General features: G+C 42.3%; 44 protein-coding genes and 3 pseudogenes (1 of these 47 running past the window's edge). 22 read left to right on the top strand and 25 right to left on the bottom strand.

From position 1 onward, the window contains the following. The 5 genes and pseudogenes from putP to FTV12_RS10080 all read right to left on the bottom strand — a co-directional run. A protein-coding gene (gene putP, locus FTV12_RS10100) for a sodium/proline symporter PutP (RefSeq protein ID WP_180033981.1) crosses the window boundary here: on the bottom strand, positions 1–1,483 show its 5' portion. The gene continues 29 nt to the left of window position 1, outside the view; only the first 1,483 of its 1,512 coding nucleotides appear in the window; it begins with the start codon at positions 1,481–1,483; its stop codon lies beyond the left edge, outside the window. A 213-nt stretch (positions 1,484–1,696) separates the two neighbouring features. Continuing rightward, entirely contained in the window at positions 1,697–2,548 is an 852-nt protein-coding gene (locus FTV12_RS10095) for an SPFH domain-containing protein (RefSeq protein WP_005234507.1), read from the bottom strand. 3 nt (positions 2,549–2,551) lie between these two features. Then, a complete protein-coding gene (locus FTV12_RS10090; protein ID WP_004783073.1) occupies positions 2,552–3,034 on the bottom strand; it encodes an NfeD family protein in 483 nt (160 codons plus the stop codon). Positions 3,035–3,135: 101 nt separating this feature from the next. Continuing rightward, a complete protein-coding gene (locus FTV12_RS10085; RefSeq protein WP_180033980.1) occupies positions 3,136–4,053 on the bottom strand; it encodes a patatin-like phospholipase family protein in 918 nt (305 codons plus the stop codon). A gap of 64 nt (positions 4,054–4,117) precedes the next feature. Next, positions 4,118–4,747, bottom strand: a pseudogene (locus FTV12_RS10080) (1-acyl-sn-glycerol-3-phosphate acyltransferase). A 133-nt stretch (positions 4,748–4,880) separates the two neighbouring features. Between FTV12_RS10080 and FTV12_RS10075 the strand changes: the two are divergent. The 3 genes from FTV12_RS10075 (at position 4,881) to FTV12_RS10065 (ending at position 8,273) form a co-directional block, all read left to right on the top strand. Next, positions 4,881–6,122 (top strand): MFS transporter, encoded by a 1,242-nt coding sequence (locus FTV12_RS10075; RefSeq protein WP_180033979.1) that lies wholly within the window; start codon positions 4,881–4,883, stop codon positions 6,120–6,122. Positions 6,123–6,258: 136 nt separating this feature from the next. Next, entirely contained in the window at positions 6,259–7,431 is a 1,173-nt protein-coding gene (locus FTV12_RS10070; RefSeq protein WP_180033978.1) for a porin, read from the top strand. 140 nt (positions 7,432–7,571) lie between these two features. Next, a complete protein-coding gene (locus tag FTV12_RS10065; protein WP_180033977.1) occupies positions 7,572–8,273 on the top strand; it encodes an HAD family hydrolase in 702 nt (233 codons plus the stop codon). On the opposite strand, the gene FTV12_RS10060 is transcribed toward FTV12_RS10065, so the two are convergent. After that, positions 8,270–8,947 (bottom strand): DUF421 domain-containing protein, encoded by a 678-nt coding sequence (locus FTV12_RS10060; protein ID WP_180033976.1) that lies wholly within the window; start codon positions 8,945–8,947, stop codon positions 8,270–8,272. The two genes, FTV12_RS10065 and FTV12_RS10060, sit on opposite strands and share 4 nt — an antisense overlap. Before the next feature lie 478 nt (positions 8,948–9,425). Between FTV12_RS10060 and FTV12_RS10055 the strand changes: the two genes are divergently transcribed. The 3 genes from FTV12_RS10055 to FTV12_RS10045 all read left to right on the top strand — a co-directional run bounded on the left by FTV12_RS10055 (position 9,426) and on the right by FTV12_RS10045 (position 11,743). Beyond that, positions 9,426–10,112, top strand: a complete 687-nt coding sequence (locus FTV12_RS10055) for a carbonic anhydrase (RefSeq protein WP_180033986.1) — start codon at positions 9,426–9,428, stop codon at positions 10,110–10,112. Positions 10,113–10,256: 144 nt separating this feature from the next. Further along, entirely contained in the window at positions 10,257–11,300 is a 1,044-nt protein-coding gene (locus FTV12_RS10050; RefSeq protein ID WP_180033985.1) for a molecular chaperone DnaJ, read from the top strand. 68 nt (positions 11,301–11,368) lie between these two features. Continuing rightward, on the top strand, positions 11,369–11,743 hold the full coding sequence (locus FTV12_RS10045) for an endonuclease domain-containing protein (RefSeq protein ID WP_180033975.1): 375 nt from the start codon (positions 11,369–11,371) through the stop codon (positions 11,741–11,743). A gap of 100 nt (positions 11,744–11,843) precedes the next feature. Here the strand turns inward: FTV12_RS10045 and FTV12_RS10040 are convergent, their stop codons facing one another. From FTV12_RS10040 to FTV12_RS10030, 3 genes are all read right to left on the bottom strand, one after another. Next, positions 11,844–12,515 (bottom strand): hypothetical protein, encoded by a 672-nt coding sequence (locus FTV12_RS10040; RefSeq protein WP_180033974.1) that lies wholly within the window; start codon positions 12,513–12,515, stop codon positions 11,844–11,846. Positions 12,516–12,518: 3 nt separating this feature from the next. After that, positions 12,519–13,958, bottom strand: coding sequence for an AAA family ATPase (locus tag FTV12_RS10035; RefSeq protein ID WP_180033973.1), 1,440 nt, complete (start codon positions 13,956–13,958; stop codon positions 12,519–12,521). Between the two features lie 64 nt (positions 13,959–14,022). Next, positions 14,023–16,917, bottom strand: a complete 2,895-nt coding sequence (locus FTV12_RS10030; protein WP_180033972.1) for a valine--tRNA ligase — start codon at positions 16,915–16,917, stop codon at positions 14,023–14,025. A 174-nt stretch (positions 16,918–17,091) separates the two neighbouring features. On the opposite strand from FTV12_RS10030, the gene FTV12_RS10025 reads away from it, so the two are divergent. The 4 genes and pseudogenes from FTV12_RS10025 (at position 17,092) to FTV12_RS10010 (ending at position 20,641) form a co-directional block, all read left to right on the top strand. Further along, the gene (locus FTV12_RS10025) at positions 17,092–17,787 is read left to right on the top strand and encodes a hypothetical protein (RefSeq protein WP_159122836.1); all 696 of its coding nucleotides are present in this window, start codon (positions 17,092–17,094) and stop codon (positions 17,785–17,787) included. Next, positions 17,787–18,593 carry an SDR family oxidoreductase gene (locus FTV12_RS10020; RefSeq protein WP_159122835.1) on the top strand — a complete coding sequence of 269 codons (807 nt, stop codon included), beginning with the start codon at positions 17,787–17,789 and terminating at the stop codon, positions 18,591–18,593. The genes FTV12_RS10025 and FTV12_RS10020 overlap by 1 nt, the downstream gene beginning before the upstream one ends. A 266-nt stretch (positions 18,594–18,859) precedes the next feature. Next, positions 18,860–20,134 carry a glutaminase gene (locus FTV12_RS10015; RefSeq protein WP_125279214.1) on the top strand — a complete coding sequence of 425 codons (1,275 nt, stop codon included), beginning with the start codon at positions 18,860–18,862 and terminating at the stop codon, positions 20,132–20,134. A 121-nt stretch (positions 20,135–20,255) separates the two neighbouring features. After that, positions 20,256–20,641 (top strand): annotated as a pseudogene (locus FTV12_RS10010) (endonuclease domain-containing protein). A 32-nt stretch (positions 20,642–20,673) separates the two neighbouring features. On the opposite strand, the gene dhaK reads toward FTV12_RS10010, so the two are convergent. Next, on the bottom strand, positions 20,674–22,404 hold the full coding sequence (gene dhaK, locus FTV12_RS10005; protein WP_180033971.1) for a dihydroxyacetone kinase subunit DhaK: 1,731 nt from the start codon (positions 22,402–22,404) through the stop codon (positions 20,674–20,676). A gap of 263 nt (positions 22,405–22,667) precedes the next feature. Here dhaK and FTV12_RS10000 point away from each other — a divergent pair, with 263 nt between their 5' ends. After that, the gene (locus FTV12_RS10000; protein WP_180033970.1) at positions 22,668–23,042 is read left to right on the top strand and encodes an endonuclease domain-containing protein; all 375 of its coding nucleotides are present in this window, start codon (positions 22,668–22,670) and stop codon (positions 23,040–23,042) included. 93 nt (positions 23,043–23,135) lie between these two features. Here FTV12_RS10000 and FTV12_RS09995 read toward each other — a convergent pair whose 3' ends face one another. Further along, positions 23,136–23,966: a TIGR02391 family protein gene (locus FTV12_RS09995; RefSeq protein WP_180033969.1), complete on the bottom strand. Its 831-nt coding sequence runs from the start codon at positions 23,964–23,966 to the stop codon at positions 23,136–23,138. 253 nt (positions 23,967–24,219) lie between these two features. After that, positions 24,220–27,906, bottom strand: coding sequence for a methionine synthase (gene metH / locus FTV12_RS09990; RefSeq protein WP_180033968.1), 3,687 nt, complete (start codon positions 27,904–27,906; stop codon positions 24,220–24,222). 516 nt (positions 27,907–28,422) lie between these two features. On the opposite strand from metH, the gene FTV12_RS09985 reads away from it, so the two are divergent. Continuing rightward, positions 28,423–30,042, top strand: coding sequence for an inorganic phosphate transporter (locus FTV12_RS09985; protein WP_034589959.1), 1,620 nt, complete (start codon positions 28,423–28,425; stop codon positions 30,040–30,042). A gap of 524 nt (positions 30,043–30,566) precedes the next feature. Here FTV12_RS09985 and FTV12_RS09980 read toward each other — a convergent pair. The 3 genes from FTV12_RS09980 to FTV12_RS09970 form a co-directional block, all read right to left on the bottom strand. Continuing rightward, complete coding sequence (locus FTV12_RS09980) at positions 30,567–32,111, bottom strand: hypothetical protein (protein WP_180033967.1); 1,545 nt, start codon at positions 32,109–32,111, stop codon at positions 30,567–30,569. Positions 32,112–32,278: 167 nt separating this feature from the next. Further along, entirely contained in the window at positions 32,279–33,223 is a 945-nt protein-coding gene (locus FTV12_RS09975) for an ABC transporter substrate-binding protein (RefSeq protein WP_180033966.1), read from the bottom strand. A gap of 113 nt (positions 33,224–33,336) precedes the next feature. Next, positions 33,337–33,954 carry a rhomboid family intramembrane serine protease gene (locus FTV12_RS09970; RefSeq protein WP_004783040.1) on the bottom strand — a complete coding sequence of 206 codons (618 nt, stop codon included), beginning with the start codon at positions 33,952–33,954 and terminating at the stop codon, positions 33,337–33,339. Positions 33,955–34,112: 158 nt separating this feature from the next. On the opposite strand from FTV12_RS09970, the gene nfuA reads away from it, so the two are divergent. Then, positions 34,113–34,751 (top strand): Fe-S biogenesis protein NfuA, encoded by a 639-nt coding sequence (nfuA, locus tag FTV12_RS09965; RefSeq protein ID WP_004783039.1) that lies wholly within the window; start codon positions 34,113–34,115, stop codon positions 34,749–34,751. A 178-nt stretch (positions 34,752–34,929) separates the two neighbouring features. After that, on the top strand, positions 34,930–37,116 hold the full coding sequence (locus tag FTV12_RS09960; protein ID WP_180033965.1) for a TonB-dependent receptor domain-containing protein: 2,187 nt from the start codon (positions 34,930–34,932) through the stop codon (positions 37,114–37,116). A 38-nt stretch (positions 37,117–37,154) separates the two neighbouring features. Here FTV12_RS09960 and FTV12_RS09955 read toward each other — a convergent pair whose 3' ends face one another. Continuing rightward, positions 37,155–38,162, bottom strand: coding sequence for a hypothetical protein (locus FTV12_RS09955; RefSeq protein WP_180002261.1), 1,008 nt, complete (start codon positions 38,160–38,162; stop codon positions 37,155–37,157). A gap of 14 nt (positions 38,163–38,176) precedes the next feature. Then, entirely contained in the window at positions 38,177–39,214 is a 1,038-nt protein-coding gene (locus FTV12_RS09950; RefSeq protein WP_180033964.1) for an alpha/beta fold hydrolase, read from the bottom strand. A 307-nt stretch (positions 39,215–39,521) separates the two neighbouring features. On the opposite strand from FTV12_RS09950, the gene FTV12_RS09945 reads away from it, so the two are divergent. After that, complete coding sequence (locus tag FTV12_RS09945; RefSeq protein WP_004783034.1) at positions 39,522–40,136, top strand: carbonic anhydrase; 615 nt, start codon at positions 39,522–39,524, stop codon at positions 40,134–40,136. Between the two features lie 34 nt (positions 40,137–40,170). Here the strand turns inward: FTV12_RS09945 and FTV12_RS09940 are convergent, their stop codons facing one another. Continuing rightward, positions 40,171–40,800: an arylesterase gene (locus tag FTV12_RS09940; RefSeq protein WP_179992124.1), complete on the bottom strand. Its 630-nt coding sequence runs from the start codon at positions 40,798–40,800 to the stop codon at positions 40,171–40,173. A gap of 11 nt (positions 40,801–40,811) precedes the next feature. On the opposite strand from FTV12_RS09940, the gene FTV12_RS09935 reads away from it, so the two are divergent. Continuing rightward, complete coding sequence (locus FTV12_RS09935; RefSeq protein ID WP_034170433.1) at positions 40,812–41,537, top strand: ABC transporter ATP-binding protein; 726 nt, start codon at positions 40,812–40,814, stop codon at positions 41,535–41,537. 1 nt (position 41,538) lies between these two features. After that, on the top strand, positions 41,539–44,034 hold the full coding sequence (locus FTV12_RS09930; protein ID WP_180033963.1) for an ABC transporter permease: 2,496 nt from the start codon (positions 41,539–41,541) through the stop codon (positions 44,032–44,034). A gap of 3 nt (positions 44,035–44,037) precedes the next feature. Here the strand turns inward: FTV12_RS09930 and FTV12_RS09925 are convergent, their stop codons facing one another. Next, a complete protein-coding gene (locus FTV12_RS09925; RefSeq protein ID WP_180033962.1) occupies positions 44,038–44,868 on the bottom strand; it encodes a rhomboid family intramembrane serine protease in 831 nt (276 codons plus the stop codon). Positions 44,869–44,945: 77 nt separating this feature from the next. On the opposite strand from FTV12_RS09925, the gene mtgA reads away from it, so the two are divergent. Continuing rightward, complete coding sequence (gene mtgA, locus FTV12_RS09920) at positions 44,946–45,620, top strand: monofunctional biosynthetic peptidoglycan transglycosylase (protein WP_004783023.1); 675 nt, start codon at positions 44,946–44,948, stop codon at positions 45,618–45,620. 111 nt (positions 45,621–45,731) lie between these two features. Further along, positions 45,732–47,813: a polyphosphate kinase 1 gene (ppk1, locus tag FTV12_RS09915; protein ID WP_180033961.1), complete on the top strand. Its 2,082-nt coding sequence runs from the start codon at positions 45,732–45,734 to the stop codon at positions 47,811–47,813. Between the two features lie 47 nt (positions 47,814–47,860). Here ppk1 and FTV12_RS09910 read toward each other — a convergent pair whose 3' ends face one another. The 5 genes from FTV12_RS09910 to rubA all read right to left on the bottom strand — a co-directional run bounded on the left by FTV12_RS09910 (position 47,861) and on the right by rubA (position 52,039). Further along, on the bottom strand, positions 47,861–48,457 hold the full coding sequence (locus tag FTV12_RS09910) for a response regulator transcription factor (protein WP_180033960.1): 597 nt from the start codon (positions 48,455–48,457) through the stop codon (positions 47,861–47,863). A gap of 232 nt (positions 48,458–48,689) precedes the next feature. Beyond that, positions 48,690–49,598, bottom strand: coding sequence for a LysR family transcriptional regulator OxyR (oxyR, locus tag FTV12_RS09905; RefSeq protein ID WP_005234587.1), 909 nt, complete (start codon positions 49,596–49,598; stop codon positions 48,690–48,692). A 13-nt stretch (positions 49,599–49,611) separates the two neighbouring features. Further along, on the bottom strand, positions 49,612–50,550 hold the full coding sequence (gene estB / locus FTV12_RS09900) for an esterase EstB (RefSeq protein WP_034704187.1): 939 nt from the start codon (positions 50,548–50,550) through the stop codon (positions 49,612–49,614). A gap of 57 nt (positions 50,551–50,607) precedes the next feature. Continuing rightward, on the bottom strand, positions 50,608–51,786 hold the full coding sequence (rubB, locus tag FTV12_RS09895) for a rubredoxin reductase RubB (protein WP_180033959.1): 1,179 nt from the start codon (positions 51,784–51,786) through the stop codon (positions 50,608–50,610). Between the two features lie 88 nt (positions 51,787–51,874). Then, positions 51,875–52,039: a rubredoxin RubA gene (rubA, locus tag FTV12_RS09890; RefSeq protein ID WP_004783011.1), complete on the bottom strand. Its 165-nt coding sequence runs from the start codon at positions 52,037–52,039 to the stop codon at positions 51,875–51,877. A gap of 477 nt (positions 52,040–52,516) precedes the next feature. Between rubA and FTV12_RS09885 the strand changes: the two genes are divergently transcribed. After that, positions 52,517–53,059 (top strand): adenine phosphoribosyltransferase, encoded by a 543-nt coding sequence (locus tag FTV12_RS09885; RefSeq protein ID WP_125279198.1) that lies wholly within the window; start codon positions 52,517–52,519, stop codon positions 53,057–53,059. Positions 53,060–53,098: 39 nt separating this feature from the next. Here the strand turns inward: FTV12_RS09885 and FTV12_RS09880 are convergent, their stop codons facing one another. Continuing rightward, positions 53,099–53,593, bottom strand: coding sequence for a YqiA/YcfP family alpha/beta fold hydrolase (locus tag FTV12_RS09880; RefSeq protein WP_180033958.1), 495 nt, complete (start codon positions 53,591–53,593; stop codon positions 53,099–53,101). A 387-nt stretch (positions 53,594–53,980) separates the two neighbouring features. Here FTV12_RS09880 and lysS point away from each other — a divergent pair, with 387 nt between their 5' ends. Both lysS and FTV12_RS09870 read left to right on the top strand, forming a co-directional pair. Beyond that, positions 53,981–55,507, top strand: coding sequence for a lysine--tRNA ligase (gene lysS / locus FTV12_RS09875; RefSeq protein WP_034704199.1), 1,527 nt, complete (start codon positions 53,981–53,983; stop codon positions 55,505–55,507). A gap of 271 nt (positions 55,508–55,778) precedes the next feature. Next, positions 55,779–57,228, top strand: a pseudogene (locus FTV12_RS09870) (capsule assembly Wzi family protein). Positions 57,229–57,671: the final 443 nt, after the last annotated feature.

Below are 57,671 nucleotides of genomic sequence, written 5' to 3'. Positions count from 1 at the left end.
CCTGTTCAAAGCGTGTTGTAATTTCAGCTGTTGGTGCTTTGCCTAAGAGACTTACAACCACAATCGCAATCCATGAACAGATAAAGCCTGGAATAATTTCATAGATGCCGGCTGGAATAAAGCCAAGACCTGTTCCGCCAATAGTATTCTTCCACAGAATCACCATACATGCACCAACGATCATGCCTGCCAAAGCGCCATTCAAGGTCATACGTTTCCAGAACAGAGACAGAATAATCAGTGGACCAAAAGCAGCGCCAAAACCAGCCCAGGCATACGCCACCAGACCAAGCACTTTAGATTCAGGATTACCAGCCATCCAGATTGCCAGTAAAGCAATGAGAAGTACCATCAAACGACCGACCCAAACCAACTCTTTTTGTGAGGCATTTTTACGCAGGAATGATTTATAGAAGTCTTCAGTCAAGGTACTTGAACAAACCAGTAACTGACAGCTAAGCGTACTCATCACTGCAGCGAGAATTGCCGCCAGAACCACACCAGCAATCCATGGGTTAAACAGGATTTTAGTCAGTTCCATAAACACGGTTTCAGGATTGGCATTCACCACAGCAGCGAGTTCCGGATGTTGCTGGAAATAGGCAATACCAAAGAAACCTGCGGCCACAGCACCACCCAAACAAAGCGTCATCCAGGTCATCCCGATACGGCGTGCATTTGGAATCGACTTCACTGAATCGGCGGCCATGAAACGCACTAAAATATGCGGCTGACCAAAATAACCCAAACCCCATGCCATTAATGACAGGATCGCGATGGTACTCAGATCACCGACCAAGTTCATGGCCTGTGGACGTGCGGCTTCCAAAGCGAGCGTAACTTGCGACATATCTGAAAAAGTCAGGATGGTTACGATTGGTGTAAGAAGCAGGGCGAAGATCATCAGGGTTGCCTGAATGGTATCCGTCCAGCTGACTGCCAGGAAACCGCCAATAAACACATAACTGATCGTTGCAATCGCACTGATCCAGAGCGCTGTACTATAAGACATGTCGAACATACTTTCGAACAGACGTGCACCTGCCACCATGCCTGAAGCACAGTAAATTGCAAAGAAAATCAGAATGACAAATGCAGAAACCACACGCAGTACTTTTTTCTGATCGTTAAAACGGTTCGAGAAATAGTCCGGTAGGGTCAGGGCATTATGCTGGACTTCGGTATGGACCCGTAAACGACCCGCAACCAGCAGCCAGTTCAGCCAGGCACCGATAATCAGACCAATCGCAATCCACATTTCAGACAGGCCTGAAAGATAAATTGCACCCGGCAAGCCCATCAGCAGCCAACCACTCATGTCGGAAGCCCCTGCAGAAAGTGCAGTTACGAAACTACCTAAACGTCGGCCCCCTAAGATGTAATCAGAAAAGTTGTTTGTCGCACGGTATGCCATCAGGCCAATCATGACCATGCCGACAATATAAAAAAGAAAGGTAATTAAGGTTGGATTTAGGGAGCTCATACGGTATCCATTTTTAAGTTGGACAGTAGATCGAAACAAGGATTATGACAGATGCGAAAGACTTTAATCCGAAAGCCAAGCAACATCGAATCCAGAGGATTTCAAAAATAAACGCGAAATTTAACCATAAATTCACAATCTTTGCTGAGATTTTCTTATTTTGAAAGAAAATAGGCAACCAATTGGCTGCCTATTGTGAAGTATCTCTGAAATTTAGTGACGTCCCATCACACCGCGGATGGTATTCAGCACATCGGCAGGCAAGACCACAGTCTTGGCATTTGGAGACTTGGCCATATCCTGCATGGCTTTGACATATTGTTCACCCAACAGATAAGCCACAGGAATTTCCTTATCGCCAATTGCCTGACTCACCATATCAATCGCACGCTGTGAAGATTCTGCCAGTACGACTTGCGCTTCTGCATCACGACGTGACGCTTCCAGACGACCATCAGCTTCCAGAATGGCGGCCTGTTTTTCACCATCCGCTTTAGTGACGGTTGCACGACGTTGACGCTCTGCCGCTGCCTGTTCTTCCATCGCCGTCTGCATGGTTACAGAAGGTTTGATATCCTGGATTTCAACCGTCTTTAAGGTGATTCCCCAGTCTGAAATATCATCAGAAATGCTGGACTTTAAACGTGCCTTGATATGATCACGCGAAGATAAGGCATCATCCAGATCCATTTCACCCACGATTGAACGTAGCGAAGTTTGTACCAGGTTCTGAATTGCCCAGGAGTAATTCTCAATCCCGTATACCGCTTTTTCAGGAGTTGTCAGGTTGATATAAGCCACCGCATTCATCAGCAAGACAGCGTTATCACGGGTAATTACTTCCTGCGAAGGAATATCCAGAACGATATCTTTGGTGGTGACTTTATAAGCCACTTCATCTACATAAGGAATGACAAAATTCAGGCCAGGATTAAGTGTGGTGTGGTATTTACCCAGACGTTGTACGATCCATTTATAGCCTTGTGGAACAATTCGTACACCCTTAAAAATGGTAATCGCAACAAAGGCCAAGAACGCAATAACAATGATAGTGCCAGCAGACATAATTTATTCACCTTTTTCGTTTTGATATTGAGTGCTGTGGGGCTGTACAACCAGGTCATTTCCCAAGATATCGACAACACGGACACGATCTCCGACTTGGACTTTATCCAGAGCGCGGCAATCCCATTCATCTGAGCCTAAAACTGGCAGCGGAAAACGGACCCGGATCTGATCCTGTTCAAGATCGGTCTGAATCACCATGCCAATTTGGCCAATAGTGGCCTCACGCGACAAGCCGGCTTTGGTCTTGTCGATAGAAAGCGGCTTGATAAACTTGAACCAGAGCAAGGTACAAAGAACAGACAGGATGATCCAGGTCAGGATCTGGGTGGTCAGTCCCATCATCGGGAACATCCAGTACAGAATGCCGACCATAATGGCACCAATCCCGAACCAGAGGGCAGCAAAAGCGGGCAGGAGTAATTCTGACAGAATAAGAAGTATTCCCAATACAAACCAGTGCCAAGGTTCAAGAACTAATTCCATATCGTGACCTATATTGCTAAGTATTTAATTAATCATCATCTTTATATGATTTACTTCCAATGTAGCAGATGCTGCAGCAGATGAATATAAAAAATTTCTGATTAAAATTTTGCCGGTCGTGCAGGCTTGAATGCAGCCGGAGACTGCCTAAAATCACTGATGGCTTTTTCAATTGAACGGATTTTTAATTGCGCGGCTTTTTCACCTTCGAGAATGGTTTCATTGCTGGCTTTTAAATCCAGCGTACCGATATGACCTACTTTAGGCTGGATTACAATATTGGCCTGACTGAGTTCTTCATTGATACTTTGCTGACCCATGATATTAATCGTCTGGTCCAGTACGCCCCACATGTTGAGCGCTTTATTGCTGTCCGGACGGGCAGAAATATCTACGGCAATAACAATATCAGCTCCCATATCTTTGGCCGTTTTTACCGGAATCGGGCTAACCAGACCGCCATCGACATATTTCGTACCGCCAATCACAGCGGGTACAAAGACATTCGGAATGCTGCAAGAGGCACGCACGGCTTGTCCGGCATTGCCTTTAATAAAGTCAGCTTTACGGCCATTGTCCAGGCGGGTTGCCACTGCCGCGAAGCGAATCGGGAACTGTTCAATCGGTTTATTCGCCACATTTTTATTGACGAAATCCTGCAGTTTCTGTCCGGCAATAATCCCTTGACGGTTCAAGGTTAAATCACGAATATCAGATTCCTTAAAGTTCAGGGCAATTTGCTGCAACTGATAAGGAGATTTGCCGCTGGCATACAGGCTACCCACGAAGCTTCCGGCACTGGTTCCAGTAACAATCTTCGGTTTGATGCCATGCGATTCGAGGACTTTAAGTACCCCGATATGGGCAAAGCCTTTGGCACCGCCACCACCGAGAGCAATAGCTACCACAGGTTCACGAGCCTGAAGCGGAGTAGAGGGTGCTGGGGTTTTAGTAGCTTTATCACATGCTGCAAGGCTTAAGCCCAAGCAGCCAATCAGAGCATAACGGGCTAATTTCATTATAAAAAACTGACGATTAAATCAACAAAATTCAGGCTATCACATCAAAAAAAGCCAGTTTTGCCTAGTCTTTTTTCAAAAGCTTTTGTAACGGCTTGGCGACCCAATCCGGATTTTTGGCCGAAAATTTACCTTCATAATGCTTATAGATCTGTTCCAGATCATATTCATAATCACCTGTCAGGTGATATACACCGAGGATATGAACGGTCTTGATGTCATAGTCAAAGGAAAACATCACAATCGGCAAATGGGCTGCCTTGGCAATATGATAAAAACCACTGCGGATTTTTTCTGGCGCCTTGCGAGAACCTTCCGGTGCCATACCTACCCAGATCCGATCAGTCTTATTAATGACATCAACAATCTGTCAGGTATGTCCTTGAGGGGTATCACGTACAACCGGAACCACACCAATCCATTCCAGGATCGGTTTAAGTGGTGTGCGGAATAAACTGTCCTTGCCAAAAATCGTGATCTGAATGCCGAGACCGAGCAAAGCATTGAAGCCCAGCCAGGCATCGATATTCGAGGTATGCGGGGAAATAATCGCTACTGCTTTAGGCAGGTTAGGGAATTCGCCTTTGAGCTGCCAGCCCTGAGCCAGAAATAGCTGTTTAAACAGGGCTTGGCTCAGTTTACCTCCGCGGGAGGGAACCAATGGAGGGAGTCTGGGGAAACGTGTTGTACTCATCAATGTCTCATCCTGAAACGTATTTTTCTTTATTTTTGATCATATTAGACTGTTGTAAAATCTGGATCATTGGCAAAATGTATAGCGATGATGGATGCTTTTAGCATTTTTACCTTAAGGACCTGCGCTGAATATGCGGAATACTTATATTTTACTGTTTTCCCTATATTGGGCACAGGGGCTTCCGGTCGGGTTTATGACGCACGCTTTACCTGTAATTTTACGAGCTGAAGGCGTATCTCTGGCACATATTGGTGGCTTTGGTCTGCTCATGCTGCCATGGTCGATTAAAATCTTCTGGGCACCTTTAGTCGATCAGCATGGATCAAAATCTCGAGGCCATTATCGAAGCTGGATTATTCCTTTGCAATGGCTTTCTGTCGCTGTACTGATTGGGCTGTCCTTCTTGCCGATCCAAGCCTTAAACCAGCCCCTGTTTCTGCTGATCTTTTTTATCACGTTGTTAGTGATGAATGGGATCGGTGCTACTCAGGATATTGCTACAGATGGACTGGCAGTCAATATTCTGAAAAATGAACAGCAACACTGGGGTAATACCTTTCAGGTGATTGGCTCCCGCTTGGGCTTTATTGTTGGAGGCGGGGCAATCCTGTGGTTACTCGATTTTTTGCATTGGCAGATAACCTTTTTACTGCTGGCAGCTCTGGTCTTTCTGAATACTTTACCGGTGTTATGGTTTAAAGAGCCGGATCATCAAAAGATGGTTTCTTCATCATCTGAAAAATTACCTGCTCGGACTAGAATCAAAGCTTATTTTCAATATTTTTTAGCTGATTCTACCTTGGCGACATGGCTGCTGGTTTTACTGACCTTTAAAGTGGCAGATGGTCTGTCTGGGCCCTTATTAAAACCTTTGATGGTCGATTTGGGACTGAGTTTTAGTCAGATTGGTATTTATGTCACCATGCTTGGTGCTTTTGCAGCATTAATTGGCGCAGGGCTAGCAGGCTGGTGTTTGAAATACTGGTCGCGCAGCTGGAGTTTAATGATTTTCTCTATTCTGAAAATACTCAGTCTAATCGCTTATGCCTGGCTGGCTGCACAATATGAAGCCCAAAACAAAGTGGCAAACTGGATCATTTATCTCATTAATGCTGCCGAGGATATGATATCGGCCATGCTCTTAGTCGTTATGTTGACCTTGGTGATGCAATACAGCCGCAAGCATCTGGCAGGAACTGATTTCACTTTTCAGGTCGCCTTGATGGCTACTATAAGCGGGGGACTTTATAGCCTGAGCGGGCTACTAGGGGACGCTTTGGGTTACCGAAACTATCTAAATTTGATCGTAATCATCGCGATTTTTTGCCTGATTCCTATTTTCCGATGGATGAAAGTAGCGAAAAATATTTAAAATCTCTTATGAATAAGTAAGTTAATTCACTCCCCACCTAAAGTATTAAAAAGAATATGTAAATATTTTTTTAATAATTTTGTAATATAGGCGTCGTGTGTATTATTTGTAACAAAATAAGTTAAAGGATTTTTTAATGAAAACTAAGTTAGCAACAGCAATCGCACTCAGCCTTTTAGCGGGGACTACATTTGCAGCACCAACTTTCTATGGTGAAATCGATCTTTCTCTAGATCATGTACAAGCAGATAATAAAAATGGCGTAGAAGATCGTCATATTACTGACTTGAACTCTAATAACTCATTCTTGGGTTTAAAAGGGGATGAAAAATTAACTGACCGTTTAAGCGCGTTATACCAAGCTGAATTCACATTCTATAGTGATGAAGGTTCAAACAGCAGCAATGACGTATTCGTACCGCGTAATATTCTCATTGGTTTAAAAGATGAGAAATTAGGTGCGTTAAAAGTCGGTAAGATTGATACGCCTGTAAAACAGCTTTCTGCTGTAGTGGATACTTTCAACAACTATGTAGCAAACAATGCTGACGTAAACGGTATTATGGCAGGTGAAAACCGTATCGATAACGTATTGGTTTATGAAACTCCTGCATTCAATGTGGGTGAAGGTAAGGTTGAGGCAAAACTTCAGCTTGCAACTGGTGAAGGTAACGACACTATTAAAGCAACTAAGGGCGGCTCTACTGTTGCTGGTCGTGGTTTAGGTGATTCTTGGTCTTCTTCAGTTGTTTACTCAGACAAAACATTTGTCGCAGGTCTGGGTTATGACAAAGCAATTCCATCTCGTCTTTTAGCACGTGGTTTTCTAAATGCTGATTCACGTGATGTAGGTGAGCGTTCTAATTTTACTACTGAACTAAATACACTACGTGCGATTGGTCGTGTGAATTTGGATAATGGCTTGTCAATCCGTGGTTTATACCAAGTTTCAGATGTTGAAAATGCAGATGCTAGTGTTCCAGTTAACGTTACTGTTGAAGGTGTAACAACTAACATCGCCCCAACATTTGCGCGTAATATCGACGATGCTCAAGCATGGTTGATTGGTGCTGAATATAATCTACCAAACGCGAAAAAATGGACAGTAAAGGGTCAATATAGCTACAGCGATGTGACTTTCAATAATGCAACTCCAGACTTTGAAGCTAAGCAAATTCTTGCTGGTGTAGACTACGCTTTATCTAAGCAAGTGAAAGTGTACGGTACAGCAGGTTACTTAACTATTGAACAAGGTTCTGATGAAGACAATCAGTTACTTGTTGGTACAGGCTTCGAATACAAATTCTAATTTTAGAGCATAAAAAAAGCGATGCTTCGGTATCGCTTTTTTTATGCCTGAAACAACAAAACTTAGCAATTTTATGTCTGATCTAACAAGTTTCGGACTGTTAACATGATTGAAAGTTTCAGCATTTCGTTTTGAAAATTATGCCTATTCAAGCCGTTTTATTTGATCTCGACAATACCTTGACCCATCGTGATCTGACGACACAGGCCTATAGCCGTTATCTGGCGGAGTATTATGCTTCGGCACTAGCACAGATTGAACTTGAGAAAATTATTGAGATTGTGCGACGCATAGACAATGGCGGTTATCCGAAAAAGGAATTGCTGACTCATGGCAGTATTGGCGCTTCAGCTGCATATGCATTGTTGCAGGAATTATCCTGGTTAACTCCACCAGATCTAGAGGAGCTAGCGCAGTTCTGGTTCAGCGAGTTTGGACGTTTCGCCGTAGAGATGCCGCAAGCAGGGCAAGTATTAAAACAGCTTAAAACTGAAGGTTATCGATTGGCCATTGTATCCAATGGCGGACATGAGACCCGATTAAATACCATTTGCGGTTTAGGTATTGCAGATTATTTTGATGAGATTATCAGTTCAGGATTGGTCGGCTTTAATAAACCGCAACCGGAAATTTTCCAGATCACCGCAGAGCGTTTAGGCGTACAGCCAGAACAATGTCTTTATATTGGTGATCATCCTGTCAATGATGTTCAAGGCGCAACAGCCGCAGGTATGCATGCTTTGTGGATGCAAGGTTTCCATCCGGATGCTGGGCATATTCAATACAAGATTCAGCAACTACCAGAAATATTTGATCATTTACAAAGGCTTAAGCAGCTCTAAGTAATCCGGTGGCTATTCATGGCTTTTGCCCATTGGTGAGAGTGACAGCGTGGACAAGTCTGTGCTGCTTCTTTTAAATGCTGGACTTGACCGCAATAGATACAGGCATAAAGCTCTTCTGGTCTGACTTCTTTGACAATGCAGCAGGATTTAGGGAAAAGCGGGAGCCCATGCCGAACATCATCTGGATGGAAATACAAAATACTAAATTTACCGTCAGTTTCCAGTAAACCCAAGCGCACCTGACCCAAGTGTTCAATGCCTTGCTGACGCATCTCAGCAAAGAATTCATCATGAGACATTTTGCCTTTTTTAATTTCATTGATGACCAGTAAACCATCTTCCACAATATGAATCGGTTTGCCTTCGAGCAGGTCTTCAAACCATTGAAATTTCATCATGAGCCAAGTAGTCAGACGATACAGGAAAATGATCACCGACATGATCAGCGCCGCCTGAATCAGGGGAAGATCTTCTGTAAACATCGGATCGCCGGCAATGGAACCCAAAGCAAGAATGATGGTAACTTCAAAGATCGAAAGTTGTCGTACCCCACGTTTACCTGTCAGCCGCAGAAACAGGATAATCATCGCGTACATCACTACACAGCGCAGCAAAATTTCTGTGGCAAATTCCCAGGTCGTATCATTTATAAATATGGTGGCCCAGTCCATTGTTATTATTCCAGATCACTCTTTGTTACGAGTCTATCAATCTCGGCTGTTAGTTTGCTGCTGTAATTGTGTAAGTTTTTGAATAAAAATAAATTATGTTTTTTGAATGTGATTGCTATGAGTGAAAGATATAGCGATTTTAAGAAAATAAGATAGATATTTCATGTAAATATTGATTGATTATTCAACAGATTAAATTTGAACCAGTTCACATTTTACTCTGTGTGATTTTTAATCAGTACAAATAATATCCTACTGAAATATATCAAGATAAAATCTGAGCAATTTCCTAGGAATAATGAGAACTATTTAATGATTTGTAATCAAATAACGTGATAATTATAAATTTCTGTATGTTGTGCCTTGAAAAATATAGCGATTAGATCAAGCTAAAAATCTGTTTTTTAAATTAAAAATATTAATTTTGACTTCCAAGAAAGGATGTATTGTGAAAAAGATATTCACGCTTTTAACGGTTATGGGCTTAAGTACAGCGGTATTTGCAGATGCAGACTGGAACTATGATCAGCCTGAACAATGGTCGACTCTAAACCAGAAATATTCAGCCTGTAATGGACTGAACCAGTCACCAATCAATATCGAGCGAACAGTCAAAGCCGAACTGGAACCGCTCAAGTTTAGCTATAACACTATGATTCACACAATTGAAAATAAAGGTCATACCGTTCAGGTAGACTTTGCCCAAGGCGGAGAATTACAGCTGGATGGTGAAACTTTTGTGCTGAAACAGTTTCATCTACATAGCCCAAGTGAGAACCTGATTAAGGGCAAGAGCTATCCTCTAGAGATTCATTTTGTCCATGCCAATGCTCAAGGGGAACTTGCTGTAGTGGCGATGATGTTTGAGCAGGGTACAGAAAATCCGATGCTTAAACGTATGTGGAATCGCTTGCCGAAAAAGCAAGGTGAAAAAGTCGTCTTGAAGAAACCGCAACCTGTAAATGAGATGTTGCCTAAGAATCTGGATTATTACCGCTTTAGTGGTTCGCTGACCACACCACCATGTTCCGAAGGTGTGCGCTGGTTAATTCTGAAAGAGATCCAGCAGGCCTCAAAGCAACAGATTTCAGAATTTTCCAAGCTAATGGGACATTCAAATAACCGTCCGGTACAGCCCTTAAATGGCCGTGTGGTACTGGAATAATAAACAGCAGCATGGAAAAAAGCAGACACAGTTCTGCTTTTTTTAATTCTGATACAAATTTCAATAGCCTAAGGTGAAAAGAACTTTGTGGCGAATGCTGAAAGAATTAATATAGATAAGATTTCCTTGGGTTTTTCTGCTGCCATGCTCTTTGACTTAAAAACCATGATCCAGCCATTCACAGCGCTTTCGCCACAGCAGAAGAAGCTGGATCGTCTGATTGATAAAATCGAACAGCAGAAGCTGGAGTTAAAACAATGGCAACAGGCTGAAGAAGACCTACAGCAATATACGCATAAAACTTTCATGCCGGTCTATCATGAATTACATGGTGTGCTGTTTGAGCAGCTCGAACAGCTCTGGAAGCACTTGCAGGAAACAGATTTTACCAAGGTCGAGTTGGTAGTACTGGATGAGAAGATTCAATACCTGGCAGATTATCTGCAAGATTCTCAGGCGATGTCAGCGCAAGAAGCCAATAAGGTCAATGAAATCTTCATCTATTATCAGCAACGCGCTGAACATGCTCAATTCAGAAAAAGCCAAAAAAAGACCAATGAACTGGAAAGGTTTTTTAAGAATGAAAATGTCCCAGATCCGGCAGATGCTGAGGGATTTGAAGAATGGGCTTCTGATCATTTTCAGCAAATCCGCGAGCAGGCCAAACTAAAACGCCAGCAGGAAAAACAGGAACAGGCGGCTGCGATGGCAGAGCAGTCAGTGAAATCTGTATATTTAAAGATTGCTGCGGCGATTCATCCGGATCGTGAAGCAAATGACGTAAAGAAGATTAAAAAGACTGAATTGTTGCAACGTGCCAATGAGGCTTATGCAGAACAGGATTTGTTTGCCTTACTGAAAATGCAGCTTCAGATTGAGCAAGATCGAGATCCTTCGCAAAAGAGTTTAAGTGCAGAGCAAGTGAAGTTGTATCAACTGGCTTTGGATGCGCAGAGCCAGAAGTTACAAGAACAGATCGATACATTGATCAATCGATTGGTCTGGTCATCAAAAACCAGAATTGCAGTCAAAAAGGCAAAAGGTAAGGTTCAAATTGCTGACTTGTATAAGCAGATTGATGAAGATACTTCTACTATCAAGCAGCAAATCAAAGTCGAAAAAGAACGCCTGATGTATATTAAAAAGATGAGTGGTTTAGAGATGTTTTTAAGGCATGGAATGCTTTAAGGTTTTTCTACCTCTTCCTTGGGGAGAGGTTATAAAATCTGCTAATCTCACAAAAAATAAAAAATACCATGAACAAAAAGCTTGATCCTCAACTTTTAATTTTCGCCAAATTCATGCGCCACACTGCCACCGATGCTGAGCACCTCATGTGGCAAATCCTTCGTGCCAAACGTTTTATGAATCTTAAATTTCGTCGTCAGCATGTGATTGAGCCTTATATTGTGGATTTTTACTGTCATGAAATTGGTTTGGTGATTGAGTTGGATGGCAGTCAGCATGGAACGGATGATGCTATGGAATATGATGCTGAAAGAACCAAGTTTTTGGAGGCTTTGGGTTTGAGAGTTGTGAGGTATTGGAATAATGAAGTGTTGGGGCGGACGGATGTGGTGTTGGAGGATTTGTCGCAGAGATGCTTCGAATTAAAAAATACCTCTCCCTAACCCTCTCCTGAAAGGAGAGGGAACTTCATTATGTATCGAATAGCAAACACTTCACAAAGAGTGCTCCCTCTCCCTATGGGAGAGGGCTGGGGTGAGGGCTTTAAAAGACATTGCCTACAATTTTTGATAAATCTACATCACGAGTGATATACCATTTCCAAAATGAAGAGAAAGGAAATTCAGGGTCACACATAGCCTTTAACTTTTCTATTCTCAGATTTTTTTCAGATGTTGTTAATATTAAACTATCATCTAGAAGCTCATCTTTAATCATCAAAAGCTTAGTTTGATATCTCTGAATTTGCTTTATCAATGTATGTCTACTTATACCTTTTAGAGCTGTATTCGTATCATTAAAACATTGGTCTAGAAGGCGAATTGTTGACTCAATTTCATGGTTACTTCCTAAATTTCCAACCTTTACAACTACTTTGTGGTCATCGTTATTGACAATTGGGCAGTGTAACTCGATAGCTTGAGCTACATCTAAACTTTGACAGCAATCTAAAATATTCTTGTGTATATTAGCTTTAATGCTATTACATCGAACGCAAGCATAGAAAAGATTAGCCCAATCAAATTTTTTTGAAAGGTCACCTTCATGTGGATCACGATGTTCAATATTTACGTCTGGAAAGCCTTTTCTTTCACATAAATAACATTTAGAAAAGAATATATCTTGTAGTACCTCAACTACATCAGATGCACGATAATCCTTTGTAGAGGTGCTTAAACTTTTAGGGAAAGTAGGTGGTCTTATAACTGAAAACATGAATTAATGACCCTCATGTTTCAATTTCGCAAGCTTATTTTTTGCGACCATATACTGAAGTTGCAACTCAACGGATAGTTTTGCAAAGTCTTTATTAAATTCATCTAATAAGCCTTGAATTATATTCAGTTCTTGAATTGAGTCTTCTGAGTTTATGAACTGTAAAAGTTGATCAGATAGCTGTTTTAGATTTTCATTATCATCTTTAACATGGAAAAGTTCTTTAATAATTGATTCATGTGAATAAAGACTCAAATCTTCCTCAAAGAATTCACCACTGGAAATATCATAAATTACCGTGTCATTATCAGTGGATGTAATCACAAAAGGCGAATGGGTGCTCACAATAAATTGGACTTTGGGAAATGCTTTTATCAAAAAAGGCAAAACTTTCTTTTGCAGAGAGATGTGAAGATGAACGTCTATTTCATCAATTATTGCTATACCAGAAAGATCTATTGGCTTAATATTTTTTAGCTGTGCTTCCATTAAAAGAGAAGCATATATTTTAAATATAGCTTTAAAGCCAGAAGATAGAGAGTCAAAAGTAAAAAAAGATTGCTTTTGACTGTCTACAAGTAAAACCTGATCACTCTGATGGTTGAATGAGATTCTAATATCAGGATTTTCTAATATGAATTTCAGATCTTTTTCTACTTTTTTAAACCAATGAAGCAGTTTTGAAGCTTCCCGTTTAAGTTCCTGTAACTTCGGTTGCTGTTCGGAAAATTGGATGAGCTGCGATTTTTTCGAAATTAAATATGCTTCTAATGCCTCTTCAATATTATCCCGATTTTTATTTAAACGATAATCTTCATAGTCTTTGAAGACTTTCATAATTAATCTATCATTTTTTACTCTAGATGCATCAAAAACAAAGACTTGATCTTTACTAAAATTATTAGGTGAAATTTTAAATAGTTCAGATACCTTATAGTACTGATCAATTGAGATTGTAAGACGGTTTATAAACTCTATGACATATTCAGGATTATTATAATAATAGTATTCTTCACTTATCTTATTTGGGTTGATTTCCTCTCTATGTGATTTTTTTAAATCTTCATTTGTATTAATTATATAACTCTTAGCATTCTTTCTGAATACCTCAACTTTTTGTAAAAGAATCTTGTAAAGTTGAGATAAATTTTTTCGAAATTCATGTTCATTGAAATTATGATTTTTTAAATCATAATAAATCTTGATTTCATTATTCTTTAAGTCTAGTGACTTAGGAAAGTTGTCTATACCATATTTAATATCTTTAAGTAGATTTTCACGCTCTAAATCTTGGTATTCAGAATATCGATTATTTATTAGATTATCTTCTAATTGTCTTAGAAAACGAGTCTTTCCAGATCCATTTTTACCTGTAATTATTAAATTTCTTTCTTTTAACTCAATTTTTTTACTCTGATAATATAAGAAACTGATTTTGTTCATAATAAAAATAAAGAGCTGAATAATCAGCCCTTTATACTACAAATTAGATCAAACTAACAACACATTAAAGCGCCGCAATCTGCTCCATATTTGCTTTAATCTTCGCTAACTGATCAGCAAATTCAGCAAGTTTCACTTTCTCGCCTTCAACCACAGCAGCAGGGGCTTTTGCCACAAAACCTTCATTAGAAAGTTTGTTAGCAATCTGGTCATGCTGTTTTTGAACTTTGTCCAAGTCTTTTTGCAGACGACCCAATTCAGCTTTAGGATCAATCAGACCCTTCATTGGAACGAATACAGACACGTGACCAACAACTGAAGATGAAGACAATGGTGGTTGTTCGCTGTCGCCTAAGAAGGTGATGCTTTCAACTTTAGCCAATGCTTGGAATAATGCTTCAATACGCGTGATCTGTGCTTTTTCAGCTTCAGTGGTGTTCTGAAGAAGAACAGGTAATAGGCGTGCATTACCTAAGCCCATTTCACCACGGATGTTACGTACCGCACCGATCAGACCTTGCAGCCATTGCATATCTGCTTCAGCTTGTTCGTTGATCTTCGCTTCGTCAGCAACAGGGTACTGAGCCAGCATGATAGTTTCGCCAGAGATCCCCAGTTTAGGAGCAAGCGTTTGCCAGATTTCTTCAGTCAGATACGGCATGATTGGATGCGCAAGACGTAAAGATGCTTCCATCACAGCCAATAACACACGACGAACTTCAGCTTTACGCTCTTCAGATACGTTTTCATCGTTTAGAACCGGTTTAGTCAGCTCGACATACCAGTCACAGTATTCATTCCAGATAAACTCGTAGATCGCTTGTGCAGCCAAGTCTAAACGGTAAGTCGCAAATGCTTGCTGAACTGCTTGTTCCGTTTTTTGCAGACGGCTCACGATCCATTGTTCAGGCAATTCCCAAAGATCAGGACGAGCATTTTGACCAACCGTTTGACCTTCAACATTCATCATCACGAAACGGGTACCGTTCCAGATTTTGTTGGCGAAGTTACGGTAACCTTCCACACGTTTCATGTCGAACTTGATGTCACGACCAGTGTTGGCAAGCGCACAGAATGTGAAACGAACTGCGTCGGTACCGTAAGCCTGAATACCTTCTGGGAATTCTTTACGGGTAGATTTCTCAATCTTCGCGGCTTGTTTTGGGTTCATCAGACCAAAAGTACGCTTTTGTACCAAGGTTTCCAGATCAACACCATCAATCAGGTCTAATGGGTCAAGCACGTTACCTTTAGACTTAGACATCTTCTGACCTTCACCATCACGTACTAGACCATGTACATACACAGTTTTGAATGGTACTTGTGGTGTGCCATCTTCATTTTTCATGAAGTGCATGGTCATCATGATCATCCGAGCAACCCAGAAGAAAATGATGTCGAAACCAGTGACAAGAACATCAGTCGGGTGGAAAGTATTCAAGAAATAGTTTTCTTTATCTTTCGCTTCGTCGCCAGTCCAACCTAATGTTGAGAATGTCCACAAACCAGAAGAGAACCAGGTATCCAGTACATCTTCGTCCTGTTTTAATTCAACTTCAGGTGCAATACCGTGTTTCGCACGAACTTCTTCTTCGTTACGACCGACAAATACATTACCTTCAGCATCGTACCAAGCCGGAATACGGTGACCCCACCACAATTGACGCGAGATACACCAGTCCTGAATGTTATTCATCCATGACATGTACATGTTGCTGTACTGCTCAGGAACGAACTTGATACGGCCATCTTTAACCGCTTCAATTGCAGGTTCAGCCAGTGGCGCAATTTTTACATACCATTGGTCTGTCAGTAATGGCTCAACGATCACACCTGAGCGGTCACCGCGAGGTGGTTTTAGTGTGTAAGGTTGGATTTGGTCTAACCAGCCTTCAGCTTCTGCTTGCTCAACCAGTTTCTTACGTGCTTCAAAACGTTCTAAACCAATGTAGTCTGCTGGTGCAGGGATGGTTTTAGAAATCTGTTCGCCGGCTTTCGCAATGTACTCAAACTCAGCAAGAACTTCAGCATTTTTGTTGAAGATGTTGATTAGTGCCAGACCACAGCGTTTACCCACTTCATAGTCATTGAAGTCGTGCGCAGGCGTAATTTTCACACAGCCTGTACCGAATTCTTTTTCTACATATTCGTCAGCAACAATGGCAACGGTACGGCCAGTAATAGGCAAAACGATATTTTTACCGACAAGATGTGCATAACGCTCATCTTCAGGGTTGACCGCAACCGCAGTATCACCGAGTAATGTTTCTGGACGAGTGGTTGCAACGACAATATGGTCTTTGCCATCTTGAGTGCGAAGCGATTTATCTTCAAAGAAATATTTGAAGTGCCACAATGAGCTTTGTTCTTCTTTATCAGATTCTACTTCAAGGTCAGACAGGGCAGTTTGCAGTTTAGGATCCCAGTTCACCAGACGTTTGCCGCGGTAAATCAGGCCTTCTTCATGCAGTTTCACGAACACTTCTTTAACGGCATTGGATAAACCTTCATCCATGGTGAAGCGTTCACGTGACCAGTCTACTGAAGAACCCAAACGACGGATTTGACGGGTAATGTTACCGCCAGACTGTTCTTTCCATTCCCAGACTTTTTCGATGAACTTTTCACGGCCCAGATCATGACGACTTACGCCTTGAGCACCTAACTGACGCTCAACAACCATCTGGGTTGCAATACCCGCATGGTCAGTACCTGGCTGCCATAAGGTATTTTTGCCTGACATACGGTTATAACGAGTCAAGGCATCCATGATGGCATTGTTAAAACCATGACCCATGTGCAAGCTACCAGTGACGTTTGGCGGCGGAATCATGATACAGAATGATTCACCTTTTTGAGACGGCTTGAAGTAACCGCGCTCTTCCCAGGTTTGGTACCATTTTTTCTCGATCTCGGTCGGATCGTAGGTCGTAGCAATATTTTGCGCTGAATCAGTCATAGTCTAAACAGATCAAAAGTGGATAAAAAATTGCATCTATTGTAGCAAAAAAATCAAGGTATGCGGCAGCTTAACCAAAAGCAAACTTTCGCCAATTGGCAGTTGCCTGAACTCAACGTATGATAGATTGATAAAACGCGACTCATCGCAGACGATTAAAAAAAGGATAACAAGATGAGCTATAGCATTTCTCTCAAGATTCACCCCGATACCCATCAACGCTTTAAAGACCTGCATTCCCGATTTAATGCCGGTGAGCAGGAAAGCCTGGCCAAACTGCTCGGTGAAAATCTGGCCGATATTGCCTGTGAAATTATTGACCAGATTTTTGGTCGTGTGGTGCAGCTCTCTAGCTCCCCAGATCAGGAATCCGAAAAAGTCATTCAACAGATTTTAGAAACGACTCGCAAATATATGCCATGGTCGGTTTCTTTCTTTGGTAATGATCGGCTGATTCCTATGGTGAACTATCTGTACAAGATGACCCATGAAAATGAAGATGGATACTTTGTTCGCTATCCGGTAGAACGCATGCTGATCATGGAACTGCTGGGCTGCGTGGAGCAGATGAAAAGTGGCAATAACCAGTATGTCTCACCGGCATTGAAAGCTTTTATTCAGGTGGTGGATCAGGGTGTGACGCATCTGGTGCGTGAACCAAAAAAGATGCTGAAATTTAATGTGGTGGTGGATAAAACATTGAATGGTGTGATTCACCTGACCACACAACTGGGTTATAAACGTTTTGATAAACTCGGTAGCCTCTATGATGCGGATACCATGAGTTATTATTTTGAGCAGTTGCTGGCATTTCTGGAAGATGAAATGCCGCCAGGAACACATTCATATAAAGAGGGTGACAGGATTTAATGGCAAAACTAGAAAATTTACAGGGAAAAGTAGTCTGGATTACCGGAGCATCTTCAGGAATTGGTAAGGCACTGGCTGAAGAATGTGCTGCCCAAGGTGCACAGATAGTATTGACTGCACGACGTTTGGAAGAACTGGAAAAAGTCCGTTCAGGACTGGTGAATCCTGATCAACACATCTCAGTCGTGGCCGATATTACTGATGAAAGTCAGGTACGCACGGCTTATGAACAGGTGCTAAGTGAGAAAGGCCGCATTGACTGGCTGATCAATAATGCCGGACTCAGTCAGCGTGCCCTGATTCAGGAAACCACCATGCAGACTGAACGCGCCATTATGGAAGTCGATTATTTCTCTCAGGTGTTTTTCACCAAAACAGTTTTACCGACATTTTTAAAACAGAAATCTGGCCGGATTGCTTTTATTTCCAGTGTGGCCGGCCTGCTTGGAACTCAATATCGGGCGTCTTATTCAGCAGCCAAAGGCGCGATTCATATGTGGGCGAATAGCCTGCGCGCTGAAATGGCAGATCAGGGTATTCAGGTATCCGTGATTTTTCCGGGCTTTATTAAAACTAATGTGTCTTTTAATGCCTTAAATGGGGAAGGCAAACCTCAGGCCAAGCAGGATGAAGCGATTGAAAATGGCCTGGAACCGGCTGATTTTGCCCGTCAGACTGTAGAAGCGTTGAAACGTGGTGAAGAATATATCGTGGTGGGGGGCTCTAAAGAAAAACTGGGTGTTCTAGTGTCACGTCTATCGCCAAAAGTATTGTATAAGATGATTCGCAAAACTAAGGTGAAATAATCTGTTTGCAAGATCAAGCTGGTTGTCATCGGTTACAGGTTTATTGCTCGATAGAAATAGACCTGTAATCTGAAAATAGTATGCTCATCTTTATAATTTATCTATTTTAAGCTTCCTGATCTTGTCCAATGAATTCATTTATTTCCTCTATCTCTTTTGTCCATATCCCATTTTCACAACATAAAACTGCATAAAAGTAGCAAAACCGTCTTCAGTATTCAGTTTTAATAAAAATCATATAAAAGATTGAGATGGGAGCATTTGCCATGAAAACGCCGGTACCGGATTACTTGAATCATGTGCTTTCTGCTTGCCATGATAATAAAAAAGGCGCGCTGGCAGATTACATTCCTGAACTTGCTGCGGTTGATCCTGACAAGCTCGGACTTGCACTATCGACAGTAGATGGAACCATCTATTCTGCCGGGGATGATGACGTTGAATTTACCATGCAGTCTCTTTCCAAGCCTTTTGCCTATGCGCTAGCAATCAAGGAACTAGGGCTAAAACAGGTACTGGAAAAAGTGGGTGTAGAACCTTCGGGAGAGGCCTTTAACCAGATTTCGTTGGAAAAAGAACGCAATATTCCAAAAAACCCGATGATTAATTCTGGTGCGATTACCACGCATTCTCTGATTCCTGCCAAGAAAACAGTATCACGTGCTGAACAGTTACGCCGTTTTTTAAGTGGACTGGCTGGACGTGAATTGTCCTTTGATGAGCAGGTGTATAACTCTGAGATTAAAACGGCTTTTCGGAATATGTCGATTGGCTACATGTTACGTACTGTTGGGGTGCTGGACGAAGATCCTAAAGAAATCGTGCATGGCTATATCAAGCAGTGTGCGATTAAGGTCACCGTCAAAGATCTAGCCGTGATCACCAGTATATTGGCCAATGGTGGTGTGCATCCCAAGACAGGGAAACGTATGCTGGATCGGGCTTTAGTCCGGCAATTGCTCAGTGTCATGCTGACCTGCGGTATGTACGATGCTGCAGGTGACTGGTTGACTACAGTCGGTATTCCAGCCAAGAGTGGCGTGGCAGGTGGCATTATTGGAGTACTGCCAGGGCAAGTGGGGATTGCAGTATTTTCACCAAAGATTGATGAGCATGGTAACAGTGTGCGTGGTGTCAGAATCTTTGAAAATCTGTCGCACGATATGGGGCTGCACCTTATGGAAGGTACGCCGTCAGCACAGACCATTCTGCAAAGCCGTTATACGGTGGGTAAAAAGAATAACGTCGTGGTTTATGAACTGCGTGGAGTGCTGCAATTTACTGAGTCTGAAATGCTGCTACGCATTTTGCAGGATGAACCTGAAGGTAAAAGTACCATTATCCTCGATTTGACTAATCTCACTTTGATGCATGATGTCGGTGCCCGAATGCTGTTTGAAGGTGTAGATCGTTTAAAACAGGATGGACATAAAGTACTAGTCGTAGATTCAGAAGGTTTGCTGGATAAGGACCAGTTGAAGGGTAGAAAAAGGGTGGTGGTGACGGAGGAGTTGGAGACACATTTGCAGAAATATAAATAAAATAATCCCTCCCAACCTCCCTTTAATAAAGGGAGGAGCTGTCACGTAATTTATTTGTTTACCTGGAGTTCCCCTCTTTGGAAAAGAGGGGTCAGGGGAGATTCTAAAAAAGAGAATAAAAATGAAACCCTATCATAAAAATTTAAAACAAGTTTCACGCAATCTACGAAACAACATGACTGAAGCTGAAAAGCTGCTCTGGTCTAGATTACGTGGAAAACAATTATTAGGTTTGCAGTTCTACCGACAGAAACCGATTTTAAATTACATCGTGGATTTTTATTGTCCATCAGCAAATCTAGTGATCGAGTGTGATGGTAGTCAGCATTTTACTGAGGAGAATTTAGAAGCAGATCGAATAAGAGATGAAGCTTTGGCTCACTTGGGATTGAAGTATTAAGATTTGATAATAGAGAGGTGATAGGGAAGATTGATGGTATGGTGGAAATGATTTATCAGTATTGTTTGAATGATTCCTTAAGAGAATCCCCCTTTATAAAAGGGTGAGAAGCACCGCTTCGCAAGGGAGGGATTTTTAATTATTTAATATGCTCAGCAATATCAGTAAAGATCACACCTAAACCATGCGCGCCAGCATCCGGATAACCCAGACTACGATCACCCACAGTCCCGGCACGGCCCATACGTGCCACGATGTCTTTGGTTGATTCCGCACCTTGAACTGCCGCTTGAGCACCTAAAATAAAGTTCTCTTTAAAAGTCTTGTCAGTATTGACCGACCAAGAATCTGCACATGGCACCAGAGCATCAATTAAGGTTTTATCACCCACAACTGCACCTCGACCAAATGAACGTTCGCCTGTGACTTGAATGCCTTTTACCGCTGCTTGTAACATCTCGGCAAAATCAGCCACAGTTAAAGTGGTTTTGCTTTTAATGGCTTTACTGGCTGCACGGAATGCTGAACCCCAGATTGGACCTGATGCACCGCCACAATGTTCCATGATGATCATAGAGCAGTTCAGCAGGAAATCATCCATCTGTTCAGCTTGAACCAGTTCATGCCATTGACGTTTTAGCTGTTTAAAGCCTTTAGATACGCTCATACCGAAGTCGCCATCACCTGCATGAGCATCCAGTTCACAGAAAGGCACTTCATTTTTAATAATGCAGGCACTCATCACATCGACCACATAGCGCATGTTTTCAATAGTGAATTGTTCATTGGCAATCACAGCATGTTCAGGATGCGTTTCAACATCTGTATTTACTGTGCGTACAGCAGCTTCGTCTTTGGCCGCAAACTCAAATGGCAGTGCAGTTGAACCATCCATTTTAAATGCAGGAGTATTGGCTTCTGCATCCAAATAAGTTTTCAATTCATCATCCACCGCCAACAAGGAAACAGATGCACCTGCCATGTCGATACTGGTCATGTAGTTGCCGACAAAGGTACGGTAAATCTTGATGCCTTTGCTTGCCAGATGTTCACATACATCATTATTAAACACATACAACTCTTGCAGTGGCGTTGTGCCAAAGCCATTTACTAGAACAGCCACTTCAGTCAGGTTTGGACGATCCAGAAACAAGTCATCAACAATACGTTGTGCCAGTTCTTTAGACGGCAGAATCTTTTCACGACGGATGCCCGGTTCACCGTGGATGCCTACGCCGTATTCCATTTCATCATCAGCTAAAGTGAAGGTTGGGGTGCCTTTGGCTGGAACGGTACAAGAGGTATAGGCAAAACCAAGACTAATCACATTGTCCGCAGCTTTCTGAGCCAGTTCTTTAACACGTGCCAGTTCATAACCTTTAGAGGCAGCAGCACCGGCAATTTTATGGACGAAGACCGTACCGGCAACGCCACGACGGCCAACTGTATATAGACTGTCTTTTACTGCGATGTCATCCGCTACTTTCACGTAATCAACTTTGATGCCATCTTCAGTGGCTAAGGCTGCGCCATTCTGGAAATTCATCATATCGCCAGAATAGTTTTTAATAATCATTAGGACGCCTTTGTCAGTCGCGACTTGCTGCAAGGCTTTATAGACCTGAATTTGTGAAGGAGAGGCGAACACGTCACCACATACGGCAGCATCAAGCATGCCTAGACCGACAAAACCGGCATGGGCAGGTTCATGACCGCTACCACCCCCACTGATCAGGGCGACATTTTGGTGTTTTTCTTTTCTAGAAATGATTTTATAAGATTCATTAAATGCCAGTTCTGGATGTGCCAGGACAAAGCCTTTGCACATTTCGATAACGATGTTTTCAGCACCGTTCATGAGTTTTTTCATTGGAATACCAAGAGTCATTGATTTGGGAGATAAATTTATTGGCCTATTATTCATGAAAGTGATGATTTTTGCAGACTTAAAAGTGTAAAAACGAACAGTCGAGGATTGATGGGTTAGAAAAGGGGCGCATATTTGATAAATTAAATCCCTCCCAACCTCCCTTTTTCAAAGGGAGGGGCTGTCACGTAATTTATTTGTTTCCGTGGAGTCCCCCTCTTTGAAAAAGAGTGGCTAGGGGAGATTAAAAATAAAAGAGAATAAAAATGAAGCCCTATAATAAAAACTTAAAACAAGCCTCACGTGACTTACGTAACAACCTGACCGATGCTGAAAAGTTATTATGGTCACGACTTCGGAATAAGCAAATTTTAGGTTTGCAGTTTTATAGACAGAAGCCAATTTTAAATTACATCGTGGATTTTTACTGTCCCGCTGCTAATTTGATTATTGAGTGTGATGGCAGCCAGCACTTTACGGATGAAGGATTGGAAGCAGATCGAATTCGAGATGAAGCTTTGGCTCAATTTGGGTTGAAAGTATTGAGGTTTGATAATGGGCAGGTGATGGGGCGGATTGATGATGTAGCAAATGTAATTTATAAATATTGTTTGAATGAGCTTCCTAAAGAATCCCCCTAAATCCCCCTTTTGCAAAGGGGGACTTCAAACGAATTTGATGGCGGTTATGAAATCATGTAGTCCCTCCCTTTTTCAAAGGGAGGTTAGGAGGGATTACATTTGACCTTCATACATTTTTTTAGCTTCAACTACTTTGTCTAATTTTCTATGAATTAAGGACACAGTCGATAAAATATCTAAAGCATCTTGTTCATCTATATTCCATGTGATTTTAGGGGCATGAGCTGTAGTATTTCTAAATGTTCCAAATATCCCTTTAAGTAAATGCATAAAACCGTTTTGTTCACTCTGATGACTTGGTGTAGTTAAACTATTTAAGGCTAAATAAGGAACTTTATTTTTATATGCAAAAGCTTGATCTACTAATTCAGAACCATCACTTGTTAGTTTTGTTTTGATTCTAATTTTCTCAGCAATACTTTTAGTGGCTTCAAAAACCGCATGAAAATAATTATCTACGAGTAGTTCTGCTCTACAGAAGGCTAAGACATCAGGATGTATTTTTCTATCTAATAAAGTTTTTCTTAAATTTTGTGCTCGTGCTTCAGCTTCATCAAAAGTTTGAACTTTGTCTGCTTGCTTGAGTTCGCCACTTTCATTGAGTTCAAAACCTTCAAATGACAATACATAATTCAATTCAGTTCGTATATTTTCAAACCATTCTTTTCTATGGATATGTCGTGAAGGACGCATAACATACTTAATAAAAGCTAAGACATTATTGGAACAGCGATCTTCAGTTTGTTTTGAGTATAGAGCATCATATAAGCGTTTCCATTTTGTTGAATTTAATTGAAGATCTTTGATATTACATTCAGCCAGATACTTGGTAATTTCTGTTCCTGAAAGCCCATTATTAGTTTCACCTAAAGTTTTACAGATGCTCTCTAAGCTTCCAAGATCTAAACTTTTTATTATTGCCATTTGTCAATCTTAAATTTTTCATGGATTTAAGCATTCTAAATATTCATTTTATTTATAGCAATTTAATCCCTTCCAATCTCCCTTTAAAAAGGGAGGAGCTGTTATGTAATTAAATTAATACGTGAAATTCCCCTCTTTGAAAAAAGAGGGGTTAGGGGAGATTAAAAACAAAAAAATCCCCTCACTCGAGGGGATTTTTTATATTCGATAAGAATGGATTTTTCCCCCTTTATCAAAGGGGGATCGAGGGGGATTAAACCACTGAATCATCCAGATTTGGCGCTAACCAGCGTTTCGCTTCATCCAGTGTCCAGCCTTTACGCTTCGCATAATCTTCCAGCTGATCGCCAGAGATTTTACCCACGTTAAAGTATTCAGTTTGAGGGTTTGCATAATAGAAACCACTCACTGATGAAGGTGGCCACATCGCAAAGCTAGAAGTCAGGTAAGTACCCATCTTCTCAGTCGTACCTAACCAGTCAAACAATGGCGCTTTTTCAGAATGTTCAGGACAAGCTGGGTAGCCCGGCGCAGGACGGATGCCGACATACTTCTCTTTGATCAATTCATCATTGTCCAGAGTTTCGTCAGCCTGATAGCCCCAGAACTCTTTACGGATCCGCTGGTGCAGATGCTCTGCAAAGGCTTCCGCAAAACGGTCACCCAAGGCTTGAACCATAATCGCATTATAGTCATCACCTTTGGCTTTATATTCCTGAGACAATTCTTCCGCACCGAAGATTGAAACGGTAAAGCCACCCAGATAATCCTGAGCCACGTCTTTAGGCGCAATAAAGTCAGCCAATGAGTAATTCGCTTTACCAGTGACTTTGTCAGATTGCTGACGCAAGTGTTCGAAAGTATGCGTTATATTGCCAGCTTCATCAGTCACGGCAACCGTATCTGAGCCGGTACGATTTGCAGGGTAGATGCTGAACGTCGCACGCGCATCGAAACGTTTATTTTCGATGATATCTTTCAACATCGCTTGCGCTTGTGCATAAAGGTCACGAGCTGCTTCACCCACCACTTCATCTTCTAGGATTTTCGGGAATTTGCCCGCAAGACTCCAAGAAATAAAGAACGGTGTCCAGTCAAAGTATTCCACCAAGGTTTCTAAAGGATAGTTGGTGAAAGTTTGTGAACCGATGAAGTTTGGTTTAAATGGTGCATTCTTATCGAAGTCGATTTTAAAACCATTTTCAACCGATTCAGCATAAGACAGTTTCGCTGCTTTCGGCTGCTTGTTGGCAAGACGGATACGGATTTTTTCATAATCCGCTGCATAGTCGGCTGCCAGTTTTGGCTTCATTTCGGCAGAAAGCAATTGAGTCGCTACACCTACGGCACGAGATGCATCGGCTGTGTAGTACACGCCATCATTCTGGTATTGCGGGGCAATCTTCACCGCAGTATGTGCTTTTGAAGTCGTTGCACCACCAATCATCAATGGAATGTTAAAGCCTTTACGCTGCATTTCTTTGGCAACAAACACCATTTCATCTAGAGACGGTGTGATCAGACCAGACAAACCGATGATATCGACTTTTTCATCAATCGCAGTTTGCAGAATCTTTTCACATGGCACCATCACGCCAAGATCGACCACGTCATAACCGTTACAGCCGAGTACCACACCAACGATATTCTTACCGATGTCATGTACGTCGCCTTTTACGGTCGCCATCAGAATTTTACCTTTGGCTTCACCTTGGGTTTTTTCTGCTTCGATGTACGGGTTCAACCATGCCACGGCCTGTTTCATTACACGTGCAGATTTCACCACCTGTGGCAGGAACATTTTACCAGCACCAAACAGGTCACCGACCACGTTCATACCGGCCATCAATGGGCCTTCGATCACGTCGAGTGGACGAGTAGCTTTCAGGCGAGCTTCTTCAGTATCTTGGTCGATATAAGTGGTGATACCTTTAACCAGCGCATACTCAAGACGCTTTTCAACGCTTTCATTACGCCATTCAAGGTTTTCTTCCGCTTTTTGTGCACCACCTTGACCACGGTATTTTTCAGCTATTTCCAGCAATTTTTCAGTTGCTTCATTACCGCTTTCACCCTGATTACGGTTCAGAATTACATCTTCAACCGCATCTTTCAGGTCTTTGTCGATGTCATCGTAAATTGCTAGCTGACCAGCATTCACAATACCCATGGTTAAACCTTGCTGAATACCGTAGTACAGGAATACCGCATGGATCGCTTCACGTACCGGCTCATTACCACGGAATGAGAACGATACGTTGGAGATACCACCAGAAATCATCGCATTTGGCAGGTTCTGTTTAATCCAGCCAGTGGCTTCGATGAAATCTACAGCATAATTGTTGTGTTCTTCGATACCGGTTGCAACAGCGAATACGTTCGGGTCAAAGATAATGTCTTCAGACGGGAAGCCAACTTCATTCACCAGCACGTCATAAGAACGCTTACAGATTTGTTTTTTACGTTCAGCTGTATCTGCCTGACCATTTTCATCAAATGCCATGACGATCACCGCTGCACCGTACTGACGGCAGAGGCGGGCACGTTCTACAAACTCGTCATAACCTTCTTTCAAAGAAATCGAGTTAACAACCGCTTTACCTTGGACGCATTTCAGACCGGCTTCAATAATTTCCCATTTTGATGAGTCAATCATGATTGGCACACGTGAAATATCAGGTTCAGATGCGACCAGATTCAGGAAATGCACCATCGCACCTTCTGAATCGAGCATGCCTTCATCCATGTTGATGTCGATGATCTGTGCACCGGCTTCAACCTGTTGACGGGCAACATCTAGTGCTTCAGCGAAGTTTTCTTCTTTGATCAGACGCAGGAATTTTTTCGAACCGGTGACGTTGGTACGTTCACCGACGTTCACGAACAATGAATCTTTGGTGATGTTAAATGGCTCTAAACCACTGAGGCGACATGCTGGTTCAATTTCAGGGACCTGACGCGGAGCAATACCCTCAACTGCTTGAGCAATCGCGCGGATGTGATCGGGAGTGGTACCACAACAACCACCGGTGATGTTGATTAGACCACTTTCAGCAAATTCTTTAATGAAAGCTGCAGTTTCTTCTGGAGTTTCATCATAACCACCGAAGGCATTTGGCAAGCCGGCATTAGGATGCGCAGACACAAAAGTATCCGCCACATCAGACACAGTTTTTACGTGTGGACGCATGGCATCTGCACCCAGTGCACAGTTGAAACCAATCGAGATCGGTTCTGCATGACGCATTGAGTTCCAGAACGCTTCCGCAGTTTGACCAGTCAAGGTACGGCCAGACGCATCAGTAATCGTACCTGAGATCATGATTGGCAATTCAGTGCCCAGTTCTTTAAACACTTCTTTCACTGCAAAGATGGCAGCTTTGGCGTTTAAAGTATCGAATACGGTTTCGATCAGGATGATATCAACACCACCTTCAATCAAGGCCTTGGTTGATTCGATGTAATTCACTTTCAATTCGTCAAAAGTGATATTACGGAAAGCAGGGTCATTTACATTTGGTGAAATCGACGTAGTACGTGATGTCGGCCCAATCACACCTGCCACAAAACGTGGTTTTTCAGGCGTTGAGTATTTTGCACAGGCTTCTTTGGCAAGACGCGCCGCTTCACGGTTGATCTCAGGAACCAGATCTTCCATGTGATAGTCAGACATTGAAACACGGGTGCCGTTAAAGGTATTGGTTTCAATAATATCGGCACCGGCTTCAAGATACGCTTCGTGAATGCCTTGAATAATCTGTGGCTGAGTCAGCACAAGTAAGTCGTTATTGCCTTTAAGGTCGTATGCCCAATCAGCAAAACGCTCACCACGATAATCGGCTTCTTCCAATTTATGGCGTTGGATCATGGTACCCATCGCACCATCGATAATTAAAATTCTCTTGGCAAGAAGTTCTTTTAGGGTGGCAAGTGTGGACATTCAAACTTTCTCAGTAAGCATCAAAAACGGCAATAATCTTAACAGATTAGTGCGCAGTTTTCTGTAACGCTTATACAGAATGCTGGATATGCTTGATATGAAAATTTGATAAAGAAACTCAAGCCGGTATAGAAAGCTGAAAACAGATGGAAATCTGGAAATTAAAGTTTTTGATAAAAGGGTACGACTGGAAAATAAAATGTAAGCAGCTTTCATCAGAGTGTCATATTACAAAGCTAATCTTTAGCCAAATATGACAGGCTCGCAAATATGACAGCCGGGTAGGAATGATCAGATATATTGCAAAACATGAATAAAGCTGGGCGATTCAAGCGTTTTATTTTTAATAAATAATTGATTATATTTGTATATTTTTAAAATTTAGAGCATGTGGTTACAGGATAAACGGCAACGAGAAAGTCTAAAAAACTGGTTTATATGACAGCACTTTGTCATATAATTGTCACAATTTAACTGAACAATATGGGGATTCTTGAATCCTCTATTCCTGCTTGCATGAATTCTAATCAAACTCCCTTAGGTTCAGCACAACAGTCGCCTTCTGATAAGCCGGCCAATGTTCATGTGCCCACACCGAAATTTTTTATGCCGGTGTTTCTGACTCTAATTATCTCCACGCTGATCTATATCGGCTTCCAATTGACTTCAGATTTAGCTCATGTCCCACCGATCGGTCTGTATTCAATGCTTCTTTTAGGCACGGCGTTATTCATTGCGCTGGGCTTCGAATTCGTCAACGGTTTCCACGACACGGCCAATGCGGTTGCGACCGTGATTTATACCAATGCATTGTCTGCACCGGTTGCAGTCATGTGGGCAGGTTTTTGTAATTTCCTTGGGGTAATGGTGGCCAGTGGTGCTGTTGCATATGGGATCATTGCATTATTGCCTGTCGAGCTGATTATGAATGTCGGCACAGGTGCCGGTTTCGCTATGGTTTTTGCCATGCTGATTGCCGCGATTCTCTGGAATTTGGGTACCTGGTTCCTTGGCATTCCCGCTTCCAGTTCTCATACCCTGATCGGTTCGATTCTGGGGGTAGGTATCATGAACTACCTGTTGAATTCAGGTGGTGGTGCTTCTGGTGTGGATATGGAACAGGTGCTGAAAGTTGGTAAAGCATTGCTGTTTTCACCTCTGATCGGTTTTGCTTTTGCTGGGGTACTATTCCTGTTGGTGAAGAAGATTTTTAGAAAACAGCTTGAATTATTTAAGCCACCTGAAGGCAATAAGCCACCACCACCGCTGATTCGTGCCATTCTGATCTTTACCTGTACTGGTGTGAGCTTCGCGCATGGTTCAAATGACGGTCAAAAAGGTATGGGTCTGATCATGCTGATCCTGATCGGCTGTGTACCTTTGGCGTATTCATTAAACAAAAATCTGGATGCAGCACATATCCAATCTTTTGGTCAGTTGTCTGCGCAAACGGCTGATGCGATTTATCCGCAGCATGAAGATATTCCGGACGAAAAAGCACGTGCCATCATCACGACCTACATTCAAACCAAAGAATTGAATGCTGAGGTTGTTCCTGCACTGGCAAGCCTGACAGATCATTTGGGTGATAAAGTCGGTAGCTACAGCAATATTAAAGATGTCCCAGAAACACAAGTTTCAGAATTCCGTAACGACATGTACCTGAGCACCACAGCATTTAAACGTCTGGACAAAGCAGAAGCTTTACCGGCAATGAGCGAGGCTCAGGAAAAAACCGTTGATGAGTATCGAGACAACTTGGATTCATTCCTGCAATACATTCCGACCTGGGTGAAAGTGGCAACAGCCTTGGCATTGGGTTTAGGTACTATGGTGGGTTGGAAACGAATTGTCGTAACTGTCGGTGAGCGGATCGGTAAAGAGCACATGACTTATGGTCAGGGGATGTCTGCCGAACTGGTAGCCATGTCTACGATCGCTGCTGCTGATGGCTTTGGTATGCCAGTATCTACCACTCATGTCCTGAACTCTGCAGTTGCAGGTACCATGGTGGCGAACAAGTCGGGCCTAAACTTTAAAATGGTCAAATCAATTCTGTCTGCCTGGGTATTTACACTGCCAGCAACGATCTGTTTATCAGGTGGTTTGTACTGGATTCTTCTGAAAGTTTTCTAAGAAGATTCGATGTAAAAAACGCTGCTTAGGCAGCGTTTTTTTATGGGTGATTTTTATATTTCCTTGTGGAGGATAGGAGTACTCCTCTTCTGCAAGAGATGAGGGATTTAAATAAAAGATGACCCTCCCTAACCCTCACTTGCGCTGCGCTTTAAAAGCAGTGCTTTAAAGCTTGCTCAGGAGAGGGAATTTCCATTTGGAAGTTATAGATAAATCACATGATAATCCCTCTCCCTATGGGATGAGTAGCGCCACTGCGCAAGGGGGAATTATTGAAACCTCTCTCTAACCCTCACTTGCGCTGTACTTTTAAAGCAATACTTTAAAGCTTGCTCAGGAGAGGGAATCTTCTTGAAGATCCAAAAGAAGTATTAATTTCACAAAGAAAACACCCTCTCCCTATGGGATGAGTAACATTGCTACGCAAGGGGGTGATGGTAAAGTAAAAATACTTTTTCACTAACCCATATTTGAGTATTACCTTAAAACTTGCTCTGGAGAGAGATCTATCTATTTAAGAAGAATTACTTCTTCAACTTCTTACCCAATAATCCCTTTGGTAATTTATCCGTTGCAAAACCATACAGCGCAGCAAAAGGCAGAGCAGTACGTGCCAGATAAGCCACACGCCATAAACCGCCATGATTTGCGCCTGACATCATCAACTCAAGGGGATGGTTGAGTTGTATATCAGGATTGGCCACAGATTCAGGATTACGTAGGTCGTGAATCCACAATGCCGCCATAATCGCATTGGTGGTTTCAGGTGCGAAAGCTTCTACATCAAACAGGCTGGCACCGTTAAACGCAGCTTTCAGCAGTGGATTTTTGGTCACAGAGTAAGTTGTGGTCGAAGGAGCGATATTGATGCTCACTTGCTGCCCGTTGGCACGAGCCAATGTTGCACGCCATTGCTGAATGCGTTTAGCCAGTGCATAGTTCGGACCTTGCTCAACGACCAGACAGTCACAAACACCATAAGACTTATCGCCAACCTTAAACAGATCCTGCTTATTTTTCTGGAAAAAATGCTTGCGTGAAATCAGTGAAATGCCTTTGGTTAAAGTACTTTCCAATTTCGACAACTGCTGGTATTTGCTTTGTGAAGCCTGAACGACTTCTTTTGGAACTGCATATACATCCGTCGGGGTGCACATATACATCAGGCTGGTATTGGCTTTCTGCTTGCTGACATATTTCATAATGGCATCCATCGCCATAGAAACACGTACGTGCTTTTCACCATCCAGATAGGCAATTGCCGCCAAGTCTAAATCCTGTTCAAACTGAATCAGCCATTGAGCAATTTCAGGAATCTGGGTGAGCAGGTTGGCACCGAGTTTTTCTTTTAAAACTTCCAGTGAAGTATCAGCAGGAAGCGCTTCAACTGATGGTGCATATAAAGTAGCGTTGCCTTGACTTACTGTATCCAGAATTTTGCCCCAGACACGGGTATTCGGCAGGTCAATTGCGACGATATTGGCTTTCCATTTCGACAACCAGGTCAGTGGACCTGCTTCAGAAGCGGCACCAAATAGAACAGTGGTACGATCGGATAGGTCAAACCATTCCGGATGAGCAATACATTCACGTAGCGCATTGGCATGACTTGGCTCGACAATGCCACGCTCTTCCCAAGACTGGATCTGATCCAGTAATGCTTGTCCTTGCAGTTTTTTGCCATGATAGGGCACATACCATTCTGGGGCTTTTTCAGACTGGCCTTTCAGCTGGAAAGTATTCAGGTTCTGCGCTGGTAAAGACATGACATCTTTCAGTAGATGCTTCTGGCCATCACGATAAAATTCAAAGCTGGCATGTGCAGTTTCCAGACCTTGCTTGGCAATACTCAGTGCTGCACCCGCAGAGCGTAATCCATTTTCAACCAGATGTTTAAAGTGCAGCGGATATTGCTTACGCCAGTTCTTTTCCTGCTGTGCTGCAGTAGCATGTACAGGATCGACTGCGCCTAAGGCTTCAGAAATAATGTTACGGCCGATTTTCGATGTGCTTGGTTTTTGTTGTGAAGCAGAAATGGGAAATTGAAGACCGTCTAGGGAAGTGGACATGCAAAATATCTCGCAACTTACAGCAATTAATATACAGATGTATACATTATCGCTGCTAAGTTGCTTCCTGGGTTGGCATTAAATTCCAGTCTTGGGTCTTAATTTATTACGAGATGTTTCAAATAAAAAGGAAGCTTGAAGCTTCCTTTTTATTAATGGGTTAAAAATTAATTCGCTGTGCCTTTGATCAGTTCTTCCAGCATGAAAGCGGTATTGTCCAAACCCGCACCAGTGATGTACCAAGCATCAGCATTCACATAGATCACTTTTTTCTCTGCCAAGGCTTTGGCATTTTTTAGGGCAGGGTGTTTCTGAATATTATCCTGAGCGGTGTATTTCTGGGTATTCACCGCACCACGATCCAGGACAATGATGTAATCAGGATTCTTCTCAACGGCTGCTGTAATACGCTGAACATTTTTCTCCGCTGCTTTCAATGCTTCCGGAGAGCCGGCTTCTGGACGGGGTGCATTAGACTGTTCAGATGGATCCAAGACTGGTTTAAAACCTGCTAATTCATAAACAAAGCCAAAACGGTCATTTTCTGCATGTGGCATAAAGTTTTCACCAACCGCAAACAACATCAGTGCAGTTTTGTCTTCAGTTTGCTTTTTAAGCTGTTGCTGCAGCGTTGCAATTTTACCGAGCTTTTCAGTAGCAATTTTCTCTTTACCAAATGCACGAGCCAAGACATGGGTACGTTCCGTCAGATCGACAATATATTGGCTAGTATCTGGAGAAAGATCTAAAGTCGGAGCAATACCTTTAACTGCCTCGGCTTTAGAAGCCGAACGGCCACCGACAATAATCAGGTCGGGTTTTGCAGTTTTTAGTACATTGAGATCCGGTTCGAACAGTGAACCAGCTTTGGTGAATTTGTCCTGCTGGTATTTGCTTAAGTTGCCTGCAAAGCTTGCTGCAGGCACCAGCTGAGCTTCAAGCCCTAGTGCATTCAAGATATCCAGTGCCGAAAGGTCATACACCGCGATCTTTTTTGGCGCTTTTTTGAGTTGAATATTTTGGTCTTTATAGTCGAAAGTGACCTGTGCAGAAACTGTAAAAGAAGTTGTCAGTCCTAATATTGTGGCAAGTACTAAAGTCTTAAATTTCATATTTATTCCTCTAAATTCGCGACAAGATTAGCATAATTTTTGGAAATGAAAATCATTTTCATATGTGAATTATTAAAAAAGGGATACTTGCTATCCCTTAATCATCCAAGACTTTAGAAGGGGATTTGAGTCAGTTTATTCAGGAAATGCGGAATAAGTCGTGGCTCCAGAATAATCGTCATCACCACACCATAAGCCGCACCCCAAAGATGGGCACTGTGATTAATATTGCTGTTGCCGCGTTTGCCCGACCAGATGCTATAGGCCACATATAAAACAGCAAAAATAATCGCAGGGACTGGAATAAAGAACACGAAAATCAGTTTCCATGGCTCAAATAGAATATAAGCGAACAGAACCGCGGATACTGCACCGGAAGCACCCAAGCTGGCCCAGCGTGCATCATTTTTATGTTTCAGATAACTTGGCAGAATCGCTGCAACCAGACCACCCAGATAAAACAGGATAAAGCCCAGATCATATAAATACTGCCGATAAAAACTTTCAATAATGCTGCCGAAAAAGAACAGCGTGATCATATTGAACAGTAAATGCGTGCCATCTGCATGAATAAACCCATGGGTAATGAAGCGGTCATATTGACCACGTTGCATGGCAGGCGGCCAGAAAATCAGACGATTCATTACCGTTTCTTTTGAAAAAGCAATAAAAGAAACAATACAGGTGATCAGAATAATAGTGACAGTATGATTAAAAGGTAAATCAAGCATATAAGTAATTCTGGTTCTATCTATTTGACAATGATCATGCCATTAAAACAAATCTGAAGTGCGACTTTTATAATAAATCCGACAATTTTGGTTGAATTTTTATAATTACCCCGCATCTTCAGTTAAAATAGCAGCTTCAGCTTGAGGAAATTATTGTTATGTCGACTGAGAACAGCAACACTCCGGTTGCAGAAGAAATTCCAAATCTTTTGATTACACCGACAGCACAAGAGTATTTAAAGGATCTATTGGACAAACAGAATACACCAGGTATTGGCGTACGTGTGTTTGTAGAAAATCCGGGTACACCGCGCGCTGAATGTTGCATGGCTTATAGTGCACCTGATGAGGTTGTACCTACAGACTATAAGCAGGAATATCCAGATTTTCCGGCCTATATTGACTCTCCGTCAATTCCATACTTGCTAGATGCAGTTATTGACTACAATAAAGACCGTTTTGGTGGTCAGCTGACTTTCCGTGCACCAAACTCTAAAGTGCCACGCGTCGGTCCTGATGCCTCTGTAGAAGAGCGTATTACCTATGTGCTTCAGTCAGAAATTAACCCGGGTCTGGCAGGTCACGGTGGTAACTGTGCACTGGTTGAAGTGGTTGAAGATCCTGAGCATGGCTTAACTGCAGTTCTTAAGTTTGGTGGTGGTTGCCAGGGCTGTTCAGCAATTGATGTGACTTTAAAACAAGGCGTTGAAACAACCTTGAAACAGCATATTCCTGAATTGGCACGTGTGGTTGACCAGACTGACCATACCCAAGCTGAAGGTGCTTATTTCAAATAAATCTTTAAGCTATTTAAGTTTAACTTAAAAAAGACCTCGAATATTCGAGGTTTTTTTAACAATACTAAAGTTAATGATAATAATTATTAATAACAATTGCATTTGGATGTTTTTTCGTTACAATGCTTCAAAAATTCATCACTTTTATTCATAAATTACCTGTGGGGCACCTTCGGATATGAACAAGCCGTTTATGAAATCGACTTTAGCTTTTGCTGTACTTTCAACATTGGCTGCTTCAGTACAAGCACAAAATAAATCAGTTGAAGAGCAACAACCAGTCGCGCAGTCTGAAGCTACAAAACTGCAGACTATTGTTGTAACGGCAAGTGGTTCTGAAGTAAATGTAAAAGATGCTCCTGCTTCTATTACAGTCCTCACCGCAGAAGAAATTGCCAAGCAACCAGTAAAAAGTATTTCTGAGCTTCTGGCAAAAGTACCTGGTGTATCAGGCGGTATGGGCCTAAATGGTGAAGGTGCGAAAATTAAACTTCGTGGTTTACCTTCTGAATACTCTTTGATTCTGGTTGATGGACGCCGTATTGGTAATTCATCACGTACAGCTTATCGTACAGACTTACAACGTCAGGATTTAAACTGGATTAATCCAGAGAATATTGAGCGAATTGAAGTTGTAAAAGGCCCAATGTCGTCTTTATATGGTTCAGATGCGATGGGTGGTGTAATTAATATTATTACCAAAAAGACAGCTCAAGAATGGGGTGGCTCAGCGACTATCAATGTAGAAAAACCTGCAGATAGCACAGAAGGCGATACTCTTCAAATATCAGCAACTGCGAGTGGTGCAATCACAGATACAGTGAGTGCTCGTATTACAGCAGGTCGTACTGAACGTGAAGCTGACCAGAATGTTAAAGATCTTGAAAGTTCAACAACTGGTATGCGTAATGATACGGTTGAAGGAAGTCTTGTTTACCGCCCAACAGATAATCATCAGTTTGAGCTTTTTGGTAGTTATGGTAGTCAAACCAATACGAATCCGACCTATGCACCAAATATTTCTGATGGGGAATTCTGGTTAGGTTCAGCTGGTGATAAAAATGAAACGGAATCTCAACGTCTTGGTCTGGCTTGGGATGGAACATATTCTTGGGGAAGTTCAAATCTAAGTGTTTATCAAAATAAATATGATCGCAGTACTACAACAGAAGTTGATGGGGTATTTAGCCCAACTGTTCAAAAAACAGAATTAACCGTTGTTGATGCTAAAGTGAATTTACCGTTTGATTTTGTTGTGCCGCATAAATTAACTGTAGGTGGTCAATTCCGTTCTGAAGAATTAACCAATGATCGTACTTTAGGTATTGATTCAAATGGTGCACCTTCGATTGATGGTAATGATTACACAGGTGATTCAACAGTAGCGGCTGATGTTTGGGCGTTATTCTTTGAAGATATTTTAAGTATTACACCTAATTTCGATGTGACAATTGGTGGTCGTCTGGATAAAGATGAACGCTATGATGCGAACTTCAGTCCACGTGTATACGGTGTATATCATTTCAATGACGCATTAACATTCAAAGGCGGCGTTTCTACGGCTTTCCGTGCTCCTGATCTTGTTCAAACTGCGCCAGGTTTCAGTACAGGTTCACGTGGTAAAGGTTGTACTTCTCAATTTGGAACATATGATCCTGTAACTAATCCTACCGGTTTCCAAAGTAGCTATGATGCAAATACTAATCCGTTTGTAAACTGCTATAATACTGGTAATCCTAATCTGGAAGCAGAAGAATCAACAAACTATGAATTAGGCTTCCAATATGATGACGAAAAATATTCAGGTGGTTTAACTTATTTCCATACCGATTTTGATAACAAACTGGTGAACATGCCTGTTAAGCATATTCCTGCTGAACAAATTAATGACCCGCGTTATCCGAAAGGCGTATGGTATATCGCACCTGATAATGCTGAAAAAGCTCGTATTCGTGGCCTAGAAGGCACCTTTGCAGTTAATCTGACTGATTATGCACGCTGGTCAACAAATGCAACTTATTTCTTTGAATCTAAAAATCTAGATACTGGTGCGGCATTAATCAGTACACCTGAGCTGTCAGTTCATTCAGCACTAGATTTACAAGCTTCTGATGCACTCGCTTTGCAAATGAACCTGCAATATATTGGTAAGCAATATACAACAGAAACAACAGATGCAAATGCGTGGGCAAAAGCCTATACCTTATATGGTGTGAATGCGAACTACACTTTGAATGATAATGTCACTGTGCGTGCTGGTATATCAAATTTATTTGATGAATCCATGGAAACTACCGATAGTTCTGAAGATTATTATTCAATTCAAGGTCGTACTTATTTCGTTGGTTTAACGACACGTTTCTAATTTTATAAGTAAAAAAAGCCGCTTTCTAGCGGCTTTTTTTAGTCTTCAATCTTTAAAATTTTTAAGGTATTTTCAGTATAATAGAATTTTGCCAGATAGGCACGGGCACGTTCACGCAAATAGCCCTGATGAATCATCTGCTGAATAATCGGTGTCAGCAATTCATTCAATTCATGTTGAATCAATGCTTCATCAATATTTAGATCACGCAATAACTGATCAAATGTATGTTCCTGATTGCGTACATACCAGGTATAAATCCCGTCATGCAGTTGCTGCTGCATATATTCCGTCTGGCGCATATGATCCCAGATTTCGTGCCCCAAACTTACCGTCTGGTTCAGATCCTGGGTTTCAATATAGTTCTTGAGCACGGACAGCGGCATGTCTTTGATCTTATGCCAGAGATTGGCCTGAAAATGGTATAGCTTGTCATCATCAAAGTGCTGGTTCAGCACATGCTCACTCATTTGGCTGAGTTTTAAAATATTTTTTTGCAAATAACGGGCAACTGTATTGTCCAGACTGGAATCCGTAACATTTTCCAGAACAGATTTGCCCATTTTCATGAAGCGGGAAACGCCCGGAACACTCTTGGCAATCACAGAATTATCCAGATAATCCTGAATCGAATGCTGGATCAGTTGCGTAATCATGGCTGAAAAAGCAGGATTATTCACCACCGCTTTGATCAGGCGCTGACGATGACCACTTTTGCTGGCCACATATTGTGCAATTTTATCAATGGTCAGTACCGGAATGACATCAGCGATTTTAGTTGTATCATTGGCCGGATGGACCAGTGCAAAACGGATATGTTCGGCAATCTGCTCAATTAGAAAAGAACTGGCAGCAGTATCCAGAATCTGCTTTTGTAGCAGCTGATTGATCAGTTCACAGCTCCACAGATCTTTTAGGGTCTGCTTGCGCAACCAGAGATAAAACTCATGAAACTCGCTTTGAATGGTTTCAGATTGAGAAAATACCTGATCAAGAAAATCAAGTTGAGCATCAATCAACTGCTCAATCATCGGGTGTTTCTGCATAACTTCTCTGAAACTTAATTGAAAGGAATGAGTTTATCAGCAAGTGGATTTTTTAGGGTCTGTGTCTTGGCCAGGAAAGGCAAATAATGTTGGGCAACCTGTTTCTCTGCTTCCAGAATCGGCATATGACCAACATTATTTAAAATTACCGGAGTTTCAGCACGTTTCAATAAAGAATATAGCTCTTTCACCACTTCGACATTAATAATTCGATCCTGTTTTCCCCATAAAATTAAAGTCGGGGCTTCCACTGTACGGGTCAGACGGGCAAAGGTATCAGGCGTATACAGCCGGTTGAGCATTACCACCTGATCAATCGATTTGCTGGTTTGTTCCGAACGGGCAATCAACAGTTTTTCCTGTGCATGTCTTAACTGGTAAGGCATCGCTGGTGGATTCTGCATCAGCTGTTTGGAGACATCTTCCAGATCGCCCGGTTTACTGACAATCAGATCTTTGAGCGCATGTGGGTCTTTGGTATAAGGCGTATTGCCCATTTTATAGATGCCGGCACTATTTACTAGAAACAGGCTTTGGGTATCGAAAGGGTATTGGGATGCATAAACTGTCGCAATTGAGCCGCCCAAAGAATGACCGGCCACATGCAGATTCTTTTCAATCTTCAGGGTTTCGACAAAAGCACGTAATTGCGAAGTGACATTGGGTACAGACAAGTCAAAATCTGCTGGAATCCGGGTATCGCCATTGCTCGGCAAATCCGGAATGATGACATGATAATACGGAGTCAAAAACTGGGCGACACGATTCCAATTGTCGCGTGTGCCTGCTAGGCCATGAATCAGGATAATCGAGGGTTTGTTTTTTGCACCGCCTTCGCTATAACTCCAAGTCACATCCCCGACTTTCAAGGTTTTGGATTGTAGACCCGCCTGGATGCGTTGCTGGCTCAGGTAAAGCTGTAAAACTTCGGCAGATTTGGCTTTCGGCGGCGTAAACAGATATTGGCTATGGCTCAGGCTAGATAGGCTAAGACCCAGAGCGACTAAAGTGGAATAGATAATTTTTGAGCGCAATTTTATTATTTTCTTCATTAGCACTGTCCCCTGAAAAAACTGAGCAAAACGCTCAAAATACTTCCGTGTTATCGATTTGCAATTTATAGATGAATCAAATCGTAATCTTTCACTTATTTTAAAGCATTCCTTAATATTGTACATCTGTTAATTATTAGCTTGAGCAGAAAAACTGCCCAAAAAACGTGATGAACTTCACAGAAAAATTATCAGAACAAGAAATCATCAAAGCGCTAAAAATTTTACAGCTAATTTTTTTTGCAAGTGACATTCAAAAAATCTAGCAGTAAGATATTCCCACTAAAAACATCGATGGTAAAAAAGAATGCTCACAGCTCAGGAAGCTATAGATCGTCTTAAAAAGGGTAACCAGCGCTTTGTCAATGGTGAAACGCAGCATTTAAAATTATTATCGCATCAGCAACGTGCTGAGATGGCAGAAAGTCAGGAACCATTTGCTATTGTTTTAGGATGTTCAGATTCACGTGTACCCGCAGAAATGGTCTTTGACCAAGGGCTAGGTGATCTGTTTGTCATTCGGGTAGCAGGTAATATTGTTGCACCGTCTCAGGTCGGCAGTGTCGAATTCGCAGCAGAAAGTTTTGGCTGTCCGATTGTAATTGTCTTGGGTCATACACATTGTGGCGCTATTCATTCAACAATTGAAGCATTAACCAATCCAGCAACGCCGCCATCTGCAAATCTGATGTCAATCGTGAACCGTGTACGTCCATCAGTTGAAATTCTAATGCAGACTGAACTGAAAGATGACCTGAATAAATTATCTAAACATGCAGTGCGCTCTAATGTGTTTGCTTCAGTAAATCAATTACGTCATGGTTCTGCAGTTCTAGAAAGCCTGATTGCTAAAGGTAAGTTACAGGTGATTGGTGCAGAATATTCACTTGAAACCGGTGAAGTAACTTTCTTTGACTTCTAAGAAAATTTTAAGATTTGATTCAGTTAAAGGCGCCTTAGAGGGCGCCTTTAATATAAGGATAAGCATTATTTAATAAAATAGTCTGGGCTTTGGTGTTGGGATGAATCTGATCCTGTTGCATCAGACTTTTATTGCCAGCGACGCCTTGCATAAAGAAGGGTAGTAGTTTGACCTTATACTGCTGACTGACCACCTTATAGTTATTTTCAAAAGCCTTACTATATGCCTGGCCATAATTTGGTGGCATTTTCATTCCAAAAACAACCACATTCGCCTTGGCTTTCTGACTTTGTTGTACCAGAGCTGCTAAATTCTTTTGAATCATTTGGGGTGGCTGCCCACGCAGGCCATCATTCCCGCCAAGCTCAATCACCACAATATCTGGACGGTGCGTCTGTAGCAGTTTCGGCAGCCTTGCCAAGGCACCACTGGTGGTTTCACCGCTCACACTTGCATTGACCACTTTATGCTGTTTCGGATAGTGTTGGTCCAAACGCTTTTGTAATAAATGTACCCAACCTTGCTGTGGTTGCATGCCATAACCAGCACTTATACTGTCACCCACAATCATAATGGTCTTTGCCGACAGACTAAAAGGAATCAGGCACAGTCCAAAGAATACCAGGCAAGGCAATACACGATTTTTCTGATTTAGATCTTTCATATAGGACACGTATGATTCAAAGCAGCAACGATTCGACCATCATGCCACAAGCGATTATTTCTGCCCAGAAATTGACACAAAAGATACAACTTTCACAAAAACAACTGACTATTTTTGAAGATCTTTCGCTGGAAATTTTGACTGGAGAACAGGTCGCCATTACTGGGCGTTCCGGTTCAGGAAAGTCAACTTTACTGGGCATTTTGGCCACTTTAGATCAGGCTAGTTCCGGGCAGTTAACGGTTTGTGGAGAGCTGGTATCGAACTTGAATGAAGAACAGCGTGCTTTAGTCCGGCTAAAAAATATTGGCTTTGTATTTCAGTCTTTCCAGCTTTTACCTCATCTTACGGCACTTGAAAATGTCATGCTGCCTTTACGTTTACAGCTAGATTTTAAATATAGTGATGCCGAACAAAAGGCGCTGGCATTGCTACAAAAGGTCGGATTAGACCGTCAGGCTCAGCAAACACCAAAAGTACTGTCGGGTGGGGAGCAGCAACGTGTCGCTATTGCCCGCGCATTGGTCAGTGAACCCAAAATCATATTTGCTGATGAACCGACAGGTAATCTGGATGGGGAAACCGCTCAGGAAATTGAACAGCTGCTCTTTCAGTTAAATCGCGAATTAGGCACCACGCTGGTTCTGGTTACCCATGATCCTGATCTGGCCCAACAATGCCAGCGTCATTTTGAACTGGTCAATGGTCAGCTGATTGAACATGCGAGTGGAGGCTGATATGCAGCATCTTTTTCGTCCTTTACTCAGACAAAGTTTTAATACGACAGGGATTTATCTGCTAATCATCGCGCTGACCTTAGCGATTAGTGCCACAACGGCACTAAAGTTCAGTAATGAACAGATTCAGAACGCCGTTGCTTTACAGGCAGCTGAAATGCTGGCGGGAGATTTGGTACTTTCTGATAATGAGCCGCTAGCTCAGGAATGGCGTGATCAGGCCAGGCAGCTCGATTTACAGCAATCTGAAGTCACATTTTTCAGTACGATGGCTTATACCAATGATCAGTTTGTCATGGTCAATGTTAAGGCTATTGATCAGGCTTTTCCTTTACGAGGAGAGCTACGGGTTCAGCCTGCAGCAGATAAAATCCAAGCGGGGGAAATCTGGCTGAGTTCACGGGCCATGGATCTGCTCAAGGTCAAACTGGGTGATGAACTGAATATCGCCGATGCCAAATTTAAGGTTACTGCAAAAATTGAGCAGGATTCTAATCAGGAGCTGGGTTTTTCTGGCTTTTCGCCGACTGTGATTATTGCTCAGTCAGAAGTGGCGCGCACCAATGCGATTCAGGTCGGTAGCCGGATTGATTACCGTTTATTAATGGCAGGCAATCCAGCCGATACCCGGCAATATGAAACCTGGTTCAAGCAGAAGATAAAATCTGAAAATGGGACTTCAGATGAAGCAGATGCTGAGGTTGAGGGACAAGAACTGGAACAGCAGGGCAGTCTACGCTTGCGTAATGCCAGCGAAGGCAATACCCGTTTAATGAAACCAATTGCCAATCTGGATACTTTTCTGCAACTGGCGAATATTCTCACCATTTTATTATGCGGGATTGCCATTGCTTTAACCGCACAACGTTATGTACAGCAGAACCAGGATCATATTGCCCTGATGCGTTGTATTGGCGCGACCAAAAATCAGATTCTAGCCGCTTATCTGGCTTTGCTGGGTTTAGTGCTTTTAATCGCCATGTTGATTGGTAGCGTGATAGGTGTTGCATTGGGTTATGGCTTGCTGCAGCTCATGCTACAGCTGATTCCAAACTTGCAGCTTGAGTTCTCTGCTACGGCGATGCTGCTGGGGCCCTTGCCAATTGCCATGCTGACCAGTGCAGTGGTGTTACTGGGCTTTGTCATGCCGAGTCTGTTTCAACTCTTAAATACTCCTCCGATTCGGGTCATTCGTCAGCAGGAAAAATCCGTCCATTCGATGTTGTGGATGTTACTGACCGGAACCTTAAGTCTGATTATTTTCAGTGTGATTTTAACGGAAAATATCGTGCTGACAGCTTGGGTGATTGGGGCCATTATTCTGCTTTGTGCTGTTCTGTATTTTACGGTCTGGAGTATTTTAAAACTGCTGCGTAATCTGAAATTCAATCTGTCTGCCTATGTACGGACACCGTATCAGACCGCTTTACAGATTACTGCCTTAGCTTTAGGACTCAGTTTGATTAGTGTGCTGGCTGTACTGCGTACAGATTTACTTGATCGATGGCAGCAACAGTTGCCGGAAGGGACACCCAACCAGTTTGTCTATGGTCTGCCGCCTTTTGATATGCCTGACTTAAAAGCTCAGTTAGAACAGAATGGCTGGAAAAGCACGCCGCTTTATCCCAATATTCGCGGGCGTCTGGTAGCGAAAAATGATCATCCTTTTGCTGCTGAACTGGTCAAAAAGAGTAATACCTTAAGACGTGAACTGAATCTGACCCAGTCGGATCGCTATCCTCAGGATAATGTGATTGTTCAGGGGGAGGCAGGATTGAAACAGCCGGGTGAGGTTTCGGTCGAAGCCAATACTGCACAAGAGCTGGGCATCAAACTGGGAGATAAGCTCAGCTTTAGCCTGCCTGAAGGCATACTCGAAGCCAAAGTGGTGAATCTCAGAACGGTAGAGTGGGAGAGTTTTAGTCCAAACTTCTTCTTTATCTTTGCACCGAATACTATGGATGCCAATGCGGGCAGTTATCTGGGCAGCTTCTATGTACCGGAAACAGACAAAGATAAACTGGTGAATCTGGTTCAGCGTTTTTCGAATACGGTATTTATTGATGTCAGCCTGATTCTGGAAGAAATCAAACGAATTGTGAATGTGCTGGTACAGATCATTACCATTCTGGCTGTGCTGGTCAGTGTATCCGGTTTTCTGGTACTGATGGCCTGTCTAAACCTGCTCATGGATGAACGTAAACGTGAAGTGGCTTTGCTCCGGTCTTTTGGTAGTTCCAAACAGAAGCTGAAAACCATGATGAGTCTGGAAATCGGTTTTATCGGACTATTCGCCGGTATTGTTTCATGTCTGTTTGCAGAAGTGATCAGCGCCATTGCCAGCTATAAGATGGATCTGATCATCCAGCCTCATTGGGAAATCTGGATTATCCTGCCTGTGTTTATGACTGTGGTATGTACCTTGATTGGACGCTATCGTCTGAGTTATCTTTCCGAAATTCCGCCCTTGCAAAGCCTGCGTGAGATGAATCAATAAGATTTATCTTGCAGGTTGATCCGCCAACTGCTGTTGTAACATTTGTAAAATTTCTTGCCAGAGTGGGCGGATCGGTTCAAGCAGAGCCAGATTATGTTGATACAGTACGACACAGGCAGCGACGCCGAGCAGTAAGGCAACCAGACTGACCAAACGGCCACGCTGCATTTTCTGACCAAGATACCAGAGCGCTGTTAGTCCGGCCCCCATGATCATGCCGCCAATATGTGCGGCATTGTTAATTCCGCTGATCATAAAGCCCATCGCCAGGTTAAGGCCCATGATCATTACGAGCGTTTTTTTATCCAGAATAAAAGGCTGACGGGGCAACATTGGCAGTAAAGATAGAACAGTCAGGGAGGCACCGAGACCCATGACTGCACCCGAAGCACCCGCACTAACACCCGGCAATAAGCCAGGATTGGCTACACCGCCTTCGATTAAGGCATAACTGTCCTGGATACTCATATAGCCACTGAGCAAGCTACCCATCAGGCCGGCACAAATATAAAGACCTGTAAAATAGACCCGGCCAAAAATTTGTTCAGCGACACTACCAAAAATATACAGTGCCCACATATTCAACATCAGGTGAATTAAGCCAAAATGAAAAAACATGCTACTAAACAGGCGTATGGGTTCCGCTAAATACGTTAAAGGTGCATAATCTGCTCCCCAGCGAATGGCATCTGGAGAACTTGGCTGTGTGATGTTCATTCCATTCAGAACCTGCCAGCCAAACAGGCCGACATTGATACAGATCAGGAGTGCGGTCATCCACCAGAGCTGCATTTCCAGTTTGCGATGTGTTGTTGGGGGAGAATATTCAGGCATGCTATTTTTTTGCTGTGATTGTATATTTCGAATAAGCTTAACACGAAAAATTGAATTTTCAGGAGTAACGCACTGACATGAAAGCCTTTCTGACCCGCACCCTTCTCGTGATTGTCAGTGTGATTCTACTTGTTCAACTGTGGATTTTTGCAAGTTTAGCCTGGTGGCGAACCAATCCGGTGAATACCACCATGATGATGCGGATCGATTATTGGACTGAACCCTCCAAACCCATTCAACATCAGTGGCGCCCTTATGATGAAATCAGTACCAATCTCAAGCGGGCGGTAGTGACGGCAGAAGATGGAAAATTCATGCACCATCATGGCTTTGACTGGGATGGTATTCAGACTGCACTCAGCCGTAACAAGAATGAAGGCCGTGTCGTGGCAGGGGGGTCAACCATTTCCCAGCAGCTGGCTAAAAACCTGTTCCTTGTCAACAAGCGTTCATTCCTGCGTAAAGGTCAGGAAGCTGTTGCGACTTGGATGATGGAGCGCATGTGGTCTAAAGAGCGTATTCTGGAAGTGTATTTAAACTCGATTGAGTTTGGAGACAATATCTATGGAGCAGAAGCGGCAGCCAAACATTATTTTGGTAAGACTGCAGAGAGCCTGACTCGTGATCAGGCCATCTTCCTGGCAGCGATTCTCACCAATCCAAAATATTTTGAAGATCATCGTAATGCATCAGCCCTAAAAGCACGTAAACGTATGATTCAGCGTTATATGCGCTATGCTGAAATCCCTTAAATAAAAATATCAAGATAAAGCCCAAATATTTGGGCTTTTTTTATGAAAATGTCATTAATTTGAAGCATACTAAAAGCAATAAGCAAGACTTGAAAATAGCGTAGGTTTGATATGAATACGGCAGCCAGTACGACTTCGGCACCAATCGAATATACTTATAATGATCGTTACATTAATCGTGAACTGTCTATTCTGGATTTCCATTTGCGAGTGCTGGAACAGGCGGTTGATCCTCTGCATCCTTTGCTGGAACGCATGAATTTTCTACTGATCTTTTCACGTAATTTAGATGAGTTTTTTGAAATTCGTGTGGCTGGCGTCATGGAACAACTGGATTTGGGCAATGAAAGCCGCAGTCCAGATGGTTTGACGCCAAAACAAGTATTAGAGCAGATTGCCGAAACTGCACATGCCGCCATTGAACGTCAGTACCGTATTTTAAATGAAGAGATTTTGCCTAAACTGCGTGAGGAAGATATCTGCTTCTTGCGCCGTGGAGAGCTAACACCGGCACAATCGGCCTGGGTGAAAAAATATTTTCAGGAACAGGTTGCGCCAGTTCTTACGCCTATTAGCCTTGATCCGGCACATCCATTCCCACGTCTGGTGAATAAATCCCTGAATTTTATTGTGACGCTCGAAGGGAAAGATGCCTTTGGCCGTCAGATTGATCTTGCGGTTGTTCCTGCGCCACGTTCATTGCCACGTGTTGTGCGTTTACCGGATGAACTGACTGATGGTAAAGAACATCATGTGATGTTATCCGCCATCATTCATGAACATGTGTCTGACCTGTTCCCGGGCATGACCGCGACGGGATGTTACCAATTCCGTGTCACCCGGAATGCCGATCTGGCCTTAAATGAAGATGTTGAAGACCTGGCCAAAGCCTTAAAAGGCGAGCTAAGTTCGCGCCGTTTTGGTCGTGCAGTCCGTCTGGAAGTGACTGAAAATTGTCCGCAGCATATTTATGAATATCTGCTGGAAGAATTTGATCTGGATGAAGAACAGCTCTATAAAGTGGCAGGACCGGTTAATCTAGCGCGGTTACTGTCCAACTTCAAACGTCCACATCTACGTTATGATTCACATACGCCAATTCTGCCTAAAGTACTAAAAAAATCTGAAAATGTTTTCAGTGCCATGCAGAAGCAGGATATTTTGCTACATCATCCATTTGAATCTTTTGCCCCGGTGATTACGCTGTTACGTGAAGCGGCACGTGACCCTCAGGTACTGGCAATCAAGCAAACATTGTACCGTAGTGGTCCAGATTCCGAGATCGTGCAGGTGCTGGCAGAAGCGGCCCGTAACGGTAAGGAAGTGACTGCAGTCATCGAGCTGCGTGCTCGTTTTGATGAAGAATCCAATATTGCAGTTGCTAATGTACTGCAAGAGGCGGGGGCTGTCGTGGTCTATGGCATTGTCGGCTATAAAACCCATGCCAAAATGATTCTGGTGGTACGCCGAGAAAATAACAAGCTGGTGCGTTATGTACATCTGGGTACCGGGAATTATCATGCGGGCAATGCACGGATTTATACAGATTATGGCTTGTTAACCACAGACAAGGATCTGTGTGAAGATGTGCATCGTATCTTCCAGGAATTGACCGGAATGGGGAAAATGGCCAAGCTGAAAAAGCTGCTCCATGCACCATTTACCTTGCATGCCCAGCTCATCAACTATATTGATAATGAAATTGCCAATGCCAAAGCGGGCAAGAAAGCCCAGATCATCGTGAAGGTCAATGCTTTAACTGAGCTGCAACTGATCAATAAACTTTATGAAGCTTCTCAAGCAGGTGTACAGATTGATCTGATTATCCGTTCAATTTGTTGTCTACGTCCAGGCTTGCCGGGACTTTCAGAGAATATTCGGGTACGTTCAATCGTCGGCCGTTTCCTGGAACATACGCGCGTATTTTATTTTAGCAATAATGGCAATTCCCGCATTTATTGCTCAAGCGCAGACTGGATGGATCGTAACCTGTTTAATCGTGTAGAAGCCTGTTTTCCGATTGAAGATGAAGCATTAAAGAAACGCATTTACCAGCAAGGCTTATTAAATTACCTGAAAGACAATCAGCAGGCCTGGTTGTTACAGGGAGATGGAACCTGGGTGCGTGCCCAAGTCGCTGAAGGTGAACAACCACATAATGCACAGCGTACCTTGCTGGAAACCTTTAAATAACTCAAAAAAACTAAAAAGGCTGATGATTCAGCCTTTTTTATATTTTGTTAATTTTGAGAATGGATAAATGGATTCGCGAGTTTTTGATAGATTTTGCGAATAGCAGCATAAATCTGGTAATCGTGCAGACTTAATCTGTTTTGAATTTCGGCCAAAGTCAGGTCTTGGCTGAAATACTTTAACATCTGTACTTCAGTCTGATTTAAAAAATGTATTTTTGTTTCCTGACTCACTAAATAACGGGCTAATTCAGGATGTAGGTCGGCACCGCCACGTAGAATGATTTTCAGGCTTGCCACTATTTTCGAAACAGGATGCGAAGCAATCAGATATCGATCCACGCCAGATGACAAGAATAAATCGATCATTTCAAGTGAATCATCAGCTAAAACTGCAATCAGATGAGGAATCTGGATTCGTGCTTGAATTATATTAAGATTCTTAAGTTGTGCTTTCTCATGAATCTCATATAACACGAGATTGGGAAGATACTGTTCAATATGGGATTGAGCAGACAGATGATCGGTATAGGACAGCATATCCGGTTGATAACCGAGCTGTAGCAATGCAAGATCAAAATTGGAAGAGAGCGGGGGTGGATAAGGTTGCACCAATAATACCGGTGCAGGCAAAAATGAGGCCAAAGAAATCTTATCCTGAGAGTAATTAATATACAGATGTATTTTGGCTTAAATTAGTTTCAATGCCAATCCCAAGAAATAGGGATTTAATTTTTATATATTATAAATAGTTAAAGTTTAAAAAACTGGTTTTTGAATCATTTTAATTGACTGAATTTATAAAAATTAAATTTATCAGAAGACACAGGCAATAAAAAAGGAGCAATCTAAGTGCTCCTTTTTTATTAGGGCTTAATTAAGCTGCATCGTGAGCAGTAATTTTTTGCAAAATTTGTAATAACACATCGAATTCGCTTTGTAGCGGTGTGCTCTTACGAGTGACCAGCGCCAGAGTACGGCTTGGTGCAGCATTGATTGGATTGATGCGCAGATCCGGATTGGCTTTGATCATATTGGTATGCAGTGCAATTTCTGGCAACAGGGTAAAACCAAGATCAGCAGACACCATTTCAATTAACGTCGGTAATGAACTTGCTTTCAGGCGATGATCATTTTTACGCTCACCAATCGGGCAGGCACTCAATGCATGATCACGCAAGCAATGGCCTTCTTCCAACAGCATCAGGCGAGACAGATCCAGATCTTCCAGAGACTTGGCTTGAGCCGCATTCTGGTCAGATTTGTGATGTACCAGATACAGATTCTCTTTGGCAATTTCAGCAACTTTCAGGCTACGGGTATCGAAAGGCAGCGCTAGCACCACCATATCCAGATTACCATGCTCCAGTTTCTCTACAATTTTCTCACTTTGAGCTTCATGTAAATGTAGCTGAATTTTCGGTAGCTGCTGATGCACTTCATCCAGAAATTGCGACAGGATGAAAGGGGCAATGGTTGGAATAACGCCAAGATGCAGATCACCGGTTAATGGTTCACTCATTTCACGACTTAAACGCATTAAGTCCTGAGCATCAGCCAGTAGAACACGGGCACGTGCAACCACTTGTTCACCAAGCGGCGTTAAACGTACATTCTGGCGATCGCGTTCAACAAGAACGCCACCGAGTAAACGCTCCAGCTCCATAATACCGCCAGACAAAGTTGACTGGGTAACAAATGAGCGGCGAGCAGCTTCTGTAAAATGCAGCGTCTCAGACAGTGTTACGAGGTATGACAGCTGTCTTAGGGATGGTAATGCAGCCATAGTGTCCTAATGTTTATGATTTAAAATGATCAGCAAATAATTCGCTAAGATATGGAATAAAATGCGGAGGGATATCATGCCCCATTCCATCAATTAATTCAAATTTAGCCCCTGAAATTGCTTTTGCAACAGCCTTACCATGACTAGGAGGCAGCAATCTGTCACGAGCACCATGAACCACCAAGGTCTCTTGTTGGATTTGCTTGTCCAGTTGCAGCAATGAACCCGTACATAATATTGCTAAAAACTGTTGAAGTACACCCGCTGGATGGTAACTTCGCTTATATAACTTACGGGCGGTCTGAATCGCTTCCAGATGATTCACATAACCCGGTGAGCCAATAATATTAAACAGCTTCAAGCTATGATCGACAATGCCATCTTCATCTGTGGAAGCGGGTTTGTCAATTAAACTAAAGAGTTGCTTTGGAAAAGGCGGAGGTAACAGTGGCTGGTTATTACTGGTAAACAGTAAGCCCATTTTTTTAACTTTGTCAGGATAACGTGCGGCCAGAATCTGGGCAATCATGCCGCCCATAGAGGCACCGAGCACATAGACCTGACCCAGTCCCATTTTTTCAATCAGAAGATGTACATCATCTGCCATATCGTACAGCGTATAAGGCGCGCCCTGATTGCCTAAACCCAGTACAAAACGGCTCATCATTTTTAAGGTGTTTAAGCGAGGCCCTTTATGGTGAATCTTGGAAGATAAACCAATATCCCGGTTGTCAAAACGCACCAGATGATAGCCCTGATCAATGAGTGATTTACAGAAGAAATCGGGCCAGTATAGCATCTGTGCCCCAAGTCCCATAATCAGCAGAATGGTCGGGTGTTCAGGATTTCCTCCGACTTCCACGTGCAATTCGATGCCATTGCCAAGATCGACCTTGGTTTCACGCATGAAAGCGGTATACGGAGAATGATTGAACTGCAAGGCACTATGCATGATGTATTTCCTGATTAAAGGACATTTCGCTTAAAAAATGTCCTTTGTATTAAACATCTAAACTGTAGCTGGAATCAAGTCAGGAACCTGCTTGGTCAATGCTAGGCGTTGTTTGGCAGCAGTGGCACCGAGCAGGACAAAACCACGTAAAGTGCCACTAGCATCAAAGGCTTTGGCCAGCATACCGTCATCAAACTCTTCATTTTCCCAAGTTACTTCGACATCAACCGGAGCAGGAAGGACAGTCAATGGCGCAGCTGGCGTTTTTACCGCAACAGGCATTGCTGGATAATGGACTGCAGTATGTTCGCCATTCAATGTTTTAGACAGGGCACGGGCCTGCTGCATGATTGGCATGACATATGGCAAAAGCATTCCATTTACTTCCGCACAGTCGCCTACTGCATAAATGTCCGGTTGATTGGTTTCTAGTTTTGTATTGGTCAGAATCCCGCGACTGGTATGAATATCAGCTTCTTTTGCGACAGAAATATTCGGTTGTAAGCCCACAGCAGAGAGCACCACATCAGCCACTACCGACTGGCCATTGGCAAGTGTGACCAGATAATCACCATTTTCAACTTTAGAGACTTTTTCAACTGTTGTCCCTAATACAAAATGAATACCCGTCTCTTCAAGATTTTGCTGGAAAGCATCTGCGACATGAGCTGGTAATAAGCGACCTAAAGGCTGGGGTGCCAGATCAATCACGGTGACCTGATGATTGGTATGCTGCAAGTCATTGGCAAATTCACAGCCGATCAGGCCTGCGCCTAAAATTACTACGCGTTTATCCTCACGTGCTGCCAGATTATGACGGAAAGCTTTATAGTCAGTCAGGTTATTGACCATATGAATATCGTCGCTGGCATCACCGGCAATGGCTAGGCGTACTGGATTGGCACCTACAGCTAGCACCAGTTTAGAATAATCCTGTGTATTTTCCTGACCGTCTTTTTCTAAAGTCAGCTGATGCTGTTCAGGATGAATCGTTTTGACCCAGGTATTTTTTTCGATGCGCATTTTCAGCTGCGCTGACATTTTTTCTGCATCACCCAAAGGGATGTGTTCTGGCGCTTTGTTTCCTACTAAAGCATTAGAAAGCGTAGGTTTTGCATAATTAGTCGCATCATCAGCACAAATCATGACAAGTTCATGGTCTGGGTTGAGTTTGCGAAACTCACGGGCAACAGCATAACCCGCCATGCCCGAACCAATGATGACGATAGGATGCATACGATTCTCCATGCTTTTTTAAATTAGTTTTTTTCAGGTATAAAGGACATAAAAAAGACCATTCAATATGGTCTTTAAAAGAACATGATTAGATTTCAATCATTTCAAAATCGACTTTAGAAACACCACAATCCGGACAAGTCCAGTCATCAGGAATATCTTCCCATTTGGTTCCAGGAACGATTCCGTCCTGAGGCCAACCTTCTGCCTCGTCATAAATCCATCCACAAACGATGCATTGATATTTTTTCATATAACTCTCCAAAACTGACCAACTGTAGCTGTCAGCTTAAAATCCACAAATGGCAAGACCCTAAAGAATATGACTTTTAATAGTAAACATATTTGGCTAAATTTTTACGCAGTTCTATTCATAAAGTAAAGCGAATAAAAGTTTAATCAGTGAAATTAACAGCAGAAAGGTCAGTCCCTAGGTATTTCATTACTAGAAGTATATTTAAGCTTAGGCAAACAATTGTATTTTTAGTTTTATAAACACTCTTCTGGCTTAGATTTTAGGTTGTAGACCAAAGTCGGGCAGAAAAAATGATTAAAATCAGTTAACTTAGACTTAGCAAAGTCTTTATTAAATATTTTTTAAAATTAATTTATATATTTAAATCAGCTGGTTAGTATTATTTTCTGCTTTAATGTTGCACAGTCGTTGTTGTTACACATTGTTAATTTAGTTTAAAATTCACCTATTCCTTTCCTTGTTTAAAGATCTCCCATGAGCAATTTGTCTACTACTCTGTGGTCTCACATTCGTACTGTCCAGAATTTCCCAAAACCAGGCATTTGTTTCTTCGATTTAACTCCATTATTCATGAATAATCTAGGGCCATTAACTGATGCTCTGATTGCCAGCATTCCTGAAGAAAAGCTTGCTGAAGTAGACAGCTTTGTGGCAGTGGAAGCACGTGGTTTTGTGCTGGCAAGTCTGTTGGCGCAGCGTACTGGCAAAGGCTTATTGCTGGTTCGTAAAGCAGGTAAATTGCCGCCTCCAGTCGTAGGGGTAGGTTATAGCCTTGAATATGGTCTGGACCGTCTGGAAATGTCTGCAGAAGTTCAGGGACAAAAAGTGATTATTGTGGATGATGTACTGGCAACTGGCGGTACATTGAAAGCAGTTCATGAATTGGCTGAAAAATGTCAGCATCAGGTTCTAGGTGCGAGCATCTTCCTTGATCTGCCAGATTTACACGGTGAATTAGGCCTGGACATCTGGTCAGTACTTGATGATAAATCCCAGCCTGAAGCTGCAGTTGCTTAAGTCTGAATGATCAAAAAAGCCCCAACTATTGGGGCTTTTTTATTGCCGGATAAAATGATATTCAATTTCCTGAATCAGGTCGTTAATCTGTTCGGGATGTTCCAGACGATGATGACCACCTTCAATGGCATGAATTTGCATATAATCTTCAAGCTGTGCCTGTGCTGCATGCATATCCAGAATTTCATCGCCTAATTCCAGATAGGCCATTTGCGGAATATCATGCTGCAAATCACTGTCACAAATCGCAGGATAATCATCGCGGAAATTCGGTTGCAAGCTAGGATTCGCGATCACACAAGGGATCTGATGAGCTTGTGACATTTTTAGCGCCCAATAACCGCCCAGACTGTGTCCGACCAGAATATCCGGTCTAATGGTTTCAACCATTTCGTGGTAGAAATCGGCTACCGACTGGTAGCTCAGATTACGATAATCCACATCTATACAATATTTATGCATTGCATCAATTGCATGAAATTTCGTGGACTGTTTTGACGAATCCAAGCCATGAAAAAACAATATTTTAGACATATTTTTACTCATTTTTATCGGACATGGCAAAGTCGTGGTCAGGGTGTTAAAACACCACCTTCTAATATGGTTATTATTGTAAAACGTCTATTTCGAGGAAGCAGTTAGCTATTGGTCTAAGCTGATACTGGATAAAAAGGCATAATTCGTACAGAAGGTTGAGGTCTTGGACTTTCATCTAATAAAAGTTTGGCAATATTCTAAAAAAACCAATCATAAAATTCGAAACTGAAAATAATGAAAATCATTTGTTTTTAAAAATTTCATATATCCAGAAATTTTTCTCAAGAAAAGCCACGTGTGGGAAGTCTTTACGCTACGATTTGATGCAGATTTCTGCTATTCTATGCAACTTCTATTTTTTAACTAATCTTATCCGAGGCAGAGATGACGCAAAATAACGCTCAATCGACTTCTGAACAAATCATTTCCGAAAACGATTTAATTGCACAGCGTCATGCCAAGTTAAAGCAGATTCAAGACCACGCAAAAGAAACTGGTGTTAGCCCATGGCCAAACACATTTAAACGTGAACATTATGCGCAAGATTTACAAGACCAGTTTGCTGATAAATCTAAAGAAGAAATTGAAGCTGGCGAACACGTTCATGTAAAAGTAGCAGGTCGTGTGATGTTGAACCGCGGTTCATTCATCGTGATTCAGGATATGACCGGTCGTATTCAGCTTTATGTTCCACGTAAAGAGCTTGAGCCAGAAGTACTTGCAACGATCAAAGGCCTGGATTTGGGCGATATCATTGCGGTTGAAGGTTATATTGGTCGTTCTGGTAAAGGTGACCTGTATGTTCATATCGAACATTTTGAATTACTGACTAAATCATTACGTCCACTTCCAGACAAGTTCCACGGTCTGACTGATACTGAAGTGAAGTATCGTAAACGTTATCTTGATCTGATCGTGAATGAAGAAACCCGTAAAACTTTTGAAGTTCGTGCCAAAGTTGTTGCCGGTATTCGTAGTTTCCTGAATGACAAACGTTTTATGGAAGTTGAAACCCCGATGATGCACGTGATTCCAGGTGGAGCATCTGCGCGTCCATTTGAAACCCATCATAATGCGCTGGATATGCCATTGTTCCTGCGTATTGCACCTGAGCTTTATTTGAAACGTCTGGTTGTGGGTGGTTTCGAGCGCGTATTCGAAATTAACCGTAACTTCCGTAACGAAGGTGTTTCTACTCGTCATAACCCTGAATTCACTATGATCGAATTCTACCAGGCGTATGCAGACTACAAAGATCTGATGGAATTGACTGAGCAAATGCTGGAAAAACTGGCAATTGATATTCTGGGTACCACTGATGTGCCTTATGGCGATGAAGTCTTTAGCTTCAAAGGGCCATTTAAAAAGATCTCAATGTTTGACGCCATTCTTGAGCACAATCCACAGTTCACTCCAGAAAATGTCAATGACCGTGAGTTCCTGGCGAAATTCATTCAGGAAGAACTGAAAGAACAGGTAAAACCAGGTTTTGGTCTGGGTAAACTGCAAACCATCGTATTTGAAGAAACGGTTGAAACTCAACTACGTCAGCCTACCTTCGTGACTGAATATCCAGCAGAAACTTCCCCATTAGCACGCCGTAATGATCAAAACCCGCATATTACAGACCGTTTTGAATTCTTTATCGGTGGTCGTGAACTGGCAAATGGCTTCTCGGAATTAAATGACCCGATTGATCAGGCTGAACGCTTCCAGGCGCAGGTTGCTGAGAAAGATGCGGGTGATGATGAAGCAATGCACTATGATGCTGACTTCATTGAAGCCCTGGAATATGGTCTGCCTCCTACAGCAGGTGAAGGGATCGGTATTGACCGTCTGGTGATGATCTTTGCGAATGCACCAAGTATCCGTGATGTAATCTTATTCCCGCATATGCGTCATAAACACTAATGACTTATTCGAAAAAAGGCAGTTTTTAAAACTGCCTTTTTTATGTGTTCAGTATTTATTTTAAATAAAATTAAAACCCAGCATTATTTAATTCTATTTTTTACATTTGTAATTTCATTTTTGTATTTCTATCTCATTTCTCGAAGCGATTTATTATTTTGAAAGTCAATTAAATCTAGGGTTTCATATTATACTGATACAGTTTCACCATTGAATATTGTTTTTGAAATATCTATGGTTAGGCAAAAATAAACTTGAGAATATTGATCCCATGTTTCTAAAAAAACCATTATTAAGTGCACTTCTTACGACACTTTCGCTTCCTGTTTTTGCTCAAGGGCTGGTTCTGAATGATGCAAATCTTCGTACTGACTTGAACTGGTTAAACCAACAAGGGGTGATCTAGATCAGTACCTCGACCTGGCCGCTCAGTGGTGATGAAATTCAACGAGCTCTATCCAATGCACAAGTGAGTAACAAAGTACAACAACGTGTTATTATTCAGTTCTGGCAAAATTAACAGCAGACAATCAGCAGCTCAAAGTAGGCTTATTTGAGGAAAGTGATCCAAAAGATATTCCTCAAGCCTTTGGCGATCAGCAAAAGGCACAATTTCAGGCAGCTTTAGAGTTTAATGCAGGCGGCGAAAACTGGGATGCCAAACTCCGGGTTATGCCGAAAAAGATCGACAAATTGAGAATGATCAGGATGTGAATCTGGAAGGATCTTATCTAGCAGGGAAACTCTGGAATCAATGGCTGATTGCCGGCCAAATTCCGACCTATTGGGGTCCGGGACATGATGGCAGCTTGATTCGTGGCGATGCTAGCCGCCCAGTATATGGATTTATGGCACAACGTGCAGAACAAACAGCTTTTGAAACTAAATGGCTGTCCTGGATTGGACCGTGGCAATATCAGGCTTTTGCAGGACAATTGGATGATTATACTGCCGTTCCAGATGCCAAACTTATTGGTCTTCGTGTAACAGCACAACCTTTATCTTACTTGGAGCTAGGTGCTTCTCGTGCGATTCAATGGGGTGGGGAAGGACGTCCTGAAAGCTTAAGTTCATTATGGGATGCTTTTGTCGGGAATAAAGATAATGGTGGTACGGGTGAACCTGACCCATCAAACCAGATTGCTGGTTTCGATGCACGCCTGAACCTGTTTCCTTTGACACAGGTACCTATGGGCTTCTATGGGCAATATGTAGGTGAAGATGAAGCGGGTGGTCTGCCTGCGAAGAAAATGTATCTGGCTGGAATAGACTATTCTTCGACTGTAAGAAATATGCCATATCAACTTTATACAGAATGGGCAGATACACGTACTAACGGCAAGGTGCGAGGTATTTCTTATAACCATACCAATTATACTGATGGTTTTTATCAGCATGGTTATCCGCTGGCACATGCTTTAGGTGGTGATGCACAGATGGTTTCAGTAGGTGGTGATATCCGTTTTGATCCGATGAACCGTTTATCTGGGCGGGTATTGTTTGCTGAAGTGAATCAGTCTGAACGTGCAAGTTTAAATAATGCTGCTTTTGCTTTTGATGATGAAATTAAAGCACTAGATGTCACCTGGTCGCATTATATTCGTCCAGAAATGCCACTTAAAATTAATGCCTGGATAAGTGACTCAGATGTAAATGGTCAGGATGGCGGTGCCTCTATTGGAATTGAAATTCCATTAGAAAAAGGCTTGTTCAAATATTAATATTCAAGACACAACAAAATCCTGCTCATCTGGCAGGATTTTTTTATATTTTCAAAAATTACAGACAAAAAAAACGCAATGATTGGGGTTGTCATTGCGTAGAAAAAGGAAGTTTCTTTCAAAACTAAATCAAGATTAACTGTGGAGAGAGTTAAATTTGATTCCTTACTGTATGTAAGTATAGTAGGACTCATTCTCATGTGACTCATCAGTATTCATGTTAATAGATGTTAAGTAAGGTTAAAACTATGAAGAATCTGTGTGGAAACTTGCCTTATTTTTGCGCATTTTGGCCTTAAATAAAAAAGCCCTCATTTGAGTAATGCCAGTCAGTTAAGAGATTGACTGGCATTTTTTTGGGTATTTCTGTGGTTTCCCTTTCACAACTCGTGGGTAGTTTCTACTTCTTTTTTTCGGTAAAACATACCTTTTAGATTTTTCCA

Source organism: Acinetobacter sp. YH12233, from assembly GCF_013417725.1.
In the GTDB taxonomy this organism is placed as follows: domain Bacteria; phylum Pseudomonadota; class Gammaproteobacteria; order Pseudomonadales; family Moraxellaceae; genus Acinetobacter.
This window is presented reverse-complemented; position numbering and strand designations above follow the sequence as displayed.

Coding starts and splice junctions, on each gene's coding strand:
- FTV12_RS10095 (WP_005234507.1), bottom strand. CDS start 2,548: ATGTCTGCTGGCACTATCATTGTTATTGCGTTCTTGGCCTTTGTTGCG.
- FTV12_RS10090 (WP_004783073.1), bottom strand. CDS start 3,034: ATGGAATTAGTTCTTGAACCTTGGCACTGGTTTGTATTGGGAATACTT.
- FTV12_RS10085 (WP_180033980.1), bottom strand. CDS start 4,053: ATGAAATTAGCCCGTTATGCTCTGATTGGCTGCTTGGGCTTAAGCCTT.
- FTV12_RS10075 (WP_180033979.1), top strand. CDS start 4,881: ATGCGGAATACTTATATTTTACTGTTTTCCCTATATTGGGCACAGGGG.
- FTV12_RS10070 (WP_180033978.1), top strand. CDS start 6,259: ATGAAAACTAAGTTAGCAACAGCAATCGCACTCAGCCTTTTAGCGGGG.
- FTV12_RS10065 (WP_180033977.1), top strand. CDS start 7,572: ATGCCTATTCAAGCCGTTTTATTTGATCTCGACAATACCTTGACCCAT.
- FTV12_RS10060 (WP_180033976.1), bottom strand. CDS start 8,947: ATGGACTGGGCCACCATATTTATAAATGATACGACCTGGGAATTTGCC.
- FTV12_RS10055 (WP_180033986.1), top strand. CDS start 9,426: ATGGGCTTAAGTACAGCGGTATTTGCAGATGCAGACTGGAACTATGAT.
- FTV12_RS10050 (WP_180033985.1), top strand. CDS start 10,257: ATGCTCTTTGACTTAAAAACCATGATCCAGCCATTCACAGCGCTTTCG.
- FTV12_RS10045 (WP_180033975.1), top strand. CDS start 11,369: ATGAACAAAAAGCTTGATCCTCAACTTTTAATTTTCGCCAAATTCATG.
- FTV12_RS10040 (WP_180033974.1), bottom strand. CDS start 12,515: ATGTTTTCAGTTATAAGACCACCTACTTTCCCTAAAAGTTTAAGCACC.
- FTV12_RS10035 (WP_180033973.1), bottom strand. CDS start 13,958: ATGAACAAAATCAGTTTCTTATATTATCAGAGTAAAAAAATTGAGTTA.
- FTV12_RS10030 (WP_180033972.1), bottom strand. CDS start 16,917: ATGACTGATTCAGCGCAAAATATTGCTACGACCTACGATCCGACCGAG.
- FTV12_RS10025 (WP_159122836.1), top strand. CDS start 17,092: ATGAGCTATAGCATTTCTCTCAAGATTCACCCCGATACCCATCAACGC.
- FTV12_RS10020 (WP_159122835.1), top strand. CDS start 17,787: ATGGCAAAACTAGAAAATTTACAGGGAAAAGTAGTCTGGATTACCGGA.
- FTV12_RS10015 (WP_125279214.1), top strand. CDS start 18,860: ATGAAAACGCCGGTACCGGATTACTTGAATCATGTGCTTTCTGCTTGC.
- dhaK (WP_180033971.1), bottom strand. CDS start 22,404: ATGAAAAAACTCATGAACGGTGCTGAAAACATCGTTATCGAAATGTGC.
- FTV12_RS10000 (WP_180033970.1), top strand. CDS start 22,668: ATGAAGCCCTATAATAAAAACTTAAAACAAGCCTCACGTGACTTACGT.
- FTV12_RS09995 (WP_180033969.1), bottom strand. CDS start 23,966: ATGGCAATAATAAAAAGTTTAGATCTTGGAAGCTTAGAGAGCATCTGT.
- metH (WP_180033968.1), bottom strand. CDS start 27,906: ATGTCCACACTTGCCACCCTAAAAGAACTTCTTGCCAAGAGAATTTTA.
- FTV12_RS09985 (WP_034589959.1), top strand. CDS start 28,423: ATGAATTCTAATCAAACTCCCTTAGGTTCAGCACAACAGTCGCCTTCT.
- FTV12_RS09980 (WP_180033967.1), bottom strand. CDS start 32,111: ATGTCCACTTCCCTAGACGGTCTTCAATTTCCCATTTCTGCTTCACAA.
- FTV12_RS09975 (WP_180033966.1), bottom strand. CDS start 33,223: ATGAAATTTAAGACTTTAGTACTTGCCACAATATTAGGACTGACAACT.
- FTV12_RS09970 (WP_004783040.1), bottom strand. CDS start 33,954: ATGCTTGATTTACCTTTTAATCATACTGTCACTATTATTCTGATCACC.
- nfuA (WP_004783039.1), top strand. CDS start 34,113: ATGTCGACTGAGAACAGCAACACTCCGGTTGCAGAAGAAATTCCAAAT.
- FTV12_RS09960 (WP_180033965.1), top strand. CDS start 34,930: ATGAACAAGCCGTTTATGAAATCGACTTTAGCTTTTGCTGTACTTTCA.
- FTV12_RS09955 (WP_180002261.1), bottom strand. CDS start 38,162: ATGCAGAAACACCCGATGATTGAGCAGTTGATTGATGCTCAACTTGAT.
- FTV12_RS09950 (WP_180033964.1), bottom strand. CDS start 39,214: ATGAAGAAAATAATAAAATTGCGCTCAAAAATTATCTATTCCACTTTA.
- FTV12_RS09945 (WP_004783034.1), top strand. CDS start 39,522: ATGCTCACAGCTCAGGAAGCTATAGATCGTCTTAAAAAGGGTAACCAG.
- FTV12_RS09940 (WP_179992124.1), bottom strand. CDS start 40,800: ATGAAAGATCTAAATCAGAAAAATCGTGTATTGCCTTGCCTGGTATTC.
- FTV12_RS09935 (WP_034170433.1), top strand. CDS start 40,812: ATGATTCAAAGCAGCAACGATTCGACCATCATGCCACAAGCGATTATT.
- FTV12_RS09930 (WP_180033963.1), top strand. CDS start 41,539: ATGCAGCATCTTTTTCGTCCTTTACTCAGACAAAGTTTTAATACGACA.
- FTV12_RS09925 (WP_180033962.1), bottom strand. CDS start 44,868: ATGCCTGAATATTCTCCCCCAACAACACATCGCAAACTGGAAATGCAG.
- mtgA (WP_004783023.1), top strand. CDS start 44,946: ATGAAAGCCTTTCTGACCCGCACCCTTCTCGTGATTGTCAGTGTGATT.
- ppk1 (WP_180033961.1), top strand. CDS start 45,732: ATGAATACGGCAGCCAGTACGACTTCGGCACCAATCGAATATACTTAT.
- oxyR (WP_005234587.1), bottom strand. CDS start 49,598: ATGGCTGCATTACCATCCCTAAGACAGCTGTCATACCTCGTAACACTG.
- estB (WP_034704187.1), bottom strand. CDS start 50,550: ATGCATAGTGCCTTGCAGTTCAATCATTCTCCGTATACCGCTTTCATG.
- rubB (WP_180033959.1), bottom strand. CDS start 51,786: ATGCATCCTATCGTCATCATTGGTTCGGGCATGGCGGGTTATGCTGTT.
- rubA (WP_004783011.1), bottom strand. CDS start 52,039: ATGAAAAAATATCAATGCATCGTTTGTGGATGGATTTATGACGAGGCA.
- FTV12_RS09885 (WP_125279198.1), top strand. CDS start 52,517: ATGAGCAATTTGTCTACTACTCTGTGGTCTCACATTCGTACTGTCCAG.
- FTV12_RS09880 (WP_180033958.1), bottom strand. CDS start 53,593: ATGTCTAAAATATTGTTTTTTCATGGCTTGGATTCGTCAAAACAGTCC.
- lysS (WP_034704199.1), top strand. CDS start 53,981: ATGACGCAAAATAACGCTCAATCGACTTCTGAACAAATCATTTCCGAA.